Source organism: Acidovorax sp. GW823-FHT02H02 (genome assembly GCF_058797075.1).
This window is the reverse complement of the sequence record NZ_JBXAJH010000022.1, coordinates 1-56,487: the sequence shown is the minus strand read 5'-3', so window position 1 is coordinate 56,487 and position 56,487 is coordinate 1. Positions and strand designations below refer to the sequence as shown.

At 60.6% G+C, this 56,487-nt stretch carries 53 protein-coding genes and 4 pseudogenes (1 of these 57 only partly in view); 37 read left to right on the top strand and 20 right to left on the bottom strand.

The window, feature by feature from the left end; translation table 11 throughout:
- The 3 genes in view from AC1RDS_RS19240 to AC1RDS_RS19230 are tightly spaced (at most 30 nt apart) and all read right to left on the bottom strand, a layout consistent with a single transcriptional unit that may run on beyond the window.
- Positions 1-612, bottom strand: partial view of an enoyl-CoA hydratase/isomerase family protein gene (locus AC1RDS_RS19240; protein WP_492227232.1) — the 5' portion only. It extends 180 nt beyond the left edge of the window; only the first 612 of its 792 coding nucleotides appear in the window; its start codon is at positions 610-612; its stop codon lies beyond the left edge, outside the window.
- Positions 613-642: 30 nt separating this feature from the next.
- On the bottom strand, positions 643-1,725 hold the full coding sequence (locus tag AC1RDS_RS19235; RefSeq protein ID WP_492227231.1) for an acyl-CoA dehydrogenase family protein: 1,083 nt from the start codon (positions 1,723-1,725) through the stop codon (positions 643-645).
- Positions 1,722-2,861, bottom strand: coding sequence for an acyl-CoA dehydrogenase family protein (locus AC1RDS_RS19230; protein ID WP_492227230.1), 1,140 nt, complete (start codon positions 2,859-2,861; stop codon positions 1,722-1,724). Before AC1RDS_RS19230 ends, AC1RDS_RS19235 begins: the two co-directional genes overlap by 4 nt.
- 186 nt (positions 2,862-3,047) lie before the next feature.
- Here AC1RDS_RS19230 and AC1RDS_RS19225 point away from each other — a divergent pair, with 186 nt between their 5' ends.
- Together AC1RDS_RS19225 and AC1RDS_RS19220 are read left to right on the top strand one after the other, a co-directional pair.
- Positions 3,048-4,016: a Bug family tripartite tricarboxylate transporter substrate binding protein gene (locus AC1RDS_RS19225; protein ID WP_492227229.1), complete on the top strand. Its 969-nt coding sequence runs from the start codon at positions 3,048-3,050 to the stop codon at positions 4,014-4,016.
- Positions 4,017-4,064: 48 nt separating this feature from the next.
- Entirely contained in the window at positions 4,065-5,300 is a 1,236-nt protein-coding gene (locus AC1RDS_RS19220) for a CaiB/BaiF CoA transferase family protein (protein ID WP_492227228.1), read from the top strand.
- Between the two features lie 276 nt (positions 5,301-5,576).
- On the opposite strand, the pseudogene AC1RDS_RS19215 reads toward AC1RDS_RS19220, so the two are convergent.
- Positions 5,577-5,702 (bottom strand): annotated as a pseudogene (locus AC1RDS_RS19215) (IS110 family transposase); the annotation flags it as partial.
- Between the two features lie 56 nt (positions 5,703-5,758).
- On the opposite strand from AC1RDS_RS19215, the gene AC1RDS_RS19210 reads away from it, so the two are divergent.
- The 4 genes and pseudogenes from AC1RDS_RS19210 to tnpC form a co-directional block, all read left to right on the top strand.
- Positions 5,759-6,945 (top strand): IS3 family transposase gene (locus tag AC1RDS_RS19210; protein WP_492227227.1). Its coding sequence is split into 2 segments (ribosomal slippage): positions 5,759-6,053 and positions 6,053-6,945, totalling 1,188 coding nucleotides; the frame shifts between segments, so codons are not numbered across the junction.
- 129 nt (positions 6,946-7,074) lie between these two features.
- The gene (locus tag AC1RDS_RS19205; protein ID WP_492227226.1) at positions 7,075-7,623 is read left to right on the top strand and encodes a transposase; all 549 of its coding nucleotides are present in this window, start codon (positions 7,075-7,077) and stop codon (positions 7,621-7,623) included.
- Positions 7,620-7,952 carry an IS66 family insertion sequence element accessory protein TnpB gene (tnpB, locus tag AC1RDS_RS19200; protein ID WP_492227225.1) on the top strand — a complete coding sequence of 111 codons (333 nt, stop codon included), beginning with the start codon at positions 7,620-7,622 and terminating at the stop codon, positions 7,950-7,952. Before AC1RDS_RS19205 ends, tnpB begins: the two co-directional genes overlap by 4 nt.
- Before the next feature lie 85 nt (positions 7,953-8,037).
- Positions 8,038-9,462 (top strand): annotated as a pseudogene (tnpC, locus tag AC1RDS_RS19195) (IS66 family transposase); the annotation flags it as partial.
- 131 nt (positions 9,463-9,593) lie between these two features.
- On the opposite strand, the gene AC1RDS_RS19190 reads toward tnpC, so the two are convergent.
- From AC1RDS_RS19190 to AC1RDS_RS19180, 3 genes are all read right to left on the bottom strand, one after another.
- Positions 9,594-10,568: an IS5 family transposase gene (locus tag AC1RDS_RS19190; protein ID WP_024815148.1), complete on the bottom strand. Its 975-nt coding sequence runs from the start codon at positions 10,566-10,568 to the stop codon at positions 9,594-9,596.
- Between the two features lie 125 nt (positions 10,569-10,693).
- Positions 10,694-11,599, bottom strand: coding sequence for a TniB family NTP-binding protein (locus AC1RDS_RS19185; RefSeq protein ID WP_492227224.1), 906 nt, complete (start codon positions 11,597-11,599; stop codon positions 10,694-10,696).
- On the bottom strand, positions 11,600-13,408 hold the full coding sequence (locus tag AC1RDS_RS19180; protein ID WP_492227223.1) for a transposase: 1,809 nt from the start codon (positions 13,406-13,408) through the stop codon (positions 11,600-11,602).
- Positions 13,409-13,642: 234 nt separating this feature from the next.
- Here AC1RDS_RS19180 and AC1RDS_RS19175 point away from each other — a divergent pair.
- Positions 13,643-14,236, top strand: a pseudogene (locus tag AC1RDS_RS19175) (substrate binding domain-containing protein); the annotation flags it as partial.
- A 188-nt stretch (positions 14,237-14,424) separates the two neighbouring features.
- Here the strand turns inward: AC1RDS_RS19175 and AC1RDS_RS19170 are convergent.
- A pseudogene (locus AC1RDS_RS19170) lies at positions 14,425-14,532 on the bottom strand (type I restriction enzyme endonuclease domain-containing protein); the annotation flags it as partial.
- A 202-nt stretch (positions 14,533-14,734) separates the two neighbouring features.
- Between AC1RDS_RS19170 and AC1RDS_RS19165 the strand changes: the two are divergent.
- Positions 14,735-15,085 carry a DUF4148 domain-containing protein gene (locus AC1RDS_RS19165; protein ID WP_008904206.1) on the top strand — a complete coding sequence of 117 codons (351 nt, stop codon included), beginning with the start codon at positions 14,735-14,737 and terminating at the stop codon, positions 15,083-15,085.
- A 465-nt stretch (positions 15,086-15,550) separates the two neighbouring features.
- On the opposite strand, the gene AC1RDS_RS19160 is transcribed toward AC1RDS_RS19165, so the two are convergent.
- The 3 genes from AC1RDS_RS19160 to AC1RDS_RS19150 form a co-directional block, all read right to left on the bottom strand.
- A complete protein-coding gene (locus AC1RDS_RS19160; RefSeq protein ID WP_492227222.1) occupies positions 15,551-16,525 on the bottom strand; it encodes an IS5 family transposase in 975 nt (324 codons plus the stop codon).
- A gap of 122 nt (positions 16,526-16,647) precedes the next feature.
- Positions 16,648-18,036, bottom strand: coding sequence for a heavy metal sensor histidine kinase (locus AC1RDS_RS19155; protein ID WP_086926350.1), 1,389 nt, complete (start codon positions 18,034-18,036; stop codon positions 16,648-16,650).
- Positions 18,037-18,720: a heavy metal response regulator transcription factor gene (locus tag AC1RDS_RS19150; protein ID WP_086928569.1), complete on the bottom strand. Its 684-nt coding sequence runs from the start codon at positions 18,718-18,720 to the stop codon at positions 18,037-18,039.
- A gap of 199 nt (positions 18,721-18,919) precedes the next feature.
- Here AC1RDS_RS19150 and AC1RDS_RS19145 point away from each other — a divergent pair, with 199 nt between their 5' ends.
- From AC1RDS_RS19145 to AC1RDS_RS19045, 21 genes are all read left to right on the top strand, one after another.
- Positions 18,920-19,972, top strand: coding sequence for a hypothetical protein (locus tag AC1RDS_RS19145; protein ID WP_492227221.1), 1,053 nt, complete (start codon positions 18,920-18,922; stop codon positions 19,970-19,972).
- Positions 19,973-19,985: 13 nt separating this feature from the next.
- Complete coding sequence (locus AC1RDS_RS19140) at positions 19,986-21,374, top strand: multicopper oxidase family protein (protein WP_492227220.1); 1,389 nt, start codon at positions 19,986-19,988, stop codon at positions 21,372-21,374.
- Positions 21,375-21,436: 62 nt separating this feature from the next.
- On the top strand, positions 21,437-21,928 hold the full coding sequence (locus tag AC1RDS_RS19135) for a cupredoxin domain-containing protein (RefSeq protein WP_492227219.1): 492 nt from the start codon (positions 21,437-21,439) through the stop codon (positions 21,926-21,928).
- 49 nt (positions 21,929-21,977) lie between these two features.
- Positions 21,978-22,316: a copper-binding protein gene (locus tag AC1RDS_RS19130; RefSeq protein WP_086926353.1), complete on the top strand. Its 339-nt coding sequence runs from the start codon at positions 21,978-21,980 to the stop codon at positions 22,314-22,316.
- 53 nt (positions 22,317-22,369) lie between these two features.
- Complete coding sequence (locus tag AC1RDS_RS19125; RefSeq protein ID WP_086926354.1) at positions 22,370-22,822, top strand: c-type cytochrome; 453 nt, start codon at positions 22,370-22,372, stop codon at positions 22,820-22,822.
- Between the two features lie 265 nt (positions 22,823-23,087).
- On the top strand, positions 23,088-23,438 hold the full coding sequence (locus AC1RDS_RS19120) for a hypothetical protein (protein WP_492227218.1): 351 nt from the start codon (positions 23,088-23,090) through the stop codon (positions 23,436-23,438).
- A 132-nt stretch (positions 23,439-23,570) separates the two neighbouring features.
- The gene (locus tag AC1RDS_RS19115) at positions 23,571-23,864 is read left to right on the top strand and encodes a DUF2933 domain-containing protein (RefSeq protein ID WP_086926355.1); all 294 of its coding nucleotides are present in this window, start codon (positions 23,571-23,573) and stop codon (positions 23,862-23,864) included.
- The gene (locus tag AC1RDS_RS19110) at positions 23,861-24,511 is read left to right on the top strand and encodes a methyltransferase family protein (protein WP_086926356.1); all 651 of its coding nucleotides are present in this window, start codon (positions 23,861-23,863) and stop codon (positions 24,509-24,511) included. The genes AC1RDS_RS19115 and AC1RDS_RS19110 overlap by 4 nt, the downstream gene beginning before the upstream one ends.
- Before the next feature lie 65 nt (positions 24,512-24,576).
- Positions 24,577-25,059, top strand: coding sequence for a hypothetical protein (locus AC1RDS_RS19105; RefSeq protein WP_492227217.1), 483 nt, complete (start codon positions 24,577-24,579; stop codon positions 25,057-25,059).
- A gap of 12 nt (positions 25,060-25,071) precedes the next feature.
- Positions 25,072-25,341, top strand: coding sequence for a DUF2933 domain-containing protein (locus AC1RDS_RS19100; protein WP_492227216.1), 270 nt, complete (start codon positions 25,072-25,074; stop codon positions 25,339-25,341).
- Between the two features lie 3 nt (positions 25,342-25,344).
- Entirely contained in the window at positions 25,345-27,678 is a 2,334-nt protein-coding gene (locus tag AC1RDS_RS19095; protein ID WP_086926358.1) for a heavy metal translocating P-type ATPase, read from the top strand.
- Between the two features lie 20 nt (positions 27,679-27,698).
- The gene (locus AC1RDS_RS19090) at positions 27,699-29,537 is read left to right on the top strand and encodes a DUF3141 domain-containing protein (RefSeq protein ID WP_086928573.1); all 1,839 of its coding nucleotides are present in this window, start codon (positions 27,699-27,701) and stop codon (positions 29,535-29,537) included.
- A gap of 106 nt (positions 29,538-29,643) precedes the next feature.
- Positions 29,644-30,690: a YVTN family beta-propeller repeat protein gene (locus AC1RDS_RS19085; RefSeq protein ID WP_086926359.1), complete on the top strand. Its 1,047-nt coding sequence runs from the start codon at positions 29,644-29,646 to the stop codon at positions 30,688-30,690.
- A 79-nt stretch (positions 30,691-30,769) separates the two neighbouring features.
- The gene (locus AC1RDS_RS19080; protein ID WP_492227215.1) at positions 30,770-31,360 is read left to right on the top strand and encodes a hypothetical protein; all 591 of its coding nucleotides are present in this window, start codon (positions 30,770-30,772) and stop codon (positions 31,358-31,360) included.
- 219 nt (positions 31,361-31,579) lie between these two features.
- Positions 31,580-31,735: a hypothetical protein gene (locus AC1RDS_RS19075; protein ID WP_204247597.1), complete on the top strand. Its 156-nt coding sequence runs from the start codon at positions 31,580-31,582 to the stop codon at positions 31,733-31,735.
- The gene (locus AC1RDS_RS19070; protein ID WP_492227214.1) at positions 31,732-33,012 is read left to right on the top strand and encodes an MgtC/SapB family protein; all 1,281 of its coding nucleotides are present in this window, start codon (positions 31,732-31,734) and stop codon (positions 33,010-33,012) included. Before AC1RDS_RS19075 ends, AC1RDS_RS19070 begins: the two co-directional genes overlap by 4 nt.
- 56 nt (positions 33,013-33,068) lie before the next feature.
- The gene (locus AC1RDS_RS19065; protein WP_086926362.1) at positions 33,069-33,326 is read left to right on the top strand and encodes a DUF2789 domain-containing protein; all 258 of its coding nucleotides are present in this window, start codon (positions 33,069-33,071) and stop codon (positions 33,324-33,326) included.
- Complete coding sequence (locus AC1RDS_RS19060; RefSeq protein ID WP_492227213.1) at positions 33,316-34,587, top strand: TolC family protein; 1,272 nt, start codon at positions 33,316-33,318, stop codon at positions 34,585-34,587. The genes AC1RDS_RS19065 and AC1RDS_RS19060 overlap by 11 nt, the downstream gene beginning before the upstream one ends.
- On the top strand, positions 34,584-36,197 hold the full coding sequence (locus AC1RDS_RS19055; RefSeq protein WP_492227212.1) for an efflux RND transporter periplasmic adaptor subunit: 1,614 nt from the start codon (positions 34,584-34,586) through the stop codon (positions 36,195-36,197). The genes AC1RDS_RS19060 and AC1RDS_RS19055 overlap by 4 nt, the downstream gene beginning before the upstream one ends.
- Before the next feature lie 15 nt (positions 36,198-36,212).
- Complete coding sequence (locus tag AC1RDS_RS19050; protein WP_492227211.1) at positions 36,213-39,392, top strand: efflux RND transporter permease subunit; 3,180 nt, start codon at positions 36,213-36,215, stop codon at positions 39,390-39,392.
- Positions 39,393-39,563: 171 nt separating this feature from the next.
- Positions 39,564-41,189: a hypothetical protein gene (locus tag AC1RDS_RS19045; RefSeq protein ID WP_492227210.1), complete on the top strand. Its 1,626-nt coding sequence runs from the start codon at positions 39,564-39,566 to the stop codon at positions 41,187-41,189.
- A gap of 377 nt (positions 41,190-41,566) precedes the next feature.
- Here AC1RDS_RS19045 and AC1RDS_RS19040 read toward each other — a convergent pair whose 3' ends face one another.
- On the bottom strand, positions 41,567-41,989 hold the full coding sequence (locus AC1RDS_RS19040) for an HU family DNA-binding protein (protein ID WP_492227209.1): 423 nt from the start codon (positions 41,987-41,989) through the stop codon (positions 41,567-41,569).
- 188 nt (positions 41,990-42,177) lie between these two features.
- Between AC1RDS_RS19040 and AC1RDS_RS19035 the strand changes: the two genes are divergently transcribed.
- Positions 42,178-42,807: a hypothetical protein gene (locus AC1RDS_RS19035; protein WP_492227208.1), complete on the top strand. Its 630-nt coding sequence runs from the start codon at positions 42,178-42,180 to the stop codon at positions 42,805-42,807.
- A 548-nt stretch (positions 42,808-43,355) separates the two neighbouring features.
- Positions 43,356-43,637, top strand: coding sequence for an EexN family lipoprotein (locus AC1RDS_RS19030; protein WP_184277890.1), 282 nt, complete (start codon positions 43,356-43,358; stop codon positions 43,635-43,637).
- A 678-nt stretch (positions 43,638-44,315) separates the two neighbouring features.
- On the opposite strand, the gene AC1RDS_RS19025 is transcribed toward AC1RDS_RS19030, so the two are convergent.
- The 8 genes from AC1RDS_RS19025 to AC1RDS_RS18990 form a co-directional block, all read right to left on the bottom strand.
- On the bottom strand, positions 44,316-44,669 hold the full coding sequence (locus AC1RDS_RS19025) for a RidA family protein (RefSeq protein ID WP_175506538.1): 354 nt from the start codon (positions 44,667-44,669) through the stop codon (positions 44,316-44,318).
- Between the two features lie 42 nt (positions 44,670-44,711).
- Positions 44,712-46,100: an FAD-dependent oxidoreductase gene (locus AC1RDS_RS19020; protein ID WP_492227207.1), complete on the bottom strand. Its 1,389-nt coding sequence runs from the start codon at positions 46,098-46,100 to the stop codon at positions 44,712-44,714.
- A gap of 2 nt (positions 46,101-46,102) precedes the next feature.
- Positions 46,103-46,447: a (2Fe-2S)-binding protein gene (locus tag AC1RDS_RS19015; protein ID WP_175506540.1), complete on the bottom strand. Its 345-nt coding sequence runs from the start codon at positions 46,445-46,447 to the stop codon at positions 46,103-46,105.
- Positions 46,437-47,573, bottom strand: coding sequence for an NAD(P)/FAD-dependent oxidoreductase (locus tag AC1RDS_RS19010; protein WP_175506601.1), 1,137 nt, complete (start codon positions 47,571-47,573; stop codon positions 46,437-46,439). The genes AC1RDS_RS19015 and AC1RDS_RS19010 overlap by 11 nt, the downstream gene beginning before the upstream one ends.
- A 78-nt stretch (positions 47,574-47,651) precedes the next feature.
- Entirely contained in the window at positions 47,652-48,572 is a 921-nt protein-coding gene (locus AC1RDS_RS19005; protein WP_492227206.1) for a Bug family tripartite tricarboxylate transporter substrate binding protein, read from the bottom strand.
- 151 nt (positions 48,573-48,723) lie between these two features.
- A complete protein-coding gene (locus AC1RDS_RS19000; protein WP_492227205.1) occupies positions 48,724-49,623 on the bottom strand; it encodes a LysR family transcriptional regulator in 900 nt (299 codons plus the stop codon).
- A 345-nt stretch (positions 49,624-49,968) separates the two neighbouring features.
- Entirely contained in the window at positions 49,969-51,099 is a 1,131-nt protein-coding gene (alr, locus tag AC1RDS_RS18995) for an alanine racemase (protein ID WP_175506543.1), read from the bottom strand.
- Positions 51,096-52,391, bottom strand: coding sequence for a D-amino acid dehydrogenase (locus tag AC1RDS_RS18990; RefSeq protein ID WP_175506544.1), 1,296 nt, complete (start codon positions 52,389-52,391; stop codon positions 51,096-51,098). Before AC1RDS_RS18990 ends, alr begins: the two co-directional genes overlap by 4 nt.
- A 128-nt stretch (positions 52,392-52,519) precedes the next feature.
- Here AC1RDS_RS18990 and AC1RDS_RS18985 point away from each other — a divergent pair, with 128 nt between their 5' ends.
- The 6 genes from AC1RDS_RS18985 (at position 52,520) to AC1RDS_RS18960 (ending at position 56,450) form a co-directional block, all read left to right on the top strand.
- The gene (locus AC1RDS_RS18985; protein ID WP_175506545.1) at positions 52,520-52,987 is read left to right on the top strand and encodes an Lrp/AsnC ligand binding domain-containing protein; all 468 of its coding nucleotides are present in this window, start codon (positions 52,520-52,522) and stop codon (positions 52,985-52,987) included.
- 26 nt (positions 52,988-53,013) lie between these two features.
- The gene (locus AC1RDS_RS18980; RefSeq protein WP_279614328.1) at positions 53,014-53,142 is read left to right on the top strand and encodes a hypothetical protein; all 129 of its coding nucleotides are present in this window, start codon (positions 53,014-53,016) and stop codon (positions 53,140-53,142) included.
- The gene (locus AC1RDS_RS18975; RefSeq protein WP_244146430.1) at positions 53,139-53,618 is read left to right on the top strand and encodes a LysR family transcriptional regulator; all 480 of its coding nucleotides are present in this window, start codon (positions 53,139-53,141) and stop codon (positions 53,616-53,618) included. The genes AC1RDS_RS18980 and AC1RDS_RS18975 overlap by 4 nt, the downstream gene beginning before the upstream one ends.
- A gap of 173 nt (positions 53,619-53,791) precedes the next feature.
- Entirely contained in the window at positions 53,792-54,439 is a 648-nt protein-coding gene (locus AC1RDS_RS18970) for a hypothetical protein (RefSeq protein WP_492227204.1), read from the top strand.
- A complete protein-coding gene (locus AC1RDS_RS18965) occupies positions 54,436-55,047 on the top strand; it encodes an RES family NAD+ phosphorylase (RefSeq protein WP_492227203.1) in 612 nt (203 codons plus the stop codon). The genes AC1RDS_RS18970 and AC1RDS_RS18965 overlap by 4 nt, the downstream gene beginning before the upstream one ends.
- 938 nt (positions 55,048-55,985) lie before the next feature.
- The gene (locus tag AC1RDS_RS18960) at positions 55,986-56,450 is read left to right on the top strand and encodes a TauD/TfdA dioxygenase family protein (RefSeq protein WP_492227202.1); all 465 of its coding nucleotides are present in this window, start codon (positions 55,986-55,988) and stop codon (positions 56,448-56,450) included.
- Positions 56,451-56,487 lie beyond the last annotated feature (37 nt).

The window sequence follows — 56,487 nt, the reverse complement described above, 5'->3', positions numbered from 1 at the left end:
GATGGCGATTTCTTCGGCCAGCGCCATGGCTGCACCGCACACTAATTCCGCGCTGTCTACCAGTTGGTCCACCAGCCCAATCGCTAGTGCCTGGTTTCCGTCAATGCGTCGGCCAGTGTAGAAGAGCAGGGCAGCCTTCTGTTCACCCACCAGACGCGGCAAGGTCACAGACAGGCCGAAGCCGGGGTGAAAGCCGAGGCGGTTGAAATTCGCTGTGAAGCGTGCTTGCGGGCAGGACACACGGAAATCCGCCGCCAGAGCCAGACCAAGGCCACCGCCCACTGCCGCACCTTGCACTGCCGCAATGATCGGCTTGGTGGTCGCGTAGATACGAAGGGCTTCGGCATAGATCGGGTTGAGCTGGCGCGGGCGTTCTGGGGCGTTCGTACCGTCACCGGTACTGCTGAAATTCGCACCCGCACAGAAGGCCGTACCCTGTGCGGCCAGAACGATGGCTCGGCAGTACTGGTCACGCTCCAACATTTCCAGCGCATCGGCCAACGAGGCAATCAGCGCGTGGTCGAAAAAGTTGTGCGGCGGGCGCTGCATCTCGATCAAGGCCACATTGCCGTGACGTTCGATGTTCAGGTCCGCAAAGGTCTCGTTATCCATTTTATGTCTCCTTGTTGCGTCGCTTTAGGCTCAGGCCGTGCGGAACTGGCGCTCTGCCATGGCGGTCCAGAAGGCGGCCGAGCCGGCGCGGATCGCCGTTTCGCCCAGGCGCTGTGCCCACCATGCATCGGCGCCGTACGCTTCACGCCAGGCCCACAGGCGGCGAGTTGCGGTATGCAGCGCGTGTTCGCGGGTGAAGCCGATAGCGCCCAATACCTGATGCCCGACGGCGGCGACACGAGTGCCGGCCTCACCACAACATACCTTGGCCACTGCTACGCCAAAAGGGCCGCGATATTCACGCTCGGCGTCGGTCAGACTGAAATCCTGCCCTGCCATCAGCGAGGCCATGCGCGCGGTGGCCACGTCGCCGGCTACCTGAGCTAGGGCTTGCTGGAGCGCTTGGTTTTTGCCGATGGGCCGACCGAACTGCACGCGGTCGTTGGCGTACTGGATAGCCTGTACCAGCACCCATTCCATAGCGCCCGTCATCATCGTCGAGTGCACCAGCGCGCCAAGCGAGCGCAGCGGCTCGCGCACGGCAAATGCCGAGGCTGGAAGCACGGAACGCACGATCGCGCTGTCGAAATTAACGGTGTCGCTGGGCATGCCTGCCGTGTCACGGCCAGGGGTGATGCTCACTCCCTTGGCGTCTGCCAGATCTATATAGGCCAGATCGCCATTGTCCAACTGAGCCACTGCCCAGCGTGCGTGGCACGCCCACGGCACGGACTGAGCACGACCGCTAATCTTCTCACCGCTGGCAGCGAGGCTGAGTTCGGTGCCCACGCGCGCATCAATCAACGTGCCAGGTCCAGCTGGCAGTGACTGGCCGGCTGCGTCGAGTAAGGCCAGGCCAATAGCCGTTTCAGCCAGCGGCGTTGGTATGCGGTAGCGTCCCAGCTCCGAGAATATAGGAAGGGCCTGCTCGGGCAGCAGGCCAAATCCTTGATCACTGCTCACGAGGGCAAGCTGGAAGCCCGACTCTTCGATCTGCGTCCACAGCGCGCCAGGGAACTCACCAGACTCAGCGCGTTCGTTCAGGGTAAGGTCTTCGGCAGCATCGGCAAACAGACGAGCCGCGCTTTCCTGAATCATTTTTTCGTCGTTCATCGCAAGCCCATTCCCTTGGCCAAGATACCGCGAAGGATCTCGCGCGTGCCGCCACGCAACGAGAAACAGGGGTTAGCCACAACCAAGTGCTGTTGCACCTTGGCAAGCGTGCTGTCGGGCGGTACGCGCCCGCCGAAAAGTTCATGCGCCAAATCAGGAATGGCCTGCTCCAGCAGGGCGCCCTGGTCTTTAACCGCCGCAGCGGCCATGGACGGGTTCTGGCCTGCAGCCAGCATGCCCGAGACACCCAGTGACATCTGGCGCAGCGTGGCGTACTGCGCTACCAGACGGCCCAGCACCAGGGTGTGGTGCGGGTTTCTTGCATCAGAGGCGTCCAGCATTTCCAGCATGAGCTGAGTGCTGCTCATGTAGCGCTCTGGGCCCGCACGCTCGAAGGTAAGCTCGGTGGTCACCTGGTTCCAGCCGTCGCCTTCCTCGCCGATCAGGTTTTCGTGCGGAACGCGCACGTCATCAAAAGTGACTTCATTGAACTCGTGCTCGCCCAACTGGTTGATGATTGGACGAACTATCAGGCCCGGCGTGCTCATGTCCACCAAGAACTGCGACATGTCAGCGTAGCGGTTTTCGCTCGGCGCGGCAGTGCGGACCAGCGCGATCATGTAGTGCGATTTGTGCGCGCTGGAGGTCCATACCTTACGACCATTGATAACCCAATCGTCGCCGTCACGCACGGCACGCGTGCGGATGGATGCAAGGTCCGATCCGGAGTCTGGTTCGCTCATGCCAATGCAGAAGAAGCATTCTCCGCGCACGATCTTCGGGACTAGGCGTGGGGCCAGAACGTCTGGCGAATAGCGCATCAGCAGCGGGGCGCTTTGGCGGTCGGCCACCCAGTGTGCGGCAACGGGTGCTCCAGCGGCCAAGAGTTCTTCAAGCACCACGTATCGTTCGAGCATGGAGCGTTCGCCGCCACCGTAGCGCTTGGGCCAGGTCATGCCAATCCAGCCACGTTCCCCAAGCTTGCGACTGAACTCGGCGCTGTAGCCAGACCAGTTTCGGGCACGTTCTTCACGTGGATAGTCGGCCAAAGCATCGCTCAGAAAGCTGCGAACCTGCGCACGCAGGCCTTCGCATTCCCTTGGCAACTGCGCCGGTCTTATGTTTAGTACTTGCACAGGTAGTCTCCATTTGGGGTAACTGGGCTTCCATTTAAGGTAGCCGAGGCGGCGAATGCCGTCTATTCAGGCCCATCCACAATAATGTGCTTGCTGACCAACAAATATAAATGCTAAAGTGATTCTTGGCAACTCGCTTTCAGCGTGTTGCCTTGTCAAAAATACAAATCGACTTGGAGACTACGTATGACCCGAATCAAAAGCATTGTTGGCGCTTTCGTCGCTACGATCACCGCCTTCGCATCTACTGCCACGCTGGCGGAAAACTGGCCGACCAAGCCGTTACGCATCATCGTGCCCTTCAATGCGGGTAGCGGCTCAGATTCGGATTCGCGCTTCTACGGCGATTTGCTATCGAAACGCCTGGGACAACCCGTGCTCGTGGAAAACCGGCCAGGAGGAAACGGCCTGATTGCTGTGCAGACTGTTAAGTCTGCGCCTGCAGACGGCCACACCATCATGCTATCGAGCAACACGCCGATGTCTGTCAACCCAGCGATCATGCGCAAGATGTCTTATGACCCTTTCAAGGACTTCAAGCCATTGGTTGGATCAACTTTTGGCCCTGCTGCTTTTGTCATTAGAGGCGACTCTCCCCACCGGTCCATGAATGATGTGGTAGCTGCGGCAAAACAGGAGAAGCGCCCAATCAATATTGGTAACTACTCAGCAGGCTACCAGTTGGTAGCAGCCTGGGTAGGCACGTCAGCTGGCGTTGAAATCAACCATATCAACTACAAAGGTGGCTCACAGGCTGTAACCGACGTGATCGGTGGTCAGCTGGAAATGGCCATAGTTGATCCGAGCTCCTTCGTTGAGATGCATAAGACTGGCCGCATTCGTATGGTGGCTACCACCGGTGCCAAGCGTCCGGAGACTATTCCTGATGTCCCGACGATGATGGAAAGTAGCTTTAGCGAGTTCGAGACCTATGTCTGGAGCTCATTCTTCGTACGTAGCGATACCCCCAGCGATATCACCAACACCTTGATAAAGAACTTTAGCGAAGTGCTAGCAATGCCTGAGTCAGTGGCTTATCGTAAGCAACGCGGTGGCATGCTTTTGGACTTGAAGGGTGACGACCTGCGTCAGTTTCAGATACGTGAGTACGAGCGTTTCAAGCGTGTGGCTGAAGCAGCCGGTCTTGTTCAATAAGTCCGGGAATTTTTCAGCCGCTTACTCCGTTCGTATCCATACAGCATCATGTCTCTCTCACATCAGGAAACCAATCCGCCCACCATCCCAACTGGCCCAATGGCGGGGCTTCGGGTGTTAGATCTGTCAGCTGTCGTGCTCGGCCCGATGGCCACTCAGATCCTGGGGGACTACGGTGCTGACGTTATCAAGATCGAAAGTCTTGACGGTGATCTAATGCGCTTCAATGGCGTTTCGCGCCATCAGGGTATGAGCTCCATCTACCTGACCATTAACCGCAATAAGCGGTCGCTGGCTATCGACCTGAAGACGCCCGAAGGTGTGCAGATAGTGCTTCGACTGGCCGCGACCGCCGATGTGTTCGTCCACAACATGCGTGTGCCGGCCATTGAACGCCTAGGGTTGGACTATGAGGCGATTAAGCGCGTGCGGCCTGACATCGTTTATTGTGTGGCCACGGGTTATCAAGAAGGTGGAGCGTATGCGGGTAAGCCGGTATTCGACGACATCGTGCAAGCTGGCTGCGGACTGGTTGATCTGAACCTGCGCGATGCCAATGCTCCACGTTACATGCCGACGCTGGTTGCCGACAAGGCAGCCGGCATCATGGTCGCTCAGGCAATTACCGCTGCTCTGTTGCATCACGCCCGTACAGGGCAAGGTCAGTATGTGGAGGTACCTATGTTCGAGAGCATGACCGCATTCACGCTAGTAGAGCATTTGGGTGGCCTGAGCTTCGTTCCGGAAGAGGGCCCGCCTGGCTATGCGCGCATAGTCAACGGCGGACGTAAGCCCATCGGTGTGCGCGATGGATACGTCACCGTCTTGCCGTACTCACCAGTGAACTGGACGATGATTTTCCAGCGCAAGGGCCGCGATGATTTACTCAAAAAGTACGAAGGACTCGATCGCTGTCAGCTTAACATGCGTATACGCGAGTTGTACGCTGACCTTGAGTCTTTACTGACAGACATGAGCTGCGAGGAGTGCGTGACATGGTGCGAGGAATTGGACATTCCAGCAACACGCATCTATGGCCTGCACGAACTAAAGGAGCACCCGCAGCTCAAGTCCGTTGGTTTTTTTGAGACGCACGAACATCCGACCGAGGGCCCCATTACGCAGGCGCGCCCGTCCGTGCGTTTTGCTGGCACACCGGCATGCATATCCAGGCACGCGCCTTCACTAGGCGAGCATTCCGTGGAACTACTTCAGGAAGTGGGTCTAAGCGCTGTTGAGATTGATGCACTGTTAAGGTCAGGAATCATCCGGACGCCTGCTTGACGTGAATCGCCTACATGGTCCGCCCAAGGAGTACAAGCTTTTTACGTTGTGATGGTCTGAAGGGTTTGCTGCCTTACATCCGGGCTGTTGGTGCAGTGGTTGCTGCTGCCCATGATGGCTATTCGCGGCTGGGGTTCCTATCTCCGGGATGTACTCAAGGTACTGGCGATTCATCGGAATTCCCCAACCCGGTTTGACCGTCATTCCATCAATACTCTTTGTGCAGGTTCTCCTTCAAATCGGTGTTGTAGGTCAGTGGCGCACCGCGCTGATGGATCAGGCAGTTACCGTTTCAAGCGGATTCCAGCGAGTCCGGTCGAAGGCCATGCCCCTGGCTAGAACCGCCCACGCGGTGCGCGCCATCTTGTTGGCCAACGCCACGACCACGACGTTGTTGACCCTGCCTTGATTTCACGTACAGCAAGAAGTTGGAAACTTCAGCTGTATGGAGAATCGAGATGCGAGATACCAAACTGCCCAAGCGGCAATACACGGATGAATTCAAAGTCGAGGCGACCCGGCTGGCCGAATCGGTCGGAGGCCACGAAGCGGCGCGCCGATTGGGTGTTCCGGTGGCCACACTGGGCAACTGGAAGCGGCGCTCAGCCGCAGCAGGCACAGGCGCACCTGAAGTCGCGTTGAATGCGGGGGCAGTGCCAACGCGCCGGCCCGTGAGCGAACTGGAGGCTGAGAACAGCCGGTTGCGCAGGGAACTCGCCGACGCGAAGCTCGATGTGGAAATCCTTCGAAAAGCGACGGCGTACTTTGCCAAGGGGTCGCGATGAAGTACGCCTGGATCGAGAACCATCGCGACGAATACACCGTCAGCCGGTTGTGCCGGGTTTTATTGGTATCGCGCTCGGGGTACTGCCAGTGGCGCGTGCGGGCGCCCAGCGCGCGGACTCTGGCCAACCAGGCCCTGGACACCAAGGTGGCGGCCATCCATCAGGGCAGCCGCCGCAGCTACGGCAGGCCCCGGATCACGCAGCAACTGCGCCAGCAGGGCGAGTGCGTGAGCGCCGAGCGGGTGCGCCAGAGTCTCAAGCGCCAAGGCCTGTTCCCGGTGTACCGCCGGGCGTACGTGGTCACCACCGACTCAGGGCACCGCCTGCCGGTGGCAGCCAATATTTTGGATCGACGTTTCGACGGCTGGCAGCCGAACCAGGCCTGGGTGGGCGACATCACGTATGTCGCCACCGGCGAGGGTTGGCTGTACCTTGCCGCGGTGATGGACCTGGCGAGCCGCCGGATCGTAGGCTGGTCGATGTCAGACTCGATCGATGCGAAGCTGGTGTGTGCTGCCCTCAAGTCAGCGTATTGGCAACGCAAGCCGAGCCCGGGATTGCTGGTGCACACGGATCGTGGAAGCCAATATGCGAGTCTCGAGTACCGCCGGCTGGCGGCGGACTTCGGCATCACGATGTCGATGAGCAGACGGGCGAACTGCTGGGATAACGCGGCCATGGAGAGCTTCTTCAAGACGCTCAAAGTCGAGCGGATCTACCAGGTAAGCTATGACACTCGGGCGCAGGCAAGATTGGACATCGTGGACTGGATCGAGGGCTTCTACAACCGCGTGCGCATGCACACGGCTATCGGATGCCGGGCCCCTGTCACAAAGGAACGCAGCCTGCTGGCTGCATGACTTGGTGTACGTGGAAACGAGGCAGGGTCATGTAATGTCGCCGCTGTAGCGTATCCGTCCGGCCAACCCATCTAGCTCGAATGAGCAATTGCAAGCACCATCGTGTCCACGTAAACCATCGTGCACACCATGTCTCAAGAGATTCCCCATTCGCGCTCCCGTGTCCCCCGCACTCGCCGGGTCTACAGCGCACAATTCAAGGCTGAACTGATCGCCGCGTGCCGGCAGCCCGGCGCATCGATTGCCGCCACGGCGCGCGAACATGGCATGAATGCCAATGTGCTGCATCGCTGGCTCAAGGAGCATCGTCTGGGCCTGCACCAGAGCGCCTGCGATACGGCGCATCCTGTTGCGTCCGGCATCGCCCCGCACTGCGACGATGCAGCGGCTGAGCTAGTGGCCAATGTACAAGCCATTCCTGCCCCAGCGCATCAGGCTCATCCGGTGCCGTCCAACCCCGTGCCCGCCTTCATCGCCATGACGCTGGGCTCGCCGGTGATGGGGCCTCAGGCAGCGGGTGCACAAGCTGCCCCAAGTGCCGCATCGGCAGTTTGCTCATCAGACATCCGCATCGAGTGCTGTCATCACGGCACCCGCGTGACGGTCAATTGGCCGCTGGCCGCTGCTGGCGAGTGCTCCCGCGCATTGCAGGGTTTGCTCCAGGTGCTGCGGCAATGATCCGCATTGATGCCGCCTGGCTGGCCACGGCCCCGCTGGACATGCGCGCCGGCACCGACACGGCGCTGGCCCGGGTCGTTACCGTCTTTGGCGCCGCCCACCCTCACCACGCCTATCTGTTCGCCAACAGACGCGCCAACCGCATCAAGGTGCTGGTGCACGACGGCATCGGCATCTGGCTGGCCGCTCGCCGCCTGCACCAGGGCAAGTTCGTCTGGCCGGCGCCAGGCAATGAGCAGTGGCAGTTGGAGCCTGTCCAGCTTGACGCCCTGGTGCTGGGCCTGCCCTGGCAGCGCATGGGAGACGCCGGCATCATCACCATGGTCTGAAGTCTGTGCTGCATGACCGCCGACGCGCAATCCGTGGATCTGCGCATGGCACTCCAGCAGCTTGCCTGGCACACTGCCTGTCATGTTGATGCAGTCGCAATCCCTGGAAAGTCTCAGCGCACAGCAGCTGCGCGAGATGACCACGCGGCTGCTGACCGAGCTGCGCCACAGCCAAGCGCTCAACGCCAAGCTCACCCACGAGAATGCGCTCTTGAAGCGCATGAAGTTCGCGGCCCAGTCCGAACGCTTCAACGCCGAGCAGCGCAGCCTGCTTGAAGATGAGATTGAGGCCGACTTGGCGGCGGTCGCCGCCCAGATCGAGCAACTGCAGCCGCCAGCGTCTGCGCCCCAGGCCAAACAGCAACCCAAACGCCAGAGCCTGCCGGCCCACCTGCCGCGCCGCGAGATCCGCCATGAGCCCGAGTCGACCACCTGCCAGTGCGGCTGCCAGATGAAACGCATCGGTGAAGACGTGGCCGAGAAGCTGGACTATGTGCCCGGCGTGTTCACGGTGGAGCGCCACATCCGCGGCAAGTGGGCCTGCGCCCAATGCGAGACCATCACCCAGGCGCCGGTCGAGGCCCATGTGATCGACAAGGGCATTCCCACCGCCGGCCTGCTGGCCCAGGTGCTGGTGGCCAAGTACGCCGACCATCTGCCGTTGTATCGCCAGGAAGCCATCTTTGCTCGCGCCGGCTTGGGCCTGCCTCGCTCCACCTTGGCGCAGTGGGTGGGCACCTGCGGGGTGCGGCTACAGCCGCTGGTCGATGCCCTGAAGGCCGAGATACTCAGCCGCAGCGTGCTGCACGCCGATGAGACGCCAGTGCAGATGCTCAAGCCTGGCAAAGGCAGCACCCACCGGGCTTACCTGTGGGCCTATGCGCCAGGCGCCTTCGAAGACATGAAGGCCGTGGTGTACGACTTCTGCGAGTCCAGGGCGGGCGAGCATGCCCGGGCCTTCCTGGGCGACTGGAAGGGTAGCCTGGTATGCGATGACTTCAGTGGTTACAAGGCTGGGTTTGCCAATGGCCTGACTGAGGCTGGATGTCTGGCGCACGCCCGACGCAAATTCTTCGACCTGCATGCGGCCAACAAAAGCCAGCTTGCCGGGTTCGCCTTGGAGCAGTTCGCCAAGATCTACGACATTGAGCGCGAGGTGAAAGACCTGAGCGCCGATCAGCGCCAGGCCATCAGGCAGCAGCACTCCAAGCCTATCCTCGATGCGCTGCACCACTGGATGACATTGCAACGGCAAAAGCTGCCCGACAGCTCGGCGACTGCCAGGGCCCTGGATTACAGCCTGCGGCGCTGGACTGCACTGACGCGCTTCGTTGATGACGGGCAACTGCCCGTGGACAACAACTGGATCGAAAACCAGATCCGGCCGATAGCCATTGGCAGAGCCAATTGGCTGTTCGCCGGCAGCCTGCGCGCGGGCCAGCGGGCGGCGGCGGTGATGAGCCTGGTTCAGTCGGCCCGCATGAACGGGCACGACCCCTATGTCGGTTTACCTTAAGGCAATGCTGATCAAGTAGCGTCAATCCATGGCACGAACCATTTGAATGCCAAATGGCGTGAAACGCTGCCGAATCTCGGCCCGCTGAGCCCGCTCTCTGGAGGCTTTCAGCCCCCTTCAAACCCCTACGGGCGCACCTGTCCCAGCAATTGCCCTCGGCCCAGGTAGATGTTGGCCAGCGCCAAGGCCGTGAACGCCCGCGTCGCGTTCTTTTGCAGCCCGCGATAGCGCACCTTGCCAAAGCCCCACAACCGCTTGACCACCCCGAACACATGCTCTACGCGAGCGCGGATGCGTGACTTGTTGCGGTTCTTGGACCGCTGCGTCTCGTCAACCACCCCGCACCTGCGGGTGCGCTGGTTGGTGAAGTCTTTGGCTTTGGGTGCCTTGCCCCGGATCAGCGCTTTCTGGCTGGCGTAGGCCGAGTCGCCGTACACGCGCTGTTCGTTGCCATGCAGCAGATCGGGCAGAGGGTGTTTGTCGTGCACATTGGCCGCCGTCACCACGGCGCTGTGCGCCAGCCCGCTTTGGCTGTCCACGCCAATGTGCAGCTTCATGCCGAAATACCATTGCTGGCCCTTCCGCGTCTGATGCATGTCGGGGTCGCGTGCCTTGTCGGCGTTCTTGGTGGAGCTGGGCGCTGCGATGATGGTTGCATCCACGATGGTGCCGGTGTTGACCTTGAAGCCGCGCTCCTGCAGTTGCTGGCCTACCTTGGCAAACAGGGCTTCGCCCAGTTTGTGCTCATTGAGCAGTTTGCGAAACTTCAGCAGCGTGGTGGCATCGGGCACGCGTTCGCGGCCCAGATCAATGCCCACAAAGCGGCGCAGACTGGCGCTGTCATACAGAGCCTCCTCGCACGCCAGATCGGCCAGGTTGAACCAGTGCTGAAGAAAATGGATGCGCAGCATGCGCTCAAGGCCAATGGGCGGGCGGCCGTTGCCTGCCTTGGGGTAGTGCGGCTCTATCACCTGGCAGAGGGCGGCCCATGGCACGATGGCATCCATGGTTTGCAAGAACTCTTCGCGTCGGGTGGGCTTGCGCGAATGCTCGAATCCGCTGTCTTGATCTGCGGCCATGGCCAGGGTCTGCTGCTTCATAGGCGGATAACGGTTGAAACCCCACAACGGTGGACCTTAATCAGCATTGCCTTAAGTCTGTCACTTTTTCACCTTAAGTTGGCACAAATGCTACCTTTGCTCTGTCACCGAAGGCGTGCAACCGTTCAAAATGACTCGGCATCAAGACCCACAGGCAAGTATTTGTAGATTCCGGATGCAGCAGCTTGTTCGATCAAATCCAGGGTGATGCACTCGGTTTTTTGACGAATTGCCAGTTCCGCCGCCTGCACCAGCAATGTTGTGACCTTGCCCGTCAGGCCAGCACTCAGGCTCATCAATTTCTGGATGATGGCCTTGTCCGCCAATGGCGACGGTTTCTCCAGCGGTAGCAGCCGTCCGGAGCTCACCACAAAGGCTCGGAATTCACTGCTTTCACGCCACTTGGGCAAGGCAAACGGCTCAAAGCGTGAGGCGATTTGCGGGTCCGTCTGCATGGCATACAGCGCCTCGTTGGTGCCCAGCGCAACAATGGGAATACGCAACTCGTTGCTGATGAACTTCAACTGGTTGAGCAACTGGCGCTGCTCGCGAACCGTGCCGGCCAGCAGGTGGTGCACTTCGTCAATGATCATCATTTTCGGTGGCTGTCGATGCAAGAGCCGCAGGCCCAGAAGTTCCATATCCACGCCCCGACGGTTGATGGGGGCCTGTATCCCGAGTCCCTCGATGATCTGTGCATAGAGTTTGTCATCGGACGGTTTGGCTGGCATCTGCAAATGCACGCATCGCCTGACTTCCACTTCGTTCAAGTCATTGCACACGTTGGGATTGTCGCGAAGGAACTTTTCGACGATCATGGTCTTGCCGATGTTGCTGTCACCGTGCAGCAGCATGCAGGGCATGCGCCCGCTGGGCGGATGGTTCAGCAAGTGTCCCATCCTGGCCAGCGCTTCGTTGCCGCGTGCATAGGCAACCCACTTGGGGGAATACAGCCGGGTTACGCGCTCCTCGGTAGAGTCCTCAAGAAACGACCAGACGCCCGTGTGCAAATGATCCAGGTTCGGTGTCATTCAGTCATCCCAGACCTCTGCGTCAGATGGCAATACTGGCTCGGAATAGTCCACAGCGCTTTCTCCCACACGTGATCGATCCATCGTAGCGAATTGGGCATTGCTTTGGCGCTGTGACTGCCGACGGGCAGCTTTTGTCCTGGCCGTGGCATTGGCGATCAAAGCGCGCTGCGCGACCACGGCCTTGAAGATGGCTGCCTGAGCTGGCGCATTGTCACCGCCGCTGCGCAAATGGGCCAAAGCTGCCCTCTGTTCCCACAAGGTAATCGGCGGCAAGGACAGATCGGCATAGGGAACCGGATGATAGCGTTGGTCCGGGCCAATGACGTAGATCCTGGACAAATTACGCGGGTCATAGCGAACGGTGAGCGGCGCGCCAAGCGGCACGATCGCTGGCAATACGTTGTCCCAGTACCGGATGTTGAAAACATGCAGCCCATCACGGCGCAGTTTGCGTTGCAAAAATGGCAGGAAGCTGATGGTAAATTGATCTGGATGAGGGGGCAAGGCGCGTGGGACTGCATCGTCGGCATTGGCCGCCGTCTGCCATGCGGCCAAAGGGCTCTGGCCAATTCCTTTGTGGATGCGCCGGTGGTATTGCTCGCATATTTCAAGTGTCAGCCACTGCTCCAACTCGTTCAGAGTCATTCGTGCCTGCGCCTGCGAGGGATAGGCGCCCTTGTCTTGCGGATTGGAGCCGGTGGTTCCTGGCAACAGATGAACCCGGCCCATCAGGGTTCCGATCAGGCGTTCGATATGCCCCCCGTAATGGGGCGTCGCGACCGGGCGAAGAATCAACCGGATGCCGTGTTCGTCACACCCTCGGCGCAGTGCTGCTGCGGTGAAGTCGGCGCCATTGTCGGCATGCACCGCCTGGGGCAGACCCCAGACGGGCCAGTTGCAGTCGAGGCCCCGCTGCTTGAGCCAAAGCTCTTTGGGCAACGTTGCGTGACTCAGGCACAGGGCCACGGAGGTCGATGATGGCGCCTCCAGCGACAGGTAAAACCCGACAATGACACGGGTTGCAACGTCCACGGCCAGCGTCAGCCATGGCCGCCCTATGGGAAGCCGTCTTGCTTCGTCAACGACGATCAAATCGACAAGTGTGTGGTCAATTTGCACGACGCCAAGAGGCCGGTTGACTCGGTACCGTCCTGGCACAAAGTCGGTCAGCGATGCAGCCTCGCCCGGCTGCAGTCTTGCCTTGGCCACTTCTCTGGGGTCGAGAGCTCTGAGTCGGGCAAGGATGGGTTTACGGGAAGGCGGCTTCAAGCCCTGGGCGGCACAGCGCAAAAGCACCATTCGCACGACCTCCTCCTTTTTTGCGCGCACCTTTGTGAGATAGACATCATTGATGACCTCGGTAATCAAGCGTTCAAGGTGCGCGTCAATGCGCCTGCCGCCAACAGGTGGGCCCATCGGGCGGTGCAGCAAAGCAGATGTCTGTGGCGTTTCTCGATAAACGGCGAGCCATCGAAAGACGGTGCGCCGTGATACGCAAAACTCAGCGGCGACACGCGAGACGTGTTGAGCCACATCGTTGGTCTGGAGAATCGCGATGACTGCTGACTCGCGGCGCCGAGCGTCCTCCCACTGGGCGTGCGTTGCTTCATGAAGGGATGCAGCGCTATCTGCGTTCAGAGCAGATGCAATGGGCGGCGCACTAAGCTCTACCGCGCTTGTCGTCAGCGATTGGCCATTTGCCAGATCACGAATGACGACTTTGCCATCGCTTTGTACGCGCACGATGGCCACCAGTCGGTCGGCACAAACTGCCACTGCCTCCGGTACCACCGACAATTGCCTCATTGTTGATCCTCTGACAGACTGGTCGGCACATGGTGACACACTTAAGTTGCCTTATGCAAGGCATGTGACATCTACAAGGTGCCACTTCTCAAGGCTGATCAATTCACGATCACTCATCGCAGTGAGCAGTTAATCACCAGATTGACTGCATTGGCTGGAGGATTTCTCCACGTTGGAGCTATTTTTTGATGCCAAGTTAAGGTGTAAAAGTGACAGACTTAAGGTAAACCGACACCCGACGTGCAGCTGGAAGACCGGGTGGGCAACTGGGTCGAGGACCGTGTGGATGTGGGCTTCCGCCTGGGTGCCTCGCCCCATGAGGGCGTCATCGCGCGCCGGCTGTTCCCGGTGCAGCTGGTGTTGTGCGCGTCACCCAGCTACCTGCGCCAGCATGGCGCGCCCGACAGCATGGCCGCGCTGGCGGCGCACCGCTGCAGCGTGTACCGCAACACCGGCACCGGGCGGGTGGTGCCCTGGCGCTTCAAGGTGGGCGATGAAGAGGTGGAGCAGACGGTGGTGCCCGCGCTCAGCACCAACGATGAGGTCGTCGAGCTGCACGCCGTGCTGTCCGGCAAGGTGATCGGGCAGCTGGCGGGCGTGACGGCAGCGCCCTTCATCCGGGCGGGCCAGCTGGTGCCGCTGCTGGTGGACCACATCCCCGACCGCTACAGCTATTTCGTCTACTACGGCAGCCGAAGCGCGCAACCGGCTCGCGTGCGCGCCTTCATCGACCACGTCGTGGCAAGGCTCGTGAACAACAGCGAGTACGTCTTGAGCAAGAAGGAACTGAGAGAGGCGGCCCGCATCGTCCGGGAGCTGTCTGTTTGAACGACTGCTTTGGCTCCACCCCAAGCTTTAATCCGCGCCTTCATTCACGGGCCGCGAACGACTGCAGACGCTGCACAACGGTCATTCAAAGTGGAGCTGAGCTTGTCAGATCAGGGTCGACCCAAGCAACGCCATCGGCTCTTTATGGGCGGCAACTGCAATTCCACGTAGGGCACCCAGTACAGACCCTATCCGCCCCAGTCCTCTCCAAATACCTGCGCCTGTTGCAAGATTAGCTCCGCCGCAGCCTCCTGCAGATCCGGCGGGTACTTGTACTTGCGCAGAATGCGCTTGACCTGCTGACTCGGGCCACTATGTCTTTCCACCTGCGCGCAAGTTCAACAACTCGGCGCCAACTCACGCAGCTCCTTAACAACGATGTCATCGAGCTGTCCTGATTCTGTTGGGGTGCGCTCCCTACGATGAACACATCTCCTCAACGCCTAAGCAAGGCATGAGAGATGCAATTTTCGTCCACTTTGTTAAGGAGCTTCAACCATGATCCAACAACGCCTCTCCCTGTCTTCCATGATCGCAGCCGCAGCCTCAGTGGTTGCCCTGGGCCTCCCAGGGATGGCTTCTGCCGCATACGAACATCCTGCCAACAATGAAAAGGGCGTAATCGTTCACCCGGAACACTTCAAGAGCGAGAAGACGCGAGAGCAGGTTATCGCAGAAACCAAGGCTGCTATGCAGCAAGGACTCCTTTCTTACGGAGAAAGCAACTTCCCGATCCGCACACCTGATGCAGCTGGTCCAGGCAAGACGCGTGCGCAAGTAATCAACGAACTGCGGAATGAGTCCCCTGCCGAACGCGATGCGCGTCTGCGTCTTTACTACCAGGGCTGATTGCCTAAGTTGGTGTCGCAGAAAGCTTTGGAATCCATTCTGTTGGATCGTTGGCGTCGGCCTGACTGACCTCTTGTCAGTCCAGGCCGCCGCCCGAATTTCCCTGACTCTCAACCGCCGACACACTGTCGCGAGAAGAGCTACGGACCGAGTGGGTGGCGCGAGGGCAGTCGGCCGGGGCGCATCGTACCGCGCATGCGAAAGCGACAGTCAAAACCCTATCCTTGGCTGAAGACACCCAGATCCCACGCTCACACCCAGGTCAAGCGCTACGGCCATGATTGGGCGACAAAGTAGGTGCCATTCGCCTGATCAACAAACGAGCGGCAGTCTGGTCTAAGGCTACGCTGAACAAGCCCTCGAAATTTCCCGCGCGAACGCGGAAGACGCCATTTTTTGGATTTTGTGGCCTCTTGCGCCGCCCATTTGGGCCGTTCGCAGGGCCTTGAGGCCCGATTTCCACCCTTACGGGCGCACCTGTCCCTGCAGTCGCCCTCGGGCAAGGAAAATGTTGGCCAGCGCCAAGGCCGTGAATGCGCGTGTGGCGTTCTTCTGCAGCCCGCGGTAGCGCACCTTGGTGAATCCCCACAGGCGCTTGACCACCCCGAACACATGCTCTACCCGAGCGCGGATGCGTGACTTGTTGCGGTTCTTGGCCCGCTGAACTTCGTCCACCTCGCCTGCACGGCGGGTGCGCTGGTTGGTGAAGTCTTTGGCCTTGGGGGCTTTGCTCGCTATCAGCGCTTTCTGGCTGGCATAGGCCGAGTCGCCATAGACGCGCTGTTCGCTGCCGTGCAGTAAATCGGGCAGCGGGTGTTTGTCATGCACGTTGGCCGCCGTCACCACGGCGCTGTGCACCAGCCCGCTTTGGCTGTCCACGCCAATGTGCAGCTTCATGCCGAAATACCATTGCTGGCCTTTGCGTGTCTGGTGCATATCGGGGTCGCGCGCCTTGTCGGCGTTCTTGGTGGAGCTGGGCGCTGCGATGATGGTTGCATCCACGATGGTGCCGGTGTTGATCTTGAAGCCGCGCTCCTGCAATTGCTGGCCTACCTTGGCAAACAGGGCTTCACCCAGTTTTTGCTCATTGAGCAGTTTGCGAAACTTCAGCAGCGTGGTGGCATCGGGCACGCGTTCGAGGCCTAGGTCAATGCCCACAAAGCGGCGCAGACTGGCGCTGTCATACAGGGCCTCTTCGCATGCCAGATCGGCCAGGTTGAACCAGTGCTGCAGGAAATGGATGCGCAGCATGCGCTCCAAGCCAATGGGCGGGCGGCCGTTGCCTGCCTTGGGGTAGTGCGGCTCTATCACCTGGCACAGGGCGGCCCACGGCACTATTGCATCCATGGTCCGCAGGAACTCTTCGCGCCGGGTGGGTTTGCGCGAATGCTCGAATCCGCTGTCTTGATCTGCGGCCATTGCCAGGGTCCGTTGCTTCATCTGCGGATAACGTTTGAGAACCCACTATGGTGGACCTTAATCAGCGTTGCCCTAAATTTCACCGGAGGCAACATGAAAGGGTACTGTTCCGCCGATGGAAGCCCTGTTGGCGTTTGGTATTCTTATAGTATCAGCCTGCTTGGAAATTCGAGGCTGAACTTTGTTCTCCCCGAGCCGGATTCAACCGTCACACGTCCTCCGTGCGCTTGTGCAATGGCCCGGGTAATTGATAGTCCGAGGCCAGCACCATCGGATTGTGGGTGCGACCGAGACGGGTCGGCACGGTAGAAGCGGTCAAACAGACGAGGAATGCTTTGAGGATCAATGTCCTCCCCCGTGTTCTCGACCGTTACGACAATGGCTTGCGCTGTCTCGCTGATGTCAATCGTTACATCGCTATGGTCTTTGGAATGGCGCAATGCGTTCGACAACAGATTGCTCAGCGCTCTGCGAAACATCAATCGGTCACCCAAGATGGCTCCATCACCGAAATGGTGTAGCGTAACACCCTTTTCTTCAGCGACGGCTTCATAAAATTCTAATAAGGCCTGGGCTTCCTTGGCTGCAGAAAACCGCTCCTTGTTCGGCAAGTCAACCCCACGATCCGTCTTGGCCAGGAACAACATATCCGACACCATGCGCGCCAGGCGTTGGAATTCCTCCGCGTTCGACGCCAGTATGTCTCGATAGGTGTCAGCGTCTCGCCGGGTGGCGAGTGCAACCTGGGTTTGCGTCAGCAGGTTGCTGATGGGGGTGCGCAGCTCATGCGCCAGGTCTGAAGAGAACTCGGACAGTCGTTGGAAGTCATTTTGCAGCCTGTCCAGCATTTTGTTGAGCTCCTGCGCCAAGTCAGCCATCTCCACAGGAACTGCCTCGATGGGCATTCGCTCATCGAGACGATGAGAACTGACCGTTGTGGCCTGGGTCTTCATGGCGCGCAACGGTGCCATGCCTTTGTAGGCTGCGAACCACCCAAGCACCCCGCTGACCAAGATGGCACCAAGGGCATAGAGCGTCAGCGTGCGCTGCAATTGCGCCATGAATTGCGTGTGATCATGCATGTCAATGGCGATCAGGACATCCAGCGGTGGCGCCGCACTATGGACAGGATGGAAGCGCAAGTTCAGCGCGCGAAATTCACGGCCTTGATCTTCCCAACTCTGAATCTCAGCGGTACGATTTTTCGGTGTTGGCGCATCCAACGTGGCTGGTGCTTGAAACCCTTCAGTCCTGAAAATAATATTCCCATTGTCATCTTTGACACTGACAGACAACCCGTGGTGATTGGTCAATGCCTCGCGCAAGCGCGATTGAATGTCATCGGTGGAGTTGGCATTGACTATGATGTTTTCGATCAGGTGCTGTTTGTCTTTCAGCGTGATTCGATCCAGTTCCAGGAAGTGGCTTTCGGTCGCAACTAGGAACAATATTCCAAGCCCCAGCACGACGGCCGCAGCCACTATCGTGAAAAAGATGGCCAAACGATGGGTGAGCGAAAAGAACCGGAACATTCAAGCGCTCTCCGGCGCTTCCAGCACGTAGCCCATACCCCGCACGGTCTGGATCAACTTGACGTCCTGGCCTTCGTCGATCTTCAGGCGCAAGCGCCGCATTGCCACTTCGATCACGTTGGTGTCGCTGTCGAAATTCACGTCCCATACCTGCGAGGCGATCAAGGAGCGCGGCAAGACCTCGCCATGGCGGCGCATCAGCAGCTCCAAAAGACCGAATTCCTTGGCCGTCAGGTCGATGCGCTTTCCGGACCGGCTCACACGCCGGCGCAGAAGGTCCAGTTCCAGGTCAGCCACTTGCAGCGTGGTGGCTTCCATACCGGTTCGACCCCGCCGCAGGATGGTGCGTACACGCGCCAGCAACTCGGCAAACGAAAACGGTTTGACGAGGTAATCGTCGGCCCCCAACTCCAGCCCTTTGATGCGGTCTTCCACCTGATCACGGGCCGTGAGGAACAGCACGGGCATCTGTCGCCCCTGGCTGCGCAGGCTGCTCAGCACCTGCCACCCGTCCATGCCCGGCAACATGACGTCCAGGATCACCAGATCATGGTCACCCTCAAGCCCATGGTGCAGACCATCTATACCGTTGGTGACCAGATCAACGGTGTAACCTGCCTCGCGTAGGCCTTGCTTCAAGTAGTCGCCGGCTTTTGGCTCATCTTCAACGATCAGAATTTTCACGGTCTTGCTCCTGGGCGCTAGTTTGCCTGCGTATCGGCCCATCGGATCAAACATGTCATTTTTGTAATCTGACGGACAGGGAAGTGACGCACCAGCACCGTGAGAATTCGGCCTGTTTGATCCATATCAAAAAGGAGCGATTGCAGTGAGATCTTCAATTCGAGTCCGTGCCACATGCCGCCTCTTGGTGGTGGGCATCTTGGCTGGCCCACTTGCGCTGTCTGCGCAGACAGCTTCTACAGTTCAGGAGTCCGACTGGCGTCGTGCCAATGATGCGGTGGGAACTTTCAAACGCGGCCACGCCGACGTGCTCAAGTGGGAGCAGGCCAATCTGACCGCCGATGCCAGACAACCGGTCGCTACTGGCGCAGCCATCCCGACCGCCGAAGCGGCGGTTCGCATGGCCTGGCGGGCTCATCTCGAACTGGCCGGTCCGCTGGCTCGCCTGGGTGCGCAGAACGAACAGTTGATCGCGGAAGGCCGATGGACAGCGCTGGACCCAAGTCTGCAGCGCCGTGTCCACGATGCGGGGGAGGTGCTGGAGGTGGCCGTCCAGGGGCGCAAAGCGTGGATTGAAGCCGTGGCGGCGCAACAGGTGCTGAAGCACCAGCGCGACATGCTGGAAGCGGCCCAGGCCGCCAGTGAGCTGGGGCAGCGCATGGTGACGGTGGGCAACTGGAGCAAGTTGCAACTGACCCCGGTTCAGCTGGCTGAGACCAACGCCCGGATGAACCTGCGCCGTGCGCAATATGCGGCAGACCGGGCACAAAGCAGTCTGATCAAGACGATGGGGCAAATGGGTCTCCAGGACGGGTTTTCGCTCCCGGAGCAGCTTCCCGCCATCCCGGCTCAGGCCATGTCCGAAGCCGAACTGCAACCGCGTGCCGAGGCGATTCGCCAGCAGTTGCCCGATGCAGAGAGCCTGCGCAACCGGGCGCTGTTTAGGCAATCCATGAACGCCTACCGGTCCGCGCATGCACTGGCGCTGGACAGCCAGGGGGATGTTCTGAAGACCCGTGAGTTCATCACCGAAGAAACGGTTCTTCACTACAACGGCATGCTCAAAAGCGTCTGGGATCTTCTGGACGAGGTGCGCAACCAGTCCCAGGCGACGGTAGCGGCTATTGGCGCGCAACGCGATTTCTGGATCGCCGAAACCGACCTTCAGTGGGTCTTGCAGGGTGGAGCGCCTGACGGCTTCGTATCGCTGGGTGGCTCTGGTGGTGACGCCCCGGCCGCAGCAGCCCATTGAAAGGACAGAACCCATGAACAACACCAATTCCAGACGACAGTTTTTTGCCGGCGCCGCGGCGTCCGTGGCCGGTTTGGCCGTGGCCCGCTCCGCCCTGGCGGGTTTGCCCGAGCCAGTCATTCAGACATCTGTCGACACCGCTCCGCCGCTCATCCCCTCGACTGGCAGGCCTTACAACCCGGTGGTCACCCTCAACGGCTGGACCTTGCCCTGGCGCATGAACAACGGAGTCAAAGAGTTCCACCTGGTGGCCGAGCCCGTGGTGCGCGAGGTATCGCCAGGCTTCAAGGTGAACATGTGGGGTTACAACGGCCAGAGCCCGGGCCCCACCATCGAAGTGGTCGAAGGCGATCGCGTCCGCATCTTCGTGACCAACAAGCTGCCCGAGCACACCACCATCCACTGGCACGGCCAGCGCCTGCCCAGCGGCATGGACGGTGTGGGCGGTCTGAACCAGCGCGCCATTCCGGTGGGCAAGACCTATGTCTACGAATTTGAAGCGCGGCGCCCCGGCACTTTCATGTACCACCCGCATGCAGACGAAATGGTGCAGATGGCCATGGGCATGATGGGCATGTGGGTGACCCACCCCAAGACCAAACACCCCCACATCAGCGAGGTGGACCGGGACTTCTGCTTCCTGCTCAACGCCTTCGACGTCGAGCCCGGCAGCAAGACGCCCAAAGTCAACACCATGACAGACTTCAACATCTGGTGCTGGAACAGCCGGGTGTTTCCGGCCATCGACACCCTGAACGTTCGATTGAACGACCGTGTGCGCATCCGGGTGGGCAACCTCACCATGACCAACCACCCGATCCATCTGCACGGCCACGAATTTCTGGTCACGGGCACCGACGGCGGCCCCACACCACCCAGCACGCGCTGGTACGAGGTCACCACGGATGTGGCCGTGGGCCAGATGCGCCAGATCGAGCTGATCGCCGATGAGGAAGGCGACTGGGCCATGCACTGCCACAAGAGCCACCACACCATGAACGCCATGGGGCACGACGTGCCCACCATGATCGGCGTGGACCACCGCGGCTTGGTCAAGGAGATCCAGAAGGTCGCGCCCGACTACATGCTGATGGGCGAGCGCGGCATGGCCGATATGGGCGAGATGCAGATGCCCATACCCGACAACACGGCGCCCATGATGACCGGCACCGGCCAGTTCGGCCCGCTGGAGATGGGCGGCATGTTCACGGTCTTCAAGGTGCGCAAAGACCAGAAACCCGGTGACTACAAAGACCCGGGACCGTACAAGTTCCCCGAAGGCACCGTGGCATACGAATGGAACGGCGCGCTCCCGCCGACACCGCGCCCTGCAGCCAGCAGCGATGCGACGTCGGCCACCGCCAAGGCGGTAAAACCCTCCGCAAAAGGCATGTCTCACTGAACCTGCAACACCCGTAACAAGGGTGCTCAACCTTTTTCCAACCCAACATTGAAAACATCCCCATGAAACTCGCACGATCCATCCTGTCCCTTCGCTCTGCGCTTTTTTTCTCCGGCGTTTTGCTGGCCAGCACGGCGGCCACCGCCGCCGGAAAACATGACGGCGGGCACCACGAGTCCCCGATTGGCAAGCCTGGTGTGGCCTCAAAAGTCAGTCGCACCATCCATGTTGACATGAGCAATGGCATGCGGTTCAAGCCCTCGGACATCCGCGTCAAGCAAGGCGAAACGATCCGCTTCGTCCTGAAAAACACCGACAGCGTCAAACACGAGTTCAGTCTGGGTACGCCGCAAGAACTGCTGGAGCACTACGAAGTGATGAAGAAGTTCCCCGAAATGGAGCACGATGAACCCAACAAGATTTCACTGGCCCCCGGCAAACAAGGAGAGGTGATCTGGCAGTTCAGCAAAGCTGGTACCGTTGATTTCGCGTGTCTGCACGTGGGTCACTTCGAAGCAGGCATGAAGGGCCAGGTCAAGGTCGCCGCCAAGTAACCGAACTTTGATCCAGCATGACCTCAACCCAATTGCACATGGAGTCACGATGAAACTGCGATTATTTCTGAGCGCAACCGCACTGGCCATCACGGCCCTGGCTGGCAATCCTGTGTTCGCGCAGATGAACATGGACCACGGAAAAATGGGCATGGCGGCAGCCCCCGGCATGACCGATGGCGAAGTCCGGAAAATCGACAAGGACGCGGGCAAGATCACCATCAAGCACGGCGAAATCAAGCACATGGAAATGCCCGGCATGACCATGGTGTTCGTGGTCAAGGACAAAGCCTTGCTGGACAAGACTGCTATCGGGGCCAAGATCCAGTTCATGGTCATGAGCGAAAGCGGCCAGATGGTGGTGACGGATATCCAGCCCACCAAGTGATCCGGCGGTCCCAGTCTGTCCGTCTTGCTGCGGCCGGCCTTGCCTTGGCGGGGATGGCCGCAGCCCTCTTTTGGTGGCGATCGGCTGATCTCTTCGGCGCAAACGCACCAGGAGTGCTTCGCCCTGATGACGCTGTGGTGCTCAAGCAGGGTGGGCAGATCTATCAGGCGCGGTGCGCCAGTTGTCACGGCGTGAATCTTGAAGGGCAGGCTAACTGGCGAGAGCCGGGCACGGACGGGCGCTTGCCCGCGCCGCCCCATGACGAGAGCGGACACACCTGGCACCATCCTGACGACGTGTTGATTCGCATCACCAAAGAGGGCGTTGTCAAGGCAGCTGGCTTGACGGACTACGCCACCAACATGCCGGCCTTTGGCGACTCGCTCAGCGATGCCGACATCGTGGCGGTGCTGTCCTGGATCAAGTCCCGGTGGTCGCGAGACATCCAGTCCCAACACGACGAGGCCAACCGCCAATTGAATCAACGGTCGAAACGCGGATCCTGACTTTTTTGTCATCTTTGGGTCATCTTGCCGACCATGGTCGGCTCCTACAGTGACTGCATGGCGTGAGGGCGCCGATACAAACCACATGGTTGTCGATGACCTTCATACCTGCTCTGGCAATCCTGCCGGTTTCTGGTCGTGAAAGGAAATAGATATGTCCAAGTGGATCCCAACCCTTCTGGCGGTGGCAGTCTCCGGCATGGCGTTTGCTGCTTCGGCGCAACAGGCCGAAGTGCAAGCCCCGCAGGCAACACCCCAGGCCGGCATGCCCATGGGCATGTCTTCAATGCCGCAGATGCAACAAAAAATGCAGCAGCAGATGGACACCATGCAGGCGCTGCGCGCCAAGATGGCGGCGGCCAAAACACCTGCTGAGCGACAAGCCCTGATGGCCGAGCATACGAAGGCCATGCAAGAGGGTATGGACATGATGAAAAGCATGAAGTCCATGGGGGGCATGCAAGGAATGCAGGGAATGGGTACCCCTGGCGCCGGATCGGCGGATCTGCCCCAGCGTCATCAAATGATGGAAATGCGCATGGACATGATGCAGAACATGATGGACATGATGATGCAGCGCATGCCGCCAACGCCCGGAGACGCCGGCGCCAAGTGAGTGCACGGGCCGACCGGCTCTTGCCGACCTTCCAGTTCCAACCCAGGAGATGCTGGATAGATCACGCCGAAGCAGGATGGATGCTGCGGTACGCGGTAACGGTCTGAATAACCAACGGCGCAGGAGCCCACCATGAACCAGCAGATACCCAACCACGCGCATGAACCCAAGAGCCTGTGGCGCACGCGCTATGGCATTGGCCTGCTGGTGCTGGGCGCGGTCGCGGCATTTTTTCTGCTGACCGAGCACCGGGCACATGTCTTCGGCGCCTTGCCGTTTCTGCTGATCCTGGCCTGCCCCTTGATGCATCTGTTCATGCACCGCGGCCATGGTGATCATGGTCATCACCGTGGTTCCGAGCAGCCACGGATCGAGGCAGAAGAGCCAGGCCAGCCAACCCAGACGAACCAGGGAGATCGGTCATGAATCACAGTGAAACCGCGTATGGCCTTTGGTTTTTGGTGGCCCTTAACTCGGCCGTTTTCATCCTGTTTGCCTTCAGCTTCTTCAAGCCTGCCACTGCGCGCGACTGGCGCACTTTTGGCGCCTTTTCTGCTTTCGTCGTCGCCTTGTTTGTCGAGATGTACGGCTTTCCGCTGACCATCTACCTGATGTCTGGATGGCTGGCGACGCGGTTTCCTGGTCTTGACCTGCTGACCCACGATACCGGTCACCTGTGGTCCACCTTGCTGGGCGAAACAGGTGATCCCCATTTCGGTGTCCTGCATCTGGCCAGCTATGTCTTTCTGGGATATGGCTTTTACCTGCTGTCGAGCGCGTGGCATGTTCTGTATCACGCACAGCGACAGCATTCGCTGGCGACCACCGGGCCTTACGCCCGCATCCGGCATCCGCAGTACGTGGCCTTCGTGTTGATTCTGCTGGGCTTTCTCTTGCAGTGGCCGACGCTGCTGACCCTGCTGATGTTCCCGGTCTTGCTGGTGATGTACGGGCGGCTCGCCATCACGGAAGAAAACGAAATGCGCAAGCAGTTCGGTGTGAAGTACGACGCGTATGCCCGGTCCACACCCCGATTTATCCCGCGCATCGGGCGAGGCGCAGCCGAGGGCTAAGCAGGTGGCAAGGATGAACCGGACTTTTACATAGGTACGGGTGGCTGCGGTTGCCGCTGACTAACATGGGCAATGATCTTTTACTCAAGGAGTGCATCATGGTGAATAAAAATGACGGCGTGACGGGCCGGCGCATGGGGTTCGTGGCATCCATGGCCTTGGCGGGCCTGTTGATGGCCACGGTGTCATGGGTTGCACGGGCCCAAACAAACCCGGCTGCCACCGCCGAGCGGTCGTCCAGTGAGCAGGGGGTGACGGTCAAGGTGACTGCGAAGTCTCTCGGATTGCCGGGCAGCCCGTGGGAATTCGCTGTTGTGCTGGACACGCACAGTGCCGACCTGAGCGATGACCTGATCCAAAGCGCCACCTTGACGACCGACGACGGGCGCACGTTTAAGCCCACAGGCTGGCTGGGCGCGCCACCGGGCGGTCACCACCGCGAAGGCTCGCTGGTGTTCGATGTGCCGGCGCCGCGCCCAGGTGCGATTGAACTGCGGATCGACCGGCCGGGCGAATCCGCTGCTCGTACCTTTCGCTGGCAACTTTGAAAGGTTGACTCCATGAACCAACCTGACAACGGCTCCCGTCCACCATCGTTCTGGCGCCGCCCAGCCGGCATGGCGCTGGCAACGGCTGCCTTGATCGCCGGTTTTTACCTGCTGCGAGAGCACTGGGGCCATGTTCTGGGTTATTGGCCCTACTTGCTGCTCCTCGCCTGCCCGCTGATGCACCTGATGCACGGCCACGGCGGCCACGGCGGCCATAGCGGCCATGGTGGGCATAACAACCCTGCGCAGACGCCCCGGCGGCCCAACAACGACAAGGAATAAGCAATGGACATGCATGCACACCACCATCACGGCAGTCCCCCCCCTGCCGAGCCTGCCCCTCCAACGGATCTGAAGGATCCGGTGTGCGGCATGAACATCACGGAGCAGTCTGAACACCAATGGACGCACGCAGGGCGGCCCTACTATTTCTGTAGTGCCAAGTGCCAAAGCAAGTTCGCGGCGAACCCGTTGCAATACCTTGTATCTGTAGCCCCCGCGGACACTGCGCCAGAGCCTGCCGGAACCATCTACACCTGCCCCATGCACCCGGAGGTGCGCCAGGATCATCCCGGCACCTGTCCCAAGTGCGGCATGACACTGGAGCCCATCATTCCCCTGGGCGAGGAAGACAACCATGAGTTAAAGGATTTTCAGCGTCGCTTCTGGTGGACACTGCCCTTCACGGTCATCGTCACCGTTCTTGCCATGTTCGGCCATCGCCTCGGATGGTTTGACATGAAAGTGCAAACCTGGGTTGAACTGGCGCTGTCGCTCCCTGTCGTGTTATGGACTGGCTGGCCCTTCTTCGCACGCGGATGGCAGTCCCTCATCCTTCGCAGTCCCAACATGTGGACCTTGATTGGTCTGGGTACGGGCGCGGCCTTTCTCTACAGCCTGGTAGCCACCCTGGCACCGGGCGTGTTCCCGGATTCGTTTGTCTCCATGGGGCGTGTGGCTGTGTACTACGAGGCAACCGTGGTCATCATCTCGCTGACCATGTTGGGCCAGATCATCGAGTTGAAGGCCCGTTCGCAAACCTCTGCGGCGATCAAGGCGCTGCTCGGTTTGGCACCCAAGACGGCACGCCGCATCCATGCGGACGGCAGCGAAGAAGACGTACCGCTGAACCATGTTCACGTCGGAGACCTGCTGCGCATTCGCCCCGGCGAGAAAGTGCCGGTCGATGGCGTTGTGACCGAGGGCAGCAGCGCCGTCGATGAATCCATGCTGACCGGTGAACCTGTGCCGGTGACCAAACGCATTGGTGACAATGTCATTGGTGCCACGATGAACACCAGTGGCGCCTTGGTGATGCGCTCCGAGAAGGTCGGTGCGGCCACCATGCTGTCGCAGATTGTCCAGATGGTGGCCAATGCCCAGCGCTCGAAGGCGCCCATGCAGCGCATGGCGGACGTGGTCGCAGGAAAATTCGTGGTCGTGGTGGTGCTCATCGCCATTACCACCTTCTTTGTCTGGGGCCTGTTTGGTCCGGAACCCAGCTGGGTGTTTGGCTTGATCAACGCCGTGGCCGTGCTGATCATCGCGTGCCCTTGTGCACTGGGGCTGGCCACGCCCATGTCGGTGATGGTGGCCACAGGGCGGGCTGCGACACAGGGAGTGTTGTTCCGCGATGCGGGTGCCATCGAAAAAATGCGCGAGGTGGACACGCTGATTGTGGACAAAACAGGAACTTTGACAGAAGGTAAGCCCGCTTTCGACACCGCAGTAGCCGCCCCAGGATATACAGCGGACGAAGTTCTGCGCCTTGCTGCCAGTTTGGACCAAGGCAGCGAACACCCTTTGGCAGAGGCTATCGTCAGCGCTGCGCGTGCTAAAGGCCTGGAGCTGGTCAAACCCGTTGATTTCGAGTCAGGCAGCGGGATCGGTGTGCGAGGCATCGTCGATGGCAGGCACCTGGTGCTGGGAAACACCGCATTGATGCAGCAGGAGGGCGTGGCCACTGATGCGCTCAAGATGGATGGCGAGCGCCTGCGCAGTGAAGGCGCCAGCGTGATGCATCTGGCCGTGGACAGGCAACTGGCTGGCATCTTGGCCGTGACCGATCCCATCAAGGCCACCACGCTGGAAGCCATCAGAACTTTGCACGCCAGTGGCTTGCGCATCGTGATGGCCACTGGCGATGGCCTGACCACCGCCAAGGCCGTGGGTGCAAAACTTGGCATCGACGAGGTGCATGGCGAAGTCAAGCCCGCCGACAAGCTGGCGCTTGTGGAACGGCTGCAGAAAGAGGGTCGCATTGTCGCCATGGCCGGCGATGGCATCAACGATGCGCCTGCATTGGCCAAGGCCGATGTCGGCGTGGCCATGGGCACGGGGACCGATGTGGCCATGAACAGCGGTCAGGTCACACTGGTCAAAGGCGACTTGCGCGGCATCACTGCGGCGCGTGACATCTCCACTGACACGGTCCGAAACATGCGCCAGAACCTGCTGTTCGCATTCGTTTACAACGGCATTGGGGTGCCGATTGCGGCAGGTGTGTTGTACCCGTTTACTGGGTGGTTGTTGTCCCCGCTGATCGCGGCACTGGCGATGAGCCTCAGTTCGGCGTCGGTGATTTTCAACGCGCTGCGTCTGCGGCGCGGCAAAAGATGACACCGTAGTTCGGAGGAATGATGAAACCCCCCACGTCGCCACAAAAACCTCGTACCTCTCAAAGCGCCACGGCGGGGGGCAAAAAACCAGCGGTGCAAAGGACGCAACGCGAGGCAGAGGATCTACAACAGACCGCCTTGGATCATGCGGGGGAGTTGGTCAAGCCTGCGGCACAGGATGCGTCCAGTGGCATGAAAAGAGCAGCCGAAGCACCTTCGACGCAGGACTTTTTCGACTACCAGCGGGACTTCTTCGAACGCTCGGTGCTGTTCTGGGACACGCTTCGCCAGCGCGCGAACAACATGCTGGATCACGAGCGAGCCGGGTTGCCGCCGCTTCTGGACTTCAAATATGAAACGCTGCTGGACGCGCGCAGCTTCGAACGGCCCGTCAACTATGCACTGCTGCGCATCACGGAAATCGACGGGCATTGCTGGGACGACTGCGTCGACTCTGACAAACCGCCGGTCATCATCGTCGATCCACGCGCGGGCCACGGCCCCGGAATTGGCGGCTTCAAGCGCGACTCCGAAGTCGGGATGGCCATGCGCGAAGGCCATCCGGTTTACTTCGTCATCTTCTTTCCGGAGCCAACTCTGGGGCAGACCCTGGCAGACGTGTTGCATGTGCTGCGACGTTTCGTCGAAGAGGTCGCACTACGCCATCCTGGCAAGCCTCCTGTGCTTTATGGAAACTGCCAGGCCGGGTGGGCGGTGACACTGCTGTCCGCAGACTGCACCGGTCTGGTCGGGCCGGTCGTGCTCAATGGCTCGCCTTTGTCGTATTGGGCCGGCGAGTCCGGTGTCAATCCGATGCGTCTTTCCGGAGGTTTCCTTGGCGGCAGCTGGCTGGCGCATCTGACGGCCGACCTGGGCAATGGCCGCTTCGACGGGGCCTGGCTGGCGCAGAATTTTGAGAGCCTCAAGCCCGAAAAGGCGATTTGGGAGAAGTACGCCCAACTCTTCACCAACGTTGACAGTGAGCAGGGGCGCTTTCTGGAGTTCGAACGCTGGTGGACCGGGTTTTATTTCCTGAGCCGAGAAGAGATCCTCGCGATCGTTGAGAACCTGTTCATTGGTAACCAACTTGAGCAGGGCCTTTTCCAGATTTGCCAGGGTTGCACTGCTGACCTGAGGCGGATCAGGAATCCAATCGTCATCTTTGCCTCTTACGGCGACAACATCACGCCACCGCACCAGGCGCTTGGGTGGATCCCCGCTGTCTATAGTGACACCGATGATCTCAAGCGGGCAGGGCAGCGCATCGTTTACCTCACGAACCCGCATGTCGGCCATCTCGGCATTTTTGTCTCTGCTGGGGTGGCTCGTCTGGAGCACCGGGCGATCCTGGAGAGCCTGGCTGAGATTGAGGCGCTGGCACCGGGCCTCTATGAGATGAAGATCGACAACCCGTCCGGGAGCCTGGACTGCCATAAGCCCTCCTACAGCATTCGCTTTGAATCCCGTCAGGTTGAAGACTTGAAAACGGATTACCCGCAAGAAGCCTTTGAGCGGGTGAAACAGGTCTCGACATTCAATGAGGCGCTTTACCGGGCATTTGTCAGTCCCTGGGCACAAGCGTTCTCCACGCCCTGGACAGCCGAAGTGCTTAAGTGGCTCCATCCAATGCGCAGCAGTAGGTATTTGTTTTCAGAAACATTTAATCCGTGGATGAAAGGGGTCAGTGTGTTGGCCGAACCCCTCGCCAGGACCCGACAACCGCTTGCGCCGCATCACCCGTTGATCGAGCGTGAGCGTGAAGCTGCAGGACAAGTTACTCATGCGCTGGGACGACTTCGCGAAGGCCGCGACGCTGCGATCGAGCAAGCGTTTCGTTTGATGTTTCAACGTCCTGGCTAGTTTTTATGCGTCCTGGACATGATGGACAAAAACGGTGACGGTAATACAGGACCCACAAAGTGGACATAGCCCTGATCTAAGGGCCGTTTCTCAACAAGGATTGATCATGATGAGAAGAAAAATCAACTGGCTTTTGACAGCGGTCCAGATCGGCCTGCTGACTTGGTCCGGAACCACTTTGGCCGCCGACCAAGTGTATGTGGCCAATGAAGGCGCTGACACGGTCAGCGTCCTCGATGCGGCATCGTTGAAAACGCTGACGAACGTGCACGTCGGCAAGATGCCCCACAACGTGCAAGTGTCGCCCGACGGCAAGCTCGTATGGGTGACCAACAACGGCGAGCCTGACCATGCAGCCGACGTTTCTGCGCACAAGGGCATGGCCCAAGGCGACCACGATGCGATGGGAAAACCGGGCGCGATCTGGGCCATCGACACCGCGACCAACGCGGTCGTCGCCAAGGTGCCGGTGGGTATGCACCCGGCCCATGTGGTGGTGTCACCAGACGGCCGCCTTGCCTATGTCACCAATGGCGGCGACAACACGGTCACCGTGATCGACACAGCGGCGCGGAGCCACGTGGCGACGATTCCGGTCGGCCAGTTTCCCCATGGTCTTCGGTTCAGCCCGGATGGCAAGGAGGTCTACGTCGCCAATCTCAAGGGTGGCACGGTATCTGTCATCGACACCGCCAGTCAGAAGGAGGTTGCGCAGGTGCCGGTTGGCAAGGGGCCGGCCCAGACTGGCTTCACGCCAGACGGTCGTTTGGCCTTTGCCTCGTTGTCGGGCGAAAACGCCATTGCCGTGATCGACCCAGGAACGCGCAAGGTGATTCGCAAGGTTGCAGTAGGAACGGTGCCGATCCAGCTGTACGCCACGCCTGACTCGCGCACGCTGGTGGTGGCCAACCAGGGTACGCGCAAGAAACCGGGCAGCACCGTCAGCCTGATTGACCTTGAGCGTTTCAAGGTCGCAAAGACAGTCGTGACTGGCGCCGGTGCCCATGGCGTGACTGTTGACCGCGAAGGCCGGTACGCCTACGTTACCAACATGTACGCCAATTCGGTTTCCGTGCTTGACGTGAAAGACCGCAAGGTAACGAAGACCGTTCCTGTCGGCAAGGTCCCCAACGGTATCAGCGTAACGCCTTGAGTGAGGTCCGTCGCCTACACCCGTCCGCAGGGTACACAAAATGTAGAACAAGCCAGAGCCAACCTTGGCATATGTCCAAATGACGGTCATCGACATCCGAATTCAACGAATCATGCAGCTTTACGATTCTCTGGACCCTTCACCGTTCCATGAGAAAACACTGAGCCGTGCCGTTGAAAACTATATCGTCGATTGTGCAGGTGAGTATGGTCCAGATGAACCGCTTCGGCTTGTGGTTCACGTCCCGGCGCCGATCAGAGAGTACGAGGTGGAGATTGCGCGAGCGATCCATGCGCACTTTCAGGCGCAGCATGCGCAGTGCAGGCGCCGGTATCGCCGAAGGATGCGACAGGGCATGCGCTTTCTGTTCACGGGACTCGCCGTTCTGACGGCGACGCTGCTGGCACGAGCCATATTGGTTAATCCTGGCAACAGCAAAGTGCTTGTTGCAACTAGCGAAGGCTTGTTGATTATTGGCTGGGTGGCAATGTGGCGCCCGATTGAGGTCCTCTTGTTCGAGCGTGCAGAGAACCACCAAAACATGGCGCTTTTTGAGCGTCTATCCCAAATCGACGTGGAGTTCGCCCTTGAAGAGACCGCGTTGGACCCAAAGGGGAAAGTGGCGAGACAAGGGACCTGCGGGCACCGGTTTTGCGGTCTTGACTGGTAATTCTGTAACACCGTGGAGCAGGCCCAAGGGGCCTTCAAACGCGCCAACGTTCATCGGCGGCAAATATGCCTCGTCCCATGAACAGTCTGACAGAAATGTAATTCTTGAAACATCTTTTAGTCAGCCTTGGGCTCGGAAAATGCATAACGTGCATTCACACAAGGTAGGCGGATGCCGTTCCGAAGTAAAACAACCTGAAATTCAGTGACCGAGAGTTCAATGCTGCGTGAGGAATTTATGCTGAACGTGGATTGGACCGAAGAGGTGGCGCTGTTCAATGTCGACTCGCGTTATACCTGTGATGCGGTCGTGGTGCGTGGCACGCGCAAGCTGCTGCAGCCGGCTGCAGAGTACGACAACGGAGAGGTCCGATGACCAGCTATGAACTGCCATCTGACGTCCGGGGGCTGGTCGCCGCGCTTGCTGTTGGTCTGGTGATTGGCCTGGAACGCGGCTGGCACGACCGCGAATTGCCGGAGGGTGGGCGTGTTGCAGGCCTGCGTACCTTTGCACTGACCGGACTGCTCGGTGGTGTGCTTGGACATCTGCAGCCAGATTTCGGCGCCTGGCCTTTGCTGGGTGCGCTGCTCGGACTCGCTCTGCTGCTGACAGTGTCCTACGTCCGAAATGCCGAACTGTCGGGCAACCTGAGTGCCACAACCCCTGTGGCGATGCTACTGACTTTGGTCCTGGGTGCCTTTGCGGCGCACGGCAACATCACCCTGGCTTTGTCGGCTGCGGTGATTGGCGCTGTGTTGCTCGACCTCAAGCCGACCTTGCACGGTTGGCTGCGCTTGATCGATCACCGCGAGCTGACGGCATCGCTTCAGCTGCTGGTTTTGTCCATGGTCATCCTCCCCTACCTGCCCAATACCGGCCTGGGGCCCTACGCCGCGCTCAATCCATACCAGCTGTGGTGGGCAGTCATTTTGATTGCGGGCCTGTCGCTGACGGGGCACTTCGCCATGCGGATCACGGGCGCGCAAAGGGGGGTGCTGTGGACCGGGATCCTGGGAGGGCTGGCCTCTTCCACGGCCGCCACATTGGCTTTGGCTCGCTATGCACGCGAGCAGCCTTCGCTGGCCGGCGCCGCGGTAGCCGGCACTCTGGCCGCTTGTGGTGTCATGTTCTTTCGCATGGTCGTTCTGCTGGGCGTCATCCGGCCGACGCTGTTGTCCACCTTCGGCAGCGCTCTGGTGGTCACTGGCGTGGTGCTGCTGTGTATGGCGCTATGGCGGTGGCGCAAGTTGGACCGCACGGTCGTGGGGGAGGGCGCTGTCGGCGCGATGGCGCCATTCGACCTGGGTACCGCGCTTGGCTTTGGTGTGCTGCTCGCTGTCATGAGCGTCCTGGTGCCCGCGGCAAAGCAATGGCTGGACACCAGTGGCCTCTACGTGCTGTCGGCGGTTTCTGGCCTGGCGGACGTGGATGCGATCTTGATCTCGCTCGCTCGGCTGCACGGTGCCGGGGGATTGTCCACGGTCGCCACCGTCACGGCGCTCGGTCTCGCGACGCTGGCAAACATGGTGGCCAAGGTCGGCATCGCCTGGACGACGGGTGGAGCGCAGGTCGGTAAATCGGTTGTTTTCGGCTACCTGGGCGCGATGGCGTCGGGAGTGGTCGTATTGGTGTTGAGCTTGACGTTTTCGTGAGCGTCCACCGGCCACGTCTTCAGAATTTTTGTATTTAAACAATAGGGACCACCGCTATGGAAAAGTCATTTCATCGCTTCTCTGAACTATTTGCCCAACTCGGCCTGCGCATGGACGCGGCAGGCATTAGGGAGTTCTTGGAGGAGCACGCTCCACTGCCGCCCGATGTGCTGCTGGCCGATGCGCCATTCTGGACGCCTGCTCAGGCGACTCTGTTGCGCGAAGAGCTTCTGGAGGATGCGGACTGGGCCGAAGTGGTTGACCAGTTGAATGTTGCCTTGCGTGCCGCCAAGGGAGGTCCTGATGCCGAATAGGTTTCGCCTGTCGTTGGGTGTGGTGCTGGTCGCTCTCGCCTTGAGCCCGATGGTTCGGGCCCAGGAGGTCAAGCTGGGATCGAGTGTCGAGGGATTGCTGCAAGCGGCCAGGGAGCGAAACCCCGAAATTGCCAGCATGCGTTTTGATGCGGATGCGGCGGCGGAACGCGTCGCGCCAGCAGGCGCCTTGCCGGACCCCAAACTCCGCACCGAATTGCGTGACATCACGCGCATGGGGGAACAAAAACCCACGCTATTGCCAGGGCGCGTGGGAAGTACCAGCTACGTGCTGATGCAGGATTTGCCCTGGATGGGCAAACGCGGTCTGAAGCGTGAGGTGGCCGAGTCACAAGCCGAAGCTGCGCGAAGCCGTGCAGCGGGCGCCTGGGTTGAACTGGCTGGCAAGATCAAGACGACTTACGCCGAGCTCTATTACCTGGACCAGAACGAACGCTTGTCGCGGGAAATTCTCGACCTGATGGCGCGGCTGGAAAAAGTCGCTCAGGTCCGCTATGCAGGCGGGCTTGCTGCGCAACAGGACGTGATCCGTGCGCAAGTGGAGCAGTCCATCATGCGCAACGAACTGATTGCACTGGACGCTGAGCGCCGCCAACTCCAGTCCAGGTTGAATGCGCTCGTGGGGCGTCCGAGCTCGGAGGCTTTGGCTGCACCCGAGCAGATTCGTGCCTTGCCGTCGCTGGAGCAAGTCAGCTTCGCGACCTTGGAGGTGCGCGCCCGGATGAACAATCCGCTGCTGCGCACGGAAGAGTCCCAGATCAGGGCTGCCGAGAAGAACCGCGAGTTGACCTACAAGAACCGCTATCCCGACTTCAACGTCGGTATCTCGCCGATTCAGTACCGAGGGTCGATCAAAGAGTGGGAGGTGATGGTCGAGATGAATATTCCCCTGCAGCAAGATTCGCGGCGCGCCCAGGAGCGGGAGTCCGAGGCCATGTTGGCCGCTGCGCGCTCACGCCAGGAAGTCGTCATGAACCAAGTCCTGGCAGACCTTTACGCCAACGTGGCAGGTTTTGAGTCTGCCCGGCGTTCTCTGGCGTTAACCACGGAAAGTCTCTTGCCGCAATCGGAGTTGACCTTTCGTTCGGCGCTGGCCGGATACCAGACGGGCAAGGTGGATTTTGCGACCTTGCTCGATGCGCAGCGCCAGATTCGTCAGACCAAACTGAATCAGATCAAAGCCGCAGTGGACGCACAGAAGCGGCTTGCAGACATTGAAACCATCGTGGGAGAAGAACAATGACAACAGGTCTCAAGGCAGGCGCACTCATTGCCATCGTTGCAGCTGGCTTGGCTGCGGGCGGCGGCTATTGGATGGGGCAGCGCGCATCTGAAGCCCGCAGTGGTGATCAGACTTCGGCGCAGGGCGCTTCTGCCGTTCCTGCCACGAAGGAGCGCAAGGTACTTTTCTATCGTAATCCGATGGGGCTGCCCGACACATCTCCCACACCGAAAAAAGACCCGATGGGGATGGACTACATCGCGGTCTACGAGGGAGAGCAGGAAGAAGCAGAGACCAATTCCAATCAAATTCGGATCAGCACCGAAAAGGTTCAGAAACTCGGCGTTCGCACCGAAGCGGTGAGTCTGCGCGCTCTGGACAAGGTGGTGCGTGCCGCCGGACGCATCGAACCAGACGAGCGCCAGACCTTCACCATTGCTGCCAAGTTCGAGGGCTATGTCGAGCGTCTGCATGCCAACGTTACCGGACAGGCGGTGAGCAAGGGGCAGCCACTCTTTGAGGTCTATAGCCCCGAACTGGTGTCTGCTCAGCGCGAATACGCCATCGCGGCACAGGGTATCGACGCCTTGAAGGATGCCTCTGTTGAGTCGCAGCGTGGCATGCGTGAGCTGGCCGACTCCAGCCTGTCGCGGCTTCGCAACTGGGACATTTCGGACGAGCAGGTCAAGGTCTTGGCCAAATCCGGCGACGCACGCCGCACGCTGACATTCCGTTCACCGGTGGCAGGCATCATCACCGAAAAAAAGGCAGTGCAGGGTATGCGCTTCATGCCGGGCGAAATGCTCTACCAGGTCGCCAACCTGTCCTCGGTCTGGGTCATCGCGGATGTCTTCGAGCAAGACATCGGGCTGGTCAAGTCGGGCGGCAAGGCCCAGGTGCAGATCAATGCCTACCCCGACAAGGTGTTCCAGGGGACAGTCAGCTATGTTTACCCGACCCTGAGCCCTGAAACCCGAACGGTACAGGTGCGCGTTGACTTGTCGAACCCGGGGGGCTTGCTCAAGCCGGGGATGTTTGCCCAGGTGGAACTCCCGACCGCCAGCAAGGGGTTGGTTTTGACGGTGCCGACTTCGGCCGTGATCGACAGCGGCACGCGCCAGATCGTCCTGGTGCAGCTCAAGGAAGGTCGATTCGAACCCCGCGATGTCAAAGTGGGCGCGCGCAGCGACGACCGCATTGAAGTCACCGAGGGCGTTCGCGAGGGTGAGCAGGTGGTCATCGCTGCCAATTTCCTGATCGATGCAGAAAGCAACCTCCAGGCGGCCGTGGGCGGCTTTGGGCACTCCTCACATGGAGCTAAGTCGGAAGCACAAGGCACCCCTGATGCGAGCAAGCCCGCTGCCTCCGTCGGGCACCAAGGTGAGGGCAGGGTGGAGGAGTCTGATGCGAAGGCCGGCACGGTGACCCTTGCCCATGGCCCCATACCCTCCCTTCAATGGCCTGCGATGTCCATGGAGTTCAAGCTTGCCAACAACAGTCTGCTGGCAGGTTTGCAGCCGGGCGCGTCGGTCGCCTTCGAGTTCGTTGAGCGTGGACAGGGTGAATGGGTGGTCACTTCCGTGAAACCCGTGGGCAAAGCGGCGGCCCCTTCGCACGCCGGCCATAACTGATCTTCAGGGAACTACATGCTCGCGAAGATCATTGACTGGTCAGGAAGAAACAGCTTCCTGGTGCTGCTTGCCACGCTGTTTGTCATTGTCGCAGGGGTGTTCGCTGTGTTGCGAACGCCTCTGGACGCGCTGCCGGACTTGTCCGACGTTCAGGTCATCGTCTACACCGAATACCCTGGACAAGCGCCCCAGGTGGTCGAGGATCAGGTCACCTATCCCTTGACCACCGCCATGCTGTCAGTACCCAAGTCCAAGGTGGTGCGCGGCTTTTCCTTCTTTGGAGCGTCCTTCGTCTACATCATCTTTGAGGATGACACAGACATCTATTGGGCGCGTTCGCGCGTGCTGGAATACCTCAATTTCGCATCCAGTCGAATGCCCAAGGGGGTCACGCCGCAAATTGGCCCTGATGCCACCGGTGTGGGTTGGGTCTACCAGTACGCTTTGATCGCCAAGGACCGGACGCTGGCCGAGTTGAGAACTTTGCAGGATTGGTACCTGCGCTACCAGCTGACCAAGGCGCATGGCGTCGCTGAGGTGGCATCCGTCGGTGGCTTTGTCCAGACCTACCAGATCACCGTCGACCCGGTGAAGCTGCGGGCCTACGGCATTCCTTTGGCCAAGGTGTCACAGGTCGTGCGCGACTCCAATCGTGACGTCGGCGGCCGTGTGGTGGAGATGGCCGAGACAGAGTACATGGTGCGCGGAAAGGGCTATCTGCGCGGCGCGGCGGACATTGAGAACCTGGTCGTCAAGGCCGAAAAAGGCACACCAGTATTGATTCGAGACATCGCTCGCGTTGAACTCGCTGCCGATGAACGGCGCGGCCTGACCGAACTCAACGGGGACGGGGAGGTGGTCTCGGGCATCGCCATGGCCCGCTATGGCCAAAACGCCCTGGAAGTCATCCATAACCTGAAGGAGAAAATTACCGAAGTTTCGGCAGGGCTGCCGCAGGGCGTCAGCATCCAGGCTGTTTACGACCGATCTGACCTGATTCATCGGGCCATCGATACGCTCAAGCGAACGCTGATTGAGGAGAGCCTGATCGTTGCCTTGGTCTGCATGGTCTTTCTCATGCACATCCGTTCAGCCCTCGTGGCTATCTTGATGTTGCCCGTAGGGGTGCTGATCTCATTCATCGCGATGCGCTTGCTGGGCATGAATTCCAACCTGATGAGTCTGGGTGGTATCGCCATTGCGATCGGTGCCATGGTGGATGCGGCCATCGTCATGATCGAGAACGCCCATAAACACCTGGAGCGGCTCCCACCCGAGCACAACAGCAAGCAGCGGGTCGAGGCCATGATCGCCGCGTGCAAGGAGGTTGGCCCGGCACTGTTCTTCTCGCTACTGATCATCACCGTGTCGTTTCTGCCCGTGTTCACGCTCGAATCACAGGAGGGGCGCATGTTCTCACCGCTGGCGTTCACCAAGACGTTTTCTATGGCAGGAGCGGCGCTGTTGTCGGTGACGCTGGTGCCGGTGCTCATGATGATTTTCATTCGCGGACGCATCATGCCGGAGTCCCGTAACCCGGTGAACCGGTTCCTGATCTGGGTCTACCGACCCATCATCGCTGGCGTGATGCGCTGGAAGAAGGTGACCATTGCCATTGCCCTGGTCGTGCTTGGGGTGTCGTTCTATCCGGCCAGCAAGCTGGGGTCCGAGTTCATGCCGACGCTCAATGAAGGCACTTTGCTCTACATGCCTGCTTCGCTGCCGGGCATGTCGATCACCAAGGCCGCCGAGTTGCTTCAGACGCAAAACAAGATCATCAAGAGTTTTCCAGAGGTTGAATCGGTCTACGGTAAGGCAGGACGGGCCAACACGGCCACCGACCCAGCACCGACCGAGATGTTCGAGACGGTCATCAACCTCAAGCCGGAGTCAGCGTGGCGATCTGGCATGACCATCGACAAATTGATCGCCGAGATGGACAAGGCGCTGCAGTTTCCTGGCGTCTCCAATGCCTGGACCATGCCCATCAAGGCGCGCATCGACATGCTGTCCACCGGTATCCGCACACCCATTGGTATCAAAGTCTTCGGCAAGGACTTGATCGAAATGGAACGCCTGGCGCGGGAGATCGAGACCGTAGTGAAATCCGTGCCCGGCACCACCTCGGCATTCGCGGAGCGGATCACAGGCGGCTTCTACCTGAACATCGAGCCCGACCGCGCCCAACTGGCACGCTACGGTCTGGCGGTGGGTGATCTGCAGGAGGTCATTGGTACGGCGCTCGGCGGTGACATGGTGACCACCACGGTGGAAGGGCGAGAGCGTTTTGGCGTTACGGTTCGCTACCCACGCGAATTGCGGTCTGACCCGCAGCAGATCGCCCGCGAAGTGCTGGTGCCGACCATGGATGGAGCCATGATTCCGCTGGGCCAGGTTGCCCGCGTGGAGGTGGCCAAGGGCGCCCCTGGCATCCGTACCGAAAATGCGTTGCTATCTGCCTACATTTTTGTGGACATCCGTGAGCGTGACATCGGTGGCTACGTCGCCGAGGCGCGCAAAGCAGTGAACGACCAGGTCAAGTTCCCGCCCGGCTACTACGCCACATGGAGCGGTCAGTTTGAGTCTATGGAGCGTGCCATCGAGAAAATGAAACTCGTTGTGCCAGTAACGCTGTTGCTCATTTTCCTGCTGCTTTACCTGAACTTCAGGCGACTGACGGAGACTTTGATCGTCATGCTGTCGGTGCCGTTCGCGTTGGTTGGCGGCGTCTGGCTGATGTGGTGGCTTGGTTACAACCTCTCCGTCGCAGTTGCTGTGGGCTTCATTGCCCTGGCTGGTGTGGCCGCTGAAACCGGGGTCGTCATGCTGATCTACTTGGACCACGCCTGGGAAGAGATCAAGGCAAAACGCCGCTCTGAAGGGAAAGAGCCAGGAGTAGGTGAACTTTACGAGGCCGTCATGGAGGGCGCCGTAGAGCGTGTTCGTCCCAAAATGATGACGGTCGTTGCCATCATGGCGGGCCTGCTGCCCATCATGTGGGGGACCGGCACCGGCTCGGAAGTGATGAGTCGCATTGCCGCGCCGATGGTCGGTGGCATGATTTCTTCGACCGTGCTCACGCTGGCTGTGATTCCGGCGCTTTACGCACTGGTCAAACAGTTTGAACTTCGAAGGCAGCGTGCTTCGGGAACGGATTCACAACCCATCCGACCCACTGTGGGGCTTGATGCATGAGCCATGAGCGCTTCCTTGATGTGCACCAGAAATACGTGCTCAGGGCAGAGAAAATCATGCTGCCCCCTGGCGCCGACGCGGGGCGTGGGACAGGCTCTAAAAGGAGGCGCTTTACTTGTTTCACCAACTGCTCTGACCCCTTTCTCAATGCACAACACACCAAACTGCGAGTTGACTTCCTTTGAGCGGCTCAACCGCGACTGCTTCTGTCTGAGCCTGGATCCTGCGGCGCTGGCGGCTGCGCTCGATGCTGAGTTGGGCTCTCCGAGCTTGTCGCAGCTAGTGCGCGACCGATGCCCCTACCTTTTTGCTGCGCAGCCGGTCTTCGTGGCGCGGCCTCCTCTCGAACGCATGGCCCGCGTTGTGCAAGCCATCGAGGCAGTGGTGGGACTCCCAGCCTACCGGGAGCAGGTCTTGGCGGGTGCCCCCGCCATTGCGCGTGACGGTGCGGGTGGCGCCCAGGGCGTGTTCTTCGGCTATGACTTCCATCTGGACCAAGACCGTCTCGGTTTGATCGAAATCAACACGAACGCTGGTGGTGCGATGCTGAATGCGGTGCTGGCCCGTGCTCAGCGCAGCTGCTGTCAGGCTGTGCAGGCAATGGTGCCAAGCCGCGGCGCCGTCACAACGTTCGAGCAGCGGCTGGTGGACATGTTCCGCCGTGAGTGGCGGCTGGCCGGTCACTCACGGCCGTTGGTCTCGATCGCTATCGTGGACGAAGCGCCGCAGCAGCAATACCTGTATCCAGAGTTCCTGCTGTTCCGGCAGCTGTTTGAGCGCCATGGACTGCAGGCCATCATTGTCGATCCCTCCGAGCTGGCGTGCCGTCACGGCAGGCTCTGGCACGGCGAACTCGCCATCGACGTGGTTTACAACCGTGTCACAGATTTTTATCTGGATCTGCCTGCCAACGCCGTGCTGCGACAGGCTTGGCTGGAACAGGCAGCGGTTCTCACGCCCCATCCGACGGCGCACGCGCTATACGCCGACAAGCGGCGACTGGCCTTGTTCAGTGACGATGGTGCGCTGCGGGAGCTGGGCGTTGCTGACGACGACAGGCAGGTGCTGCTGGCGAACGTGCCGCGCACCGAAGTGGTCGATGAGGCACATGGTGACCGGCTGTGGGCGGCTCGTCGTAGCCTGTTCTTCAAACCCGCGGCGGGCTTCGGTAGCCGCGCCGCGTACCGAGGTGACAAACTCACGCGCCGGGTCTGGCAGGAGATCCTGACGGGAGCCTATGTAGCACAGGCCCTCGTGCCTCCGGGCGAACGCGTCATTGCGAATACGGAGGGACTGCAGTCCATGAAATTCGATTTGCGCGCCTACGCCTATGCCGGCGACGTTCAGTGGGTTGCTGCACGCGTGTATCAGGGACAAACCACGAACTTCCGCCAGCCGGGCAGTGGCTTTGCCCCCGTCTACACCACCGTGGATGGCTCCGGCCGCGGAATGTGCGACTCGGATGGTGAACACGCGTCCTATGTGTTCCTGCTCGACGAGGCGGGCGAAGTGCACGCCTTGCCGCATGCGCTGTATGTGGCGCTTGCCAGGGGGCAGGCCTTGGCACCGATGTTGGCGGATCAAACTCTGCGCCTGGCGGACTGGTATGTACGGCTTCGGGCCGATGGGGTGCCGGGTGCTGTGGTCAACGAGACCTATGGGTTTGTCCGCTTCGACCGAGAGGGGCGGTTCAAATTGGAGGCTGCGCCAGGAGATGCCGCATGGCCTACTCCTGAGGAGCGCCGACGGATGCAGGAGCTGCTGTTCTCCATAGACCTGGAGCCCAACGGCGCCTGATCATAGGAGCCGGGAGGAGGGTGGGCCGCCCAACGAAGTGAATCATTTGGGTTGCTGCAAGAATGGTCAGACGATGATGCGTGGCTTCTGGCCTGGCACCATGCAGATGGTCACGTCGCACGGGCGAGCGCCAACTGTTGGTCAAATGCACCCGAAAACAGAGAGATGACGCCTGCAGCCATTGCGACTGCTTATGCGAGGCTCGAACCGAATGGTTTGCGCCTTGCACAGCCTTCTGACAAGAAATAAGCTTGGGCCTAATCTCAGATTAAGCAGGACGTCCACCTTCCAAGTTTAGTAACTATCCCCCGGGGCATAGCCGGTGGCGGCGCAGTCAGGCGGGCGCGGTTCGTGAGCCTGCCCGCCTGATTGCTGAATCAGAGCGTTGCGTCCTTGAGCTTCTTCAGCGCGCGCGTCTTGATCTTCACCGACGCCGGTTTGGCGGGGAACCAGCGCTCTTCACCCGTGAAGGGGTCCTTGCCAAAACGCTTCTTCTTGGCAGGCACCTGCTGCAAGCCGATCTTCATCAGACCTGGCAGGGTGAACTCACCCGATCCCTTTTTGTGCACCGAACCGAGGATGGCGGTTTCCAATGCCGCGAAAACTGCCTTGGCTGCCTTGGGCTCCACACCAGATTGCTCAACCAGATGGGCGATCAGCGTGGTCTTGTTGAAAACCGTCTTGATGGGCTTGATGGCGACCGCAGCTGGTTTGGTGGCAACAGGCGCGACCTTCTTGGCGGCGGGAGCCACTTTCGTAGTCTTCTTGGCGGGGGTGGATGTCTTCTTTGCAGTTGCCATGGTGGATCTTGTTGGGTTTGTGGGTCGAAATTCGCTGCCGGATGAATTCAGGCAGGCGATCCGGATTCTAGGAGCAGTGTTCTGACAGTTCCCGTGCAGCGTACTTGTGGGCTCTCCAATAAACTCAATCTTTCACGGCAACAGCATCGAGCAGCATGCCAAGCCAAGATACCTTTTCAGGAGCTCACATGTCCATTTCTCCCTCGACCCTGTTGGCCCTGCAAAAGGCTGGGGAGGGCTTGCACACAGCCCGACAGGCATTCGCGCAGGAAGTCCAGTCCAACGCTGGCCGTGTGGTCGGTATCGTTGCCAGCGAACCTTTTAGTGCCGACGCCGACCGCGCCTATGCCCAACTGCGCGCCGTGGCTCGCATGGCACATGAGTTGCAAAGCATCGAAGAGCAACTCAAAACAATGTACGGGGCGGCGGCGGAAGCGATGCAGCCCGAGACGCCAGTCATTGTTGCGTTGCTAGACCGTGGAAGGCACTCTCGTGTTCGTCAAGGCGCGGAAAGCCTTGACGAGGCGGAAGACGTGGTCGTCAAGCCCGCGCCGCGCCGGCAGTCGCTCAAGACCAAACCGCTGCGAAAGCGGACGAAGGAAACGGCAAGCCAGCCTCAACGCTTGAGTTCAAACGACGAAAAGGTCCTGGCGCACCTGAAAAAGGTATTGGACCGCCGCAGTTGGGTGACGTTGACCCAGGGGAGCATTGCCCAAGGGGCGGGAATCCCTCTGGGTTCCGTCGGCTTGGCGATGAGGAGGTTGGTTGCCGCCGAGGCTGTGCGCGAGCGGGGCAAAGGGACTTATCGGCTGGCATAGTGCGGCATGCAATTCACTTTTGAATCCACCTGCCTTAGTGGACCATTTATGTCGTGGTGAGCAACGACACCTTATGGGTAGTGGAATGCATTCTTAGTCTGTCCAACGAATTGCCTGGATGCAATCCGCTGACGAAAGAATACCGAAACAGATCAGTAGGTTAGCCAAGATATCTCAAAAGATGTCAAACGCATTTCCTCGCGATTGTTAAACTAGTTACCTCACCCGCCTGGTCCGAACTGATGGCGTGTGCGATTTTCATCACCTATTTTTATGCTTAAGATAATGTAGCATTATCTTATAAACAACTATCCGAGTGCTGGAAAGCCCAATCATTTTGTCAGACCAAGGAGGAGCTGGTCAGGAGTGGGCGAGCCGTTTCGTTGCCGAAAGACGCGCCGATGGCATTGCGCAAGGCCGCAGGGCTGGCGGTGAGGGCAGCCCGAGGCCAGGACTATGGGGTGGACTTGTGAATCCTAGTGCGACTTTGCCACTATCACCTGATGACGATAGACAGCACGCCACTGCCCACAATAGGAGATTTATAAGTGAAAAAACTTACCGTTTTGCTGGTTGTAGCAGGCACGTTGTCGATGGTATCCGGGTGCAAAGAGAACAAGCCGGCCGAAGTCGTTCAAACCGTCGATTGGTACAAGGCCCACGAGGCCGAACGCACCGAAGTCCTGGCGAAATGCAGGTCGAATCCCGGCGAGCTGGCCGCCACGCCAAATTGCGTGAACGCCAGCCGAGCCGAGTCGTCTTCCATTTGGAGCGCGAGGGGCAGCATCCAGGTCAAGCCATTGACGGCTGACGACATCTACAAGAAATAAGAAGAGCCAACTTGGAACTACCCAACGACCAGTGCGACGATGCGAAACTTGCCCTGGGGCGGGGCCGGGTCGGGCCGGGCCGCTGAAACCGTGGCCGGCGCCCAATCCAGCTGGGCGAGGTACGCGGCATGACCGCAGACGGCAGGTTGGGCAATGACCGAGGCAAAGCGTTCGATAGGGGCGGTCTAAGCAGGCATTGGCCTCAAGACCAGCGCCATGCATGACAAGGCCAAGGCGGAGCGCCAGGAAGCCCAAAACAGCGGGCCAGACGAATCATCAGAGGTCTCCGGGAGAAGCTGCCGCTCGAAGTTCGTCAGGCGAAGGAGAGCTAGTCAGAAGTGGCCAAGCCGTGTCGCTGCCGAAGGACGCGCCGATGGCATTGCATAAGGCAGTGGAATGGCAGTGAAGGCAGCCCGAGGGCGGGGCTATGACGTGGACTTCTAATCCTAAGGAAACGCATAGAAGCGAGCTTCGTGAGCATTCCTCTGCAGACTAAGGTTCTGCCGCGTCAGACGCCAATACCAGCAGACAGTCGATGGCCTGCAAGCTGCTCAAACGCATCTTTGCCTCCAGATACGACGCACGTTTGCCATCCATTCCTTGAAATGCCGGGGCCGTAGGCCCCGTTACCTCGGGGTGAGTAGTTCGCTCGCGGCGAGTTCACCCATATGCGTACCGTCAATTGACCGCAGCGGTCACGATGATCTCCACCAGAATGTCCTTCGCGCCCAGATCGCACTGGGCCGTGGCACGCGTGGGCGCAGCGCCCGGCGCGGTCCAGGCATCCCAGATTTCGTTCATGCCCGCAAAGTCCCGCTCCAGATCCTTGATCCAGATCTGAGCCGTCAGCAGGCGGCTCTTGTCCGTGCCTGCGTCGGCCAGAAACTTTTCTATCTTTGCCAAGGTCTGGAGGGTCTGTCCGCGGATGTCCTGGCTCCGGTCATCGGCGGTCTGCCCGCCGACAAAGACCATACCGTTGTAGACGACCGCACGCGAGCGGCGTGTATCGGTGGCGATGCGTTTGATTTCCATAAGAAACTCCATGGTTGGTTTATTGAAAGAGGGATACTGCCTTCACTCGCTGCCCGCGAGCTCGCTCAGCGTGATGGGCTTCAAAGGCGGACGGATGCGGTAATAGCCGACCTCGGCTGGGCTCAGCCGGCGTTCGCTGGCAATGATTTCCGTGACCGTGAGGCCGCAGAGCCGGCCCTGGCATGGCCCCATGCCGCAGCGGCCAAAGGCCTTTGTCTGATTGGGGCCGATGCAGCCCACCTCGACGTAGCGTTTGATCTGCCCAGCCGTGACTTCTTCGCAGCGGCAGACCGTGACCTGGTCGTCCACAGGAATGCGGTGCGCATCGAGCGGCCGGTAAAGACTGTCCAGGAAAGGGCGTATCTGCGTGCTCTTGTTCAGCTCCCTGGCCATGTCTTCCCGTGTCGCGTCAAGCGCGCCAGGCGCGACCTTGTCCAGTCGGCGAGCAATGTCCAACGCTGCGAGCCGCCCTTGAGCGGCAGAGGCTTTGGCGCCGACGATGCCGCGGCTGTCGCCGGCGATGTAGATGCTGGTGTCCTCGATCTGGCCCGCCGTGTCGGTCACGGGCACCCAGCACAATTGCTGCTCGTCCCAACGATGTTCGGCTCTGAGCGACCAGCTCAGCTGTGTGTTGGGCACCACCCCCTGGTGCAACAGAACCAGCGAGGTCTCTATGCGCTTTTGCCGCCCGCCATGGGTGAACGAGATGGCTTGGGCCCGATCCTGACCTTCGATGGAAAAGGCGCTCGCACCGGCGTAGGTTTCGACCCCATGCGCACGGATTTTCCTGAGCATTGCTGCACCCTTGGCAAGGTCCTTCCAGCCACGCAATGCGCCTGGAAGATGGGGAGCAGCGCGCAGGTAGTCCGCCGTTGCCGTGGTGTGGATCAGCGCCTTGATGCGCACTCCCGCCTCCAGATATTGCTGCGCCAGCAGCAGCAGCAGCGGACCGCAGCCTGCGAGAACCACCGGTTCGCCTGGAACGGCTCCGGAGGTCTTGTAGAGGATCTGCGCCGCGCCCGCGCCCATCACCCCCGGCAGCGTCCAGCCAGGAACCGGAAAAGGCCGCTCCATCGCGCCACTGGCGAGCACCAGGCTGCGGCCGCGTACAGTTTTGCTGCGCCCGTCCTGGAGATAGGAAACGGTTTTGTCCCGGTCGACATTCCAGACCGCGGCCCCCGCCACATGCTGCGCACCGCAGGCAGCAAAGGTCTCGGCAAGCAGCGCGCCTGCCGCATAGTCCGGACCGAGGACCTGGCGCCGGCGCTGCGTCGAGTCCTGGATCGCGCGGTAGATCTGCCCGCCGACGCGCTGCTGTTCATCCAGTACCGCGACGGTCAGGCCCAGGCGGCGGGCTTCGATCGCCGCACTAAGGCCGGCGGGGCCGGCGCCGATGACCACCAAGTCAAACGTTTGCACGATGTTTTCCATGGTCAATCCTCTGCGCGCTGAATGACGAGTTCCGAGGCACCTTCCTGGCGCTGGATAACCATTCCGTCCTTGACGGCGACAAGGCACGACTGGCGACCAGGACGGCCATCGATGGCGACCAGGCACTCGAAGCACACGCCCATCATGCAGTAGGGCGCGCGCGACGCACCCGACACCGGGGTCGAACGAAAGCTGCGCACGCCCGACATCAGCAGCGCCGAGGCCACGCTGATGCCGGCAGGCACATTCAATGGCTGGCCTTCAAAGTGGATCTGCACCTTCTGCGCGTCTGCATCGGCTGACTGGACAAAAAGAGAAGTGCAGGGGGCTGCGGATTTAGTGTGCATTGCTGAATTTCCTGTTGGGATCCAAGAATCTTTCGCCGGCAAACTGTTCGATGCCGTCGGGCGCGGCAGTGACGCCGGCGACCCAGGAACCGATTTCAAAGGCATGCGAGCCGGCCAGGGAAACGCCGCTGTGGCTGGTTGCCACGAAGGCTCCGGGTGTTTTCTCGGATTCCTGGTAGATCGGGGAGCCGTCCGGTGTCATCACCCGCAGCGCCCCCCAGGCCCGCACCAGCTTGGCCGAGCCGAGAATCGGGAACGTCGCCACTGCGCGCTTGGCAATCCACTCGACGGCCGATACCGTGGTGCCATCGTCCCGCCCCACGTTTTCCACAGAAAAGCCGAGTTGGACCGTGCCTTCGGCGGTCTGGCGCGCCTTGTTGGTGGGATAGGGAAGGAATTTCTGCAGCCGCTCGGTGATGAGCACCTGCCCGCGATTGGCGATCACGGGAGCATGCATGCCCAGCTGCGGGGCCAGCGTGTCGTTGTTCAAGCCGGCAGCCAGAACGACTTTGTCCGCGGCCCATTTCTCGCCGTCCGCGCCAGTGGCGACAAAGCCTTTGTCGAAGCCGAGCGAGCGCACCTCGCGCACATCGACGCCGTTGCAGATGCGCCCGCCGTGGAGCTTCAACCCGGCGTGCAGCGCATGCAGCAGCTTGAGCGGGTTCACATGGCCATCCAGCGCGCACCAGCTGCCGCCCACGACGGACGGACCGATGGCCGGAAGGCGCGCCTTGAGTTCGTTGTGGTCGAGCATCTCGAACGGTGTGCGGCCGTCGGCAGCGTTGATGTCCGCCAGCAGCGCCTGCCGCTCGGCCATCTCCTTTTCGCTGAATCCCAGCCAGAAGCCACCGTTTTGCTGCAGGTCGACATCAATGCCGGTGCGTTCGTACAACTCCCTGGCTAGCGGCCCAAAGTGATCGACCGCATCCCGGCTCCAGCGTGCATAGCGCGCAAAGCCCGCGCCCTTGCTTTGCAGCCAGACGAGGCCGAAGTTGCCGCGCGACGCCCGATGGGCCACGTCTGCCTGGTCCAGCAGCGTCACCGAGCGGCCGCACCGGGCGGCGCCGTAGGCGATGGCGGCGCCGACCAGGCCGCCCCCCACGACAATGATTTCATTTGAAGACATAAGGATGCTTTGGATGGGTTCGGGCGACAGCGGCTGCACGCACTGCCTGGCTGCACGGTGCCCGGGAAGATGCGGCCGTCAATCCAGCGTGATCTTGTTGCGCTTGACGACTTCGCCCCAACGCGCGCTGTCGTTTTCCAGCATGCGCTTGTATTCGGCAATCGAACCAGGCGCGACCTTGGCACCGAGGGCTTCATGCCTCCTGATGACTTCGGGGTCCGCCAGCACGGCATTGATTTCGCGATGGAGCTTGTCGACGATGGCTTGCGGCATGTTGGCCGGCCCGACGATGCCGCCCCAGGTTTCCATCTCGAGATCGGGATAGCCCGCCTCGCGAATGGTGGGCACGTTGGGCAGCAGCGCCGAGCGCACCGGTCCCGTGATGGCCAGCGCCCTGATGCGCCCGGCACGCACCTGCGGCTCCATGGAGGTGAAGTTGCTGAACATCATCTGGATCTGGCCCGACGCCAGATCCAATTCCGCCGCGGGCGCGGTCTTGTATGGAACATGGGTCAGCTGCGCGCCCGAGAGATTGCCAAACAGGGCGCCCAGGACATGCAAGGCCGTGCCGCTGCCGGTGGAGCCATAGAAAACCTCGCCGGGATGCGATTTGGCATGAGCGGCCAGTTCTTCCACGCTCCTGGCGGAAAAATCCTTGTTCACGCCCAGCAGGTTTGGCTGCGTCCATTGCCGGGCGATCGGCGTGAAGTCCCGGGCGGGTTTGTAGGGCAGGGATCTGGCGGTCAAGGCTGTCACGGTGTAGGTCGCCAGATTGGCATTGCCGATGGTGTAGCCATCCGGCGCCGCCTTGGCCACGGCATCGAGGCCGATGACACCCGACGCTCCCGGTTTGTTCTCGATGACGATCGGCTGACCCAGTCTCTTGCCCAACGCCTCGGCCAGGATGCGCGCCGTCCCGTCCGCTGCGCCGCCGGCACCCGCATTGACGACCAATCGAATCGGCTTTTCCGGCCATTCGGCCTTTGCCGCAGTCGCCATGCACAGTAATCCCGCACCAATGACGCCCACTATCTCTGACCGAAAAGCGAATTGAGACCGCATGAAACCTCCGTTGAATAAACGTTCGAGGTTTCATCGTATGGACATATCGCTTTGTTATCCATGGACGCTAGAACATCTATCCATCCGCTTATGTGATGGATTCGCGGCTTGCTGCAGCCAGCAGTCGAATGAGCTCCCGCGCCGGCGCGGACAGCCGGGCATCCCCCATGGCCGTCGCATAGACCGTGTAGGCAATGGGGGGGCGCAGCGGCAAAACGATACCTCCATGCCTTCGGTGTTTCGCGCCGGTCATGGGATCGACCACGGCAATGCCCAGCCCTTCGAGGCACAGATCGCTGATTGATTGGAACAGCGAGGCTTCGACCATCGCATCCACCTGCACGCCGTTGGCATTGAGCCAGGCATTGAGCCGGGTCTGGAACGTCCCCGAGGGGCCGACGAAGGGCTTGCCCGCCAGCTCCGATACATCGACATATTGCGCCTTTGCATCGAGCCATTGCGAAGTGCCGATGCAGACGCATTCCGAAGAAAATTCGGCAATGGTCGCCAGCTCGCCCAGGGACAAGGCGTCGGCCGTCAAGCCAATGTCGGCCTGCCGGTTCTTGACGTGCCGCGCGACATCCACGTACGACGTGACGCGCAGCGTCACCAGAACATCCGGGAATTGCTGCCGGAGTTGCCGCACCACGCCAGGCATGATCGAGTGGCCGATCGAAGGCACCGCGGAGATGGAGAGATGGTCGAGCTTCTGTTTGCGCAGTTGGTCGGAGAAATCGACGATCTGCTCCAATCCCAGAAATGCTTGCTGCACCTTGGCCATGAGTGCATGGGCTTCCTCCGTTGGCTGGATGGAGCGTCCCCGCTTGGTAAAAAGCAGAAAACCGACCGATTTCTGCAGGTCAGCAATCAGCCGGCTCATTGCCGGCTGCGATATGCCCAGTGCCTCGGCACCGGCGCCAATGCCGTTGTGGAGCATCGCTGCGCGGAAGGCCTCGAGCATTCGGTAAGTGACGTCGCGTTTTGTCATGGTGAAATCAAGGGCTGTTTTCCGGCACGCCTGCGCCGTGTTGGCGCAAGCACTGGATTTTGCCAAAGGCAGGCACCGAGGCCCCACGCGGATGGGCGCCGGACTGAGCACTGCAATCGGGATGCGCCGCCTCAACACTCGACGATATTCAAGGCCAGGCCACCTCTGGAGGTTTCCTTGTATTTCGTGAGCATGTCGGCACCCGTTTCGCGCATCGTTTTGATCTAATGCGCAGCAAACCCTGTCGTTCACAGCAGGGTCAGGAGCGCGGACGGCGAAGCCGTCCTGGAGAAACGGTGAATTTCCCTGCGCGGCGGCAATATCCCGCCGCGAGCAGGATGCTGTTCACAGGTGGAGTTCCTCGAAGCATGGGCCGGGATTGGATGCCTCAGGCACAGCATCGGCGCCTTCGTAGACGCGCGGTACGCGCTTCACATTGCACAGCAGCTCGTAGGCAATGGTTCCGGCGCCGGCCGCCACCTGGTTCACATCGATGGTCCTGCCCCACAGCTCGACCTTGCTGCCGATGCCGCACGCGGGAAGATCCGTGAGGTCCACTGTGAGCATGTCCATCGACACGCGCCCGATCAGTCGTGCGGCGTGCCCTTCGATGGCCACCGGGGTGTCCGCGGGCGCGCTGCGCGGATAGCCGTCGGCATAGCCGAGCGCGACCAGGCCGACGCGTGTGGGTCGCTCGGCAACGAAGCCGCCGCCATAGCCCAGCGGCGCGCCCGGCGGCAGCAGTCGCTCGGCGAAGACCTGGCTTTGCAGCGTCATCACCGGCTGCAGCGGCGCCTGCCGGTACGTCGGCGGCAGCGGGTCGGCGCCGTACAGCATGATGCCGGCCCGGCCCCAGCTGCGGCAGGCCTCTGGCCAGGCCAGGATGCCAGCAGAATTCGCCAGGCTGGCGCGCGCATCAAGCCCCCCGCAGGCTGCCTGAAACGCAGCGAGTTGCTTGGCAGTGGTGGACATGCCCGGTTCGTCCGCGCGCGCGAAGTGGCTCATGAGCACGACCTCGGCCACTGCCGGGCAGGCCTGCAGGCGCGCAAAGCCAGCGCGCATCGCTTCAGGGGCCATGCCGGCGCGCCCCATGCCCGAATCCATCTTGAGCCAGACATCCAGCGTGCCTGCCAGGCCACGTGCGCTCTCCAGCATGCGCAGCTGTGATTCGTGGTGCACCACCACTGCCAGCGCGTGCCGTGCCGCGACCTTCAGCTCTTCCCCGTCGAATGCTCCTTCGAGCAGCAGGATCGGTGCGGTGACGCCCGCGGCGCGCAGCTCCATTGCCTCTGACAGGAACGCGACGGCGAATCCATCCGCCATGCCGGCAAGCGCCAGGGCGCAGCGCACGGCCCCATGGCCGTAGGCGTCGGCCTTGAGGACCGCGAGCACCTTGCGGCCATGCAGCTTGCGCGCGGTGGCGTAGTTGTGGCGCAGCGCATCCAGGTCGATGCGCGCCGAGCTGGGCCGGCTCATGCCGCCATAGGGGCGGGTGCGGATGACGCACGGCGTCCCGAAGCGGCGTAACGGTCCACGCCCAGGCCCGCAGTATCGATTTCCGGCCGGCGCCCGGTGACCAGGTCGGCGACGACGCGGCCGCTGCCGCAGGCCATCGTCCAGCCGAGCGTGCCGTGGCCCGTGTTTAGGAACAGGTTGGCATAGCGGGTGGCACCGATAATCGGCGTGCCGTCGGGCGTCATCGGGCGCAGGCCGGTCCAGAACGCAGCGCGCTGCAGGTCGCCGCCCGGGAACAGATCGCTGACCACCATCTCGAGCGTCGCCCGCCGCCGGGGATCGAGCCGCATGTCGAAGCCCGCCAGTTCGGCCATTCCGCCCACGCGGATGCGGTTGTCGAAGCGCGTGATCGCGATCTTGTAGGTCTCGTCCAGCACGGTCGACTGGGGTGCGCGCGAAGCGTCCACTAGCGGGATGGTGAGCGAGTAGCCCTTGACCGGATAGACCGGAAGCTCGAGGTCCAGCGGCCGCAGCATGCCGCGCGAGAAGCTGCCCAGTGCCATCACATAGGAATCCGCCTGGAGCAGCCGGCCGCCGGCGCGGATGCCCTGGACCCGGCCGGCATGCGCTTCGATGCGTTCGATGTCCTGGCCGAACAGGAACCTTACCCCCAGGCCGCGCGCCATGCGCGCCAGCTCGGTGGCGAACAGCTGGCAGTCGCCGGTCTCGTCCCCGGGAAGGCGCAGGCCGCCGGTGAGCCGGTCCTGCGCATGGGCCAGCGCGGGCTCGGCGCGCGGCAGGGATTGCCGGTCCAGCAGCTCGTACGCGACGCCGCACTCCTCAAGGACCGCGATGTCGCGCTGCGCCGTGTCGATCTGCGCCTGGCTGCGAAACAGCTGCAGCGTGCCGCCGGTGCGCTGCTCGTACTGGATGCCGGTGTCGCTGCGCAGCGCGCGCAGGCAGTCGCGGCTGTATTCGGCAATGCGCATCATGCGTTCCTTGTTCACCGCGTAGCGCTGCGGGGTGCAGTTGCGCAGCATCTGCGCGATCCACATCAGCTGCCACAGGCTGCCGTCGGCGCGCACCGCGAGCGGCGCATGCTTCTGCACCATCCATTTGAGCGCCTTGAGTGGAATGCCCGGCGCAGCCCAGGGCGTCGAGTAGCCGGGCGAGACTTGGCCGGCATTGGCGAAGCTGGTCTCCAGAGCCGGGCCGGGCTGGCGGTCAATGACGGTGACCTCGGCGCCGGCCTTGGCCAGATAGTACGCAGTGGCGGTTCCGACGATGCCGCTGCCTGTAACAATGACTTTCATGGAGTGTTCGATGGTTGACGGTGGATCAGCAAATTCTAGAAAAGAATGTGCAGCAGATTTCACCGTTATCGATATCATCGGCAATTTAATCCACTGTTTTAAAGTTGCTTTGTGGGGATCGACAGACAATGTTCCAGACCGACCGGATCGACCTTGCCATCCTTGATGTCCTGCAGCGCCAGGGACGCATTTCCATGACGGAGCTGGCCGAGAAGGTGGGACTGTCGGCATCGCCCTGCACCGAGCGGGTCAAGAGGATGGAGCGCGAGGGCCTCATCGAGGGCTACCATGCGCGCCTGTCGCCCGAGGCGCTGGGCAGGACCCTGCTGGTGTTCGTGGAGATCAAGCTGTCCGCGAAGTCCGGGGATGTGTTCGACCAGGTGAAGAGGGAGCTATCGCAGATGCCCGAGGTCATGGAGGCCCATCTGGTCTCCGGCGACTATGACTACCTGGTCAAGTTTAGGCTGCGCGGCATGGGCGAGTACCGGCACCTGCTGGGAAACATCCTCAAGCGCTTGCCCGTCACGGCCGCGTCGCGCAGCGTGGTGGTGATGGAGGAGGTGAAGGAGTCGCTGCACCTGCCGTTGGACCGCTGAGCAGCGCGCCGCCTTATCCTTGCACCATGCCGCATCCAGACTGGCTCAGATCGACGGACGACGAAGTGAGCTTCCGCAAGCTGCGCGTGCTGCTGGCGTTCATGGAGTCCAGAAACCTTGCCCGCACGGCTGAGCAGCTTGAGACCAGACCGTGAGTGTCCACTACGCGCTGCACTTGCTCGAGGAAGGCGCGCGCTGCGCGCTTTTCCGCCACCAGGGCCGCAACCTCGTGTCCACGGAGGCCGCCCATGTGCTGGGGGAGGTCGCCCGGGAGGTGCTGCGCAGCATGGACAGCGACTTGCGCGCCACCCGGGCGGCAGGGGGCAGCGGCACGGGCTGGTTCAAGATCGGGGCCCGCTACTCGCTGACCATCCAGTTGGTGCCGCAGCTCATCGTCTCCCTACGGCACAGCACGCCAGACCTCGAGACCGAGCTCACCCTCGGCTCGAACGCGGAGCTGCTGGGTAAATTGCGCGAAGGGCACATCGATGCGAGTTCTCAGCAGTTAAACGAAAAGGGTTGCGTTATAGCGCGTGATAAGCAGCCGGTGTTATCGGTAGCTATTCCTGGCCAGCGTTGGCTCTCGATCCATGGGTGCGATTTGAGCCGATGGGAGTGTCCAGCCTGCTGACCGCCCAAGACCTTCGCAGAGCATTTTCGGGAATGGCGTGCCGCCCTCGCAGGCATGAGCGTGATCTACGCTGGCAACCAGGGAGAAAAATCCGATCATCCAGGCGACATGGTTGTTTTGGTTGACATGGTTGTCTAACTCCGTTAGATTGGAAACTCTGAAAAGGAGTTGCCATGTCCATTACCGCCCGTATGCGTGCCACGCAGAAGGTCGACATTCCGGCGTTTGTCGACAGTCTTCGCGAGTTCAATGATGGCATTTTGCGCATCGTCCCCTCGCCTGTGGACGGCAGCAAACACTTGGGGCCAAGCTTGCGTAAGGAGCTGAAGATTGCTTTGCAGGAGCTGGAAAACACCGTCCGGGTCCTGCGGGTAGCGGCAGTCGAGACCCCGGCAGCATCCGAGCGAAGCAAAGAGCCGGGAAAGCAGTCTGGCGAGCATGAGACGCGCGCTGCCTTGGTTTTGGACAGCACTGAAACCATGGTCCGCAAGGGACAGCTGGTAACGCCTGTGGAATTCCAGGAGTTGATGGGATGGAGCTCCCGGCAGGCCGTATCCAAGGCCGCCAAGAACCACCGCATTTTCTCTCTGACACATAGAGCCGAGCGGTACTTCCCGACCTTCTATGCGGATTCTGCCTATGACCGCAGGCACCTGGAGGCGGTGACCAAGGCGCTCGGTGACCTGCCGGGAGGCGCGAAGCTGCAGTTCTTCCTCACGCGCAAGGGATCGCTGGGAGGCGAAACCCCGCTGCAGGCCCTTGCCGCCGGCCGGGTTGCGAAGGTCAAGGATATTGCCGCTGCGTTTGCCGAAGAGGCATGAGCCCAGTGTCGCTTCCATCGCCATCTGTCGACTTCTCCGACCTTCCGTTGCGCATCAAAGAGATCGCCGTGACTTCGCTCAAAAGGATCGGCCGGCGCAATACCGGGGAGCCTTATTTCGGAAAGCATGCAGCCAACCGGTTCGACGACCCGGACAGGCGGTTTGGGGCATGCTACTGCGGCCTGCAACTGGACACCGCCATCGCGGAGTCGGTGCTGCACGATGAATTGCCCGAGAAGGGGCAGTTTAGGATCCAGCAGGAAGAAATCGCAGCGCGCTATCTGGTGACTTTTGCTGCCGGTAACCATGAGGGCGTGCTGAGACTTGCCGACCTTACGGGACAGCACCTCAAACGCATTGGCGGAAACAACAGCCTGTCGGCAGAGTACCCCTACGACGTAACCCAGCAGTGGGCTGCGGCCGTCCATGCGCACCCGGCCCATGTGGATGGCTTTCTCTTTGTCTCCAAGCAGCTCAACGACAAGCGGGCCGCAGTACTGTTCGATAGGGCGCAAAACAAATTGGGCGCTCCATCCTATACACCCTTGTTAGGCGTCAGGGGGCTGACCCAGGCCAACAACAGGCTGGGCATTGTCATCGTGCAGTAGGGCTCGCGGTGGGACTTGGGCACCTGCGGCATGAAGCGCGGGCGCTGGGCGAGGTCACGGCCAGCGCCTTGATCTTCATGACCTGGATCGGCATCGAAATTGCCGCATGGGCGCCGCGGCGGCAATCGCAGGGAAGAGTGCGGGTTGCAATGGCGAGTGGATCGAGAGCGCACTATAAGCGGCGCTTATAGAGATGAGCATCAGCTTGAAATGCACGTCTGCCCTTCCCGCCGACACGCAGGAGCTGGCCCCTGCTGGGACGCCACGTTGATGCCAACACTTTTACTACCGCCATCTACCAGCAGGGCAAACGCGCTTCCGAATGCTCAGTGCATCTCGGAGTAGCGGATTCAGGAGCAACGGTCGGAGCTCCTTTCCTGCCTGAACGCTCGGAGTCCTAACATGCTGTGCAGAAACAGCTTCCTGCACAGTCACTTCGGCGAGTTCCTGCTTCACCGCGGTTGGTTGCGCGGATGTCTTTCGACCTCGGCCAGAGCCGTCTTCTCCATAGGCAGACAAACGTGGTCGCCATGGCCACAGGCTTGGCACAGGAAGATCACTTGAGTGCGGCGGTTTTCGTGGCTGGCATGGCCAAAGTGCGGGCATGTCTGGGCTGGCGTAATGCGCTGACACGGCCAGCACGATGCCACCTGCCCATGTCATCTTGTGTTCCAGTTGCCGCCGTAACTCGTTCTAGCCCCGGCTCAGTATGGCTTTGTTCAGGCCCGCCTTTTGCCTGCCCCATCGGCCAGGACGGCCTCGCTGTCCGCGCTCTTGAACCCTGTCGTTCACGGGTCTGCCATGCATCGGATCAAACGAGGCACGTTCGCCCTGTATCCCGTGAAAGAAAAAGCTGCACCAAGTGCAAGAAAAACACGTTCGACTAAAGGGCAGTCGCGTTCCAGAATTCGTTTCATCCCTTCACGGAGAGCGAAATAATGAAAGTCACACCATTTGAAAACGGCTTCGGTGCCGACATCAGCGACATTCCTCCGACCATGCAGGTGAGCGATGCTGATTTGAATGGAATCGTTGCTGCCTGGCACAAGCATTCCATTTTGCGTTTCCGCGGGTTGGATATGACCCCGGAGCAGCATATCGCTTTCACCCGCCGCTTGGGTCCGACGCACGTCATGCAGCCGCTGAGCGCCAACTTGGAAGGCTATCCCGAAGTCTTCGTCATCTCGAATGCCAGCAAGGAAGATCCGTCCAAGCCGGTTGAAAAGGGCGGCACCGCTGCGGGCCAGATGCGGGTCGGCGAACGCTTCCACACCGATGGCGAAGACAAGGCGATCCCCAATGCGGGCTCGATGCTCTACGCCAAGGTATGCCCACCCGAGCGCGGCGACACGCTGTGGGTCGATGTTGACGCCGACCGAAAACTGAGCCACTTTTTGGTGTGATGCCGACCTAAAACTGAGCCAGGTGTTTTACCTACCC

Bases quoted from the DNA above. Each gene is read 5' to 3' on its own strand.
- AC1RDS_RS19235 (WP_492227231.1), bottom strand. From the start codon at position 1,725: ATGAACGACGAAAAAATGATTCAGGAAAGCGCGGCTCGTCTGTTTGCC.
- AC1RDS_RS19225 (WP_492227229.1), top strand. From the start codon at position 3,048: ATGACCCGAATCAAAAGCATTGTTGGCGCTTTCGTCGCTACGATCACC.
- AC1RDS_RS19220 (WP_492227228.1), top strand. From the start codon at position 4,065: ATGTCTCTCTCACATCAGGAAACCAATCCGCCCACCATCCCAACTGGC.
- AC1RDS_RS19205 (WP_492227226.1), top strand. From the start codon at position 7,075: ATGTCTCAAGAGATTCCCCATTCGCGCTCCCGTGTCCCCCGCACTCGC.
- tnpB (WP_492227225.1), top strand. From the start codon at position 7,620: ATGATCCGCATTGATGCCGCCTGGCTGGCCACGGCCCCGCTGGACATG.
- AC1RDS_RS19190 (WP_024815148.1), bottom strand. From the start codon at position 10,568: ATGAAGCAGCAGACCCTGGCCATGGCCGCAGATCAAGACAGCGGATTC.
- AC1RDS_RS19185 (WP_492227224.1), bottom strand. From the start codon at position 11,599: ATGACACCGAACCTGGATCATTTGCACACGGGCGTCTGGTCGTTTCTT.
- AC1RDS_RS19180 (WP_492227223.1), bottom strand. From the start codon at position 13,408: ATGAGGCAATTGTCGGTGGTACCGGAGGCAGTGGCAGTTTGTGCCGAC.
- AC1RDS_RS19165 (WP_008904206.1), top strand. From the start codon at position 14,735: ATGATCCAACAACGCCTCTCCCTGTCTTCCATGATCGCAGCCGCAGCC.
- AC1RDS_RS19160 (WP_492227222.1), bottom strand. From the start codon at position 16,525: ATGAAGCAACGGACCCTGGCAATGGCCGCAGATCAAGACAGCGGATTC.
- AC1RDS_RS19155 (WP_086926350.1), bottom strand. From the start codon at position 18,036: ATGTTCCGGTTCTTTTCGCTCACCCATCGTTTGGCCATCTTTTTCACG.
- AC1RDS_RS19140 (WP_492227220.1), top strand. From the start codon at position 19,986: ATGAACAACACCAATTCCAGACGACAGTTTTTTGCCGGCGCCGCGGCG.
- AC1RDS_RS19135 (WP_492227219.1), top strand. From the start codon at position 21,437: ATGAAACTCGCACGATCCATCCTGTCCCTTCGCTCTGCGCTTTTTTTC.
- AC1RDS_RS19130 (WP_086926353.1), top strand. From the start codon at position 21,978: ATGAAACTGCGATTATTTCTGAGCGCAACCGCACTGGCCATCACGGCC.
- AC1RDS_RS19125 (WP_086926354.1), top strand. From the start codon at position 22,370: ATGGCCGCAGCCCTCTTTTGGTGGCGATCGGCTGATCTCTTCGGCGCA.
- AC1RDS_RS19120 (WP_492227218.1), top strand. From the start codon at position 23,088: ATGCCCATGGGCATGTCTTCAATGCCGCAGATGCAACAAAAAATGCAG.
- AC1RDS_RS19115 (WP_086926355.1), top strand. From the start codon at position 23,571: ATGAACCAGCAGATACCCAACCACGCGCATGAACCCAAGAGCCTGTGG.
- AC1RDS_RS19110 (WP_086926356.1), top strand. From the start codon at position 23,861: ATGAATCACAGTGAAACCGCGTATGGCCTTTGGTTTTTGGTGGCCCTT.
- AC1RDS_RS19105 (WP_492227217.1), top strand. From the start codon at position 24,577: ATGGGCAATGATCTTTTACTCAAGGAGTGCATCATGGTGAATAAAAAT.
- AC1RDS_RS19100 (WP_492227216.1), top strand. From the start codon at position 25,072: ATGAACCAACCTGACAACGGCTCCCGTCCACCATCGTTCTGGCGCCGC.
- AC1RDS_RS19095 (WP_086926358.1), top strand. From the start codon at position 25,345: ATGGACATGCATGCACACCACCATCACGGCAGTCCCCCCCCTGCCGAG.
- AC1RDS_RS19090 (WP_086928573.1), top strand. From the start codon at position 27,699: ATGAAACCCCCCACGTCGCCACAAAAACCTCGTACCTCTCAAAGCGCC.
- AC1RDS_RS19085 (WP_086926359.1), top strand. From the start codon at position 29,644: ATGATGAGAAGAAAAATCAACTGGCTTTTGACAGCGGTCCAGATCGGC.
- AC1RDS_RS19080 (WP_492227215.1), top strand. From the start codon at position 30,770: ATGACGGTCATCGACATCCGAATTCAACGAATCATGCAGCTTTACGAT.
- AC1RDS_RS19075 (WP_204247597.1), top strand. From the start codon at position 31,580: ATGCTGCGTGAGGAATTTATGCTGAACGTGGATTGGACCGAAGAGGTG.
- AC1RDS_RS19070 (WP_492227214.1), top strand. From the start codon at position 31,732: ATGACCAGCTATGAACTGCCATCTGACGTCCGGGGGCTGGTCGCCGCG.
- AC1RDS_RS19065 (WP_086926362.1), top strand. From the start codon at position 33,069: ATGGAAAAGTCATTTCATCGCTTCTCTGAACTATTTGCCCAACTCGGC.
- AC1RDS_RS19060 (WP_492227213.1), top strand. From the start codon at position 33,316: ATGCCGAATAGGTTTCGCCTGTCGTTGGGTGTGGTGCTGGTCGCTCTC.
- AC1RDS_RS19055 (WP_492227212.1), top strand. From the start codon at position 34,584: ATGACAACAGGTCTCAAGGCAGGCGCACTCATTGCCATCGTTGCAGCT.
- AC1RDS_RS19050 (WP_492227211.1), top strand. From the start codon at position 36,213: ATGCTCGCGAAGATCATTGACTGGTCAGGAAGAAACAGCTTCCTGGTG.
- AC1RDS_RS19040 (WP_492227209.1), bottom strand. From the start codon at position 41,989: ATGGCAACTGCAAAGAAGACATCCACCCCCGCCAAGAAGACTACGAAA.
- AC1RDS_RS19035 (WP_492227208.1), top strand. From the start codon at position 42,178: ATGTCCATTTCTCCCTCGACCCTGTTGGCCCTGCAAAAGGCTGGGGAG.
- AC1RDS_RS19025 (WP_175506538.1), bottom strand. From the start codon at position 44,669: ATGGAAATCAAACGCATCGCCACCGATACACGCCGCTCGCGTGCGGTC.
- AC1RDS_RS19020 (WP_492227207.1), bottom strand. From the start codon at position 46,100: ATGGAAAACATCGTGCAAACGTTTGACTTGGTGGTCATCGGCGCCGGC.
- AC1RDS_RS19015 (WP_175506540.1), bottom strand. From the start codon at position 46,447: ATGCACACTAAATCCGCAGCCCCCTGCACTTCTCTTTTTGTCCAGTCA.
- AC1RDS_RS19010 (WP_175506601.1), bottom strand. From the start codon at position 47,573: ATGTCTTCAAATGAAATCATTGTCGTGGGGGGCGGCCTGGTCGGCGCC.
- AC1RDS_RS19005 (WP_492227206.1), bottom strand. From the start codon at position 48,572: ATGGCGACTGCGGCAAAGGCCGAATGGCCGGAAAAGCCGATTCGATTG.
- AC1RDS_RS19000 (WP_492227205.1), bottom strand. From the start codon at position 49,623: ATGACAAAACGCGACGTCACTTACCGAATGCTCGAGGCCTTCCGCGCA.
- alr (WP_175506543.1), bottom strand. From the start codon at position 51,099: ATGAGCCGGCCCAGCTCGGCGCGCATCGACCTGGATGCGCTGCGCCAC.
- AC1RDS_RS18990 (WP_175506544.1), bottom strand. From the start codon at position 52,391: ATGAAAGTCATTGTTACAGGCAGCGGCATCGTCGGAACCGCCACTGCG.
- AC1RDS_RS18985 (WP_175506545.1), top strand. From the start codon at position 52,520: ATGTTCCAGACCGACCGGATCGACCTTGCCATCCTTGATGTCCTGCAG.
- AC1RDS_RS18980 (WP_279614328.1), top strand. From the start codon at position 53,014: ATGCCGCATCCAGACTGGCTCAGATCGACGGACGACGAAGTGAGCTTC.
- AC1RDS_RS18970 (WP_492227204.1), top strand. From the start codon at position 53,792: ATGTCCATTACCGCCCGTATGCGTGCCACGCAGAAGGTCGACATTCCG.
- AC1RDS_RS18965 (WP_492227203.1), top strand. From the start codon at position 54,436: ATGAGCCCAGTGTCGCTTCCATCGCCATCTGTCGACTTCTCCGACCTT.
- AC1RDS_RS18960 (WP_492227202.1), top strand. From the start codon at position 55,986: ATGAAAGTCACACCATTTGAAAACGGCTTCGGTGCCGACATCAGCGAC.